We start from the raw sequence: 54,882 nt of genomic DNA on the forward strand, positions 1-54,882 counted from the left end.
GCCCGCAATGTCCTGCGCGTTGCGGATCGCCGCATCGACCGTCGCGCGATCGCGCAGTCCGGTCGCGAGTACGATGCCTTCGGCGCAGTGCTCGATGCGCGCGTCACGGCACGCCGCATACACGTGCGACGCAAGCGCCGTTACGTCCGGCGCCGCCTGCGGTGCCGGCGCCGGGGTGGGCTGCGGCTCAGGAACGGGCGGCGCTTCGGCATCGTCGGCAAGCAGCGCACGGATCGGATCCGGCACGGCCGCGAACCGCGCGACGTGTCGCGCAGCGCCCGCATACGCCGCGATACGGATCGGCTCGGCGATCGTGTCGCAGAACCCCTGCTCCTGCGCCTGCGCGGCGGTGAGCCACGTTTCCGCGTCCATGATGGCCCGCACTTCGTCCTCGGTCCGGCCGCTGCGCTTGACGTAAGCCGCGAGCATGTTGTCCGACGTGCTGTCGAGCAGGTCCGCGAGCTTGCGCAGGTCCGCGGCCTCGCCGGCTGCGACCGTGTGCGGGTTGTGAATCATCAGCATCGCGTTCGACGGCATCACGATCTCGTCGCACGCCATCAGAATCAGCGATGCCGCCGATGCAGCGACGCCGTCGACGCGGCCCGTCACCTTGCCGGCGTGCCGACGCAGCGCGTTGTAGATCGTGAATGCGTCGAACACGTCGCCGCCCATCGAATTCACGGCCACGACGATCGACGTCGCCGTTGCGGCGACCTCATCGAGCTTCGACGCGAACAGTTCTGCGTCCGTACCCCAGAAGCCGATATCGCCGTAGATCCGGATCTCGGCCACCTGCTCGCCGGCCGCGTTCGCCTGCGCCCGGATGTCCCACCAACGCTTCTTTCCCTTCATTCGCCATCCCCATTTGAAAAACCGCCTCCACCGTCGACCGGTTCGAGCGTGTCGTACCGAAGGCCGAGCCGCAGCTCGCGCGCAAGATCGGCCGCGTTCTCGTCGTCCACCTGCTCGGGGTCGTCGCCGCGCGCGAGCACCGCGCCCGAACGGCTCGCCAGTCCGGCCCGGATCTCCATTCGCTTCGCCGTGACGTCCTGCACGGGATGGATGTACGGCCAGCCCTGCGGCACCCATCGAACCCGCAGGTAGTCGCGCCGGTTTCGGTAGTAGTCCGGCATCGGCATCGCACCCGACAACGCGCAAGCATCGACCCACCAGCGCCAGACCTTCCGGCAGAACTGGTGAATGAACACGTTCCATTGCAGCTGCTCGATCGAGCGGCGGAACTCGTTCAGGATCACGCGCAGCACGCGGTCGCTCACGTCGCGCAGGTCGCCGGTCAGCACTTCGTACGGCATGCCGACCGACGCCGCTGCGGCCATCAGTTGCTGGCGCATGAACGGGCCGTAGTCGGCACCCGCACCCGGCGGCGCAGCGAACTTCACGTCCTCGCCGGGCGCAAGCTCCTGCATGCTGCCCGGCTCGAGCGAAACGACGGGCGAGAACCCGTCGACGTCGTACTGCATGGCGCCGCCGGTCACCGGATCGCCCGGCATGCCCGGCTCGGTCGGCGGCTTCGTGATGAAGCCGGCAAAGAGGTTGCTGACCTCCTGTCGAAACAGCACCGCGTCATCGAAGTTGTCGAGTGACTTCAGCCGAAGCAGCACGGTCGACAGCTCCGGAACGCCGCGCACCTGACCGGGCCGAAGCGCGAGAAAGACGTGCGCAATCTCATCGGCCGGCACGCGCACGGTCTGCATGTTCGCGATCGATGCGCGCCCGTACTCGCCGGGATGACGCCGCAGCAGGTGATACGCGACACGTCGGCCGTCTGCGTCGAACTCGACGCCGTTGATGATCTCGCCACCGGGAACCAGCTCGTTTTTCTCCATCGGCAGCAGATCGCCTTCGAGTAGCTGGATCTGTATCGGCACCGCGAGCCCGTCGCGCGGGCTGCGCATCCGGCGACGTACCAGCACCTCGCCGTCGCTGAAAAACGACCGTGCGGCCAGCGTCTGGATGCCCGCGATGTCGAACACGTCGTCGGCGTCGATCTCGTGCCCGCTGTCCTCCCAAAGTTGCTTTTGCATCTTGCGCACTGCATCGTTCGGATGCTGCGGATGCGCTTGAATGCCCGTGCCGATCGTGTTCGAAACGAGTCGCGCGATCGCCGTCTTGGCCCACGGGTCGTTTCGGATCGCGTCGCGCGCGCGAGAACGCATGAGCGACAGGTTTTGCACGGCAGCCGTGTTCGGCCCCGCCCCTGATACTCGCCACGACTTCGCCCGCGCCCCTACGGTGCTCGCCGATTCGTATGCCGCCGCCTTCAACCGCGTCGGCACCACGAAGCCACGCCGGGCGAGCGCGGGATACGTGCGACTCATCGCACCCCCTTGCCCGCGTGCCGCAGCCGGAAGATCGTTGAGCGCCCTGCAGCGCCGCTCAGATCGCGAATGATCTCGGTGCGCGCTTCGCGCAGCTCGGCGATCGAGCGATATTTCACTCGTCGATCCGCGTACTGGACTTCCAGCTCGCCTTTAGCGATCGCCGACTGGATACGCTCCAGATCCTGCTTTGTGTATGCCATGAACACCTCCTAGCGTCGCGACAGGTAGCTCGACCGCCCGACTCGACGCCCCTGAATGCGCGAAACCCCGCTCGGTGGCGGGGTTTCGGTGGGTTTTGCAGCTTGCGGCGCGAGCCGCGGGTTCTCGACGGCAACCGGTTCGGCCGGCGGATCGGGCAACGGCTCAACCGGTAGCACCGAAGGCAACGTTTCCAACACGGGAACCGCGTCGAACAACGAAACCTGAGAGACACGGTGCTGTTCCAGTTGCCAGTGCTCCTCCTTCATCAGATGAACCTTGACGCTGCGAGCCGCATGGAGCGCGTAGCCTTCGCAGTCCAGCGCCTCGTTTCTCGCACCGGCCTTCTTTTGCCACACGCGCTTGCCGCCGCGCGGCCCCGGCACCTTCACCTCGGCCGTGAGCTGCGACAGGTAGTCGCCGCGTACGTCGCGATACCAGTGCATGCGGCCCGGCCCGTCGCCTTCGAGCTTCAGCCGGTTTTCCAGAATCAGATCCTTCGCGCGGCTCACGCCGACCATGTACGGGCGCAGACCGTACTTCGCGGCCTTGCTGTTGTTCCGGGTCGAATCGATCGATGCCTTCGGCACGCTGAAGATCTCCGCGTCCGGGTTGCTGCTGCCCTTGACCGCCATCACGTGATGCCCGGCCTGTTGCGCCGCGCGCACGTACTTGTAGACGGCGTCCGACGTGGAGCCGTCCGACGAGTCGATCGACGTCGCGCGCACGCGCAGCAGCCAGCCGTTTTCATGCCGGTAGCCGTGCGTCAGAAGCGTCGTGAGCGCACCCCATACGCCGCCGACGAGCGGATCCTGCTGTTGCTCGAGCACGTTGCCGTGGATCTCGCCCCACGCGACGAGCCAGCTTTCCTCGCCGCGCCCCCATGCGCGAAGGATGATCGCCAGACGGTCGTGCTGCACGTCGACGCCGAGCGTCAGCAGCAGGCCGCCGGCCGGCACCGTCAGTTCGTCCTACGGCAGCGCCCGTTCGGCGAGCACATCGAGCTCGGGCAGGTCGCTCTTGTACTTGTACGGCCGGCCCTGCGAGTTGTTCACGAACGAGCGCATTTTCGTGTCGTCGCCCTCGCGCAGCGCCTTCTCGGCCGTCAGCCACTTCTTGACCAGTTCGGCCATGTTGGAGCCGGGAAACGGCGACACCAGCTCGTTGATACGAAAGCCGGCGACACCGTGAAACGGCGCAGTGGCGACCCACCGCCCGCGGCGTACCGCACGAATGCGTGCCGCGTCGTCCCACAACGAACCACAATGCGGACAGGTATAGCGGGCCGACTCCGGCCGAGCGCGGCCGTACACCTCGTGCACGACATCCGCGTCCTCGCTCCACGTGACGTTTTCCCATGCAAGTTCGTGCTCTTCGTCGCAGTCGGGACACGGCACCAGATACACGCGCTGATCGGACGCCGCGTATGCCTGCTGGATCCGCGACAGACCGTCGACAGTCGGCGTACCGCCCAAGATCATCTTGCGGCGCCGGGCCGAATAGCTCTTGTTCCGCTCCTCGAGCAGCGTGATCGAGTCGCCCTGCTCGCGCACGTTCGTGTTCGCGTCGTCCGGCTCTTCGACGGCCACGACCGGGGCCGGCGTCGACTTCACTTCGTCCGGCGCATTCGACGTGATGAACTTCAGGAAGCCACGGGCGAACGTCTTGTGATCCCACAGGTTGTTTTTATCCCGCGCCGAATGCACCGGCAGTTTGGCCGAAAGCCGAGGCGTCACCTCGACCATCGGTTCGAACTTTTCGAGGTTGAACTTCTTCGCCGTCTTCTCTTTCGGGAACATCACGATCATCGGACACGGATCGACGTCGATCCGCTTGCCGATGTAGTTCAGCAGGACGCCGTCCGTCCACGCGACCTGCGCCGATTTCATGCACACAACCTTCTGCACGTTCGGATCGTCCAGCGCGTCGTGCATGCCAAACACCCACGGCGTGATGGCCGGGTTATAGCGCCCCGGCGTAGCGGTCGCTTTCGCGCTCATCCTCCGATGCTTGCGCGCCCATTCGGTCGTCCCGATCCGCTCCGGTGGACGCAGCATCTTCGCGATCCGGCGAATCACTGCGTGCACCGTCTGGGTCGTATTCAGAAAGCTGCTCAAGGCATCCATAGATATGCTCGTTCAACCATTCGACGTCGACGTGGACGCCGTATAGCGCGTGCAGCTCCTGCACCAGCTTGTCGGCGAGCGACAGCAGTTCCGTTTGAAAAGCGCCGACCATCAGGCCGTATGCCTGTTCCAGCTGCGCCGCGTTGACGAGCTGCCCTTTCTTCTCGGCCAGCGTCAGCAATTTGATCTCGCGGTCGACGCGCTCCGTCATCGCGCGCTCGGCGACGAGATCGATGCCGGTCTCGCTCGCGCGGCCGGCAGCGACTTCGCGCAAGTGCCGGATATACGCGACGCGAATCTCGTCCATCGACGCGGTCTTGTAATCGAGCCGAGCCTTGTCGACAAACCGTGAAACGGCCGACTGATCAAGATCAAGATGCTCGGCGATCTGCTGTTGAGTCGGCATGAATATGACCCCCTAGGGAGACTCGCCAGTAGAGAAAAAACGCGGGTGCGAGCCCCCGCGTGTGGCGATGCCCAGAGGGTCCCCGCCTGCTCAAAAAGTAGGCAGACCCGCGCCGATCGCGACATCGGCGGTCACACCGTCGCCTGCTCGGTCCATCGCCCACACGACACGGTCCATCGCGTCGTCAAACACGAAGCACCGCGCAGTAACGCGCCCCACGCTTCGATCTTCATCCCACGTCGACCAGACCTCGCTCGGCCCGGTGCTCGTCGACTCGATTCGCATTTCAGCGCCCCAATGCAAAAAGCCCCGAGGGCTTTCGCACTCAGGGCTACGTGTTGTTCTCGCCTCGGTTTCTACGTCGGCAGAAAGTCTGGATCCGGTTTGAGCCGATAGCCGACGTTCACGACCTGCATCTCAAGCATGCCGGTCCGAAGAATAAGCATCACGGTAATCACACACGCGATGAACTTCTTTCGCAAGAGCGGCATATCCGGAAATGTGCCCTGCTCGACCCCTCGGATGTAAGCCGCGTCGTTCTGAGCCCATTTCGCAACCTCCTCGACTCTGTTGCGATGTCTCTCCAGATCGAGATTCGGTTCAGCAGCATTGTGCGCGAAATCGTTGCGAATCTTTCGAAGGATGTTCAATACCTTCACAAACTCATCATCGAATATACCCATGCGGTGAGCAAGCGTAATGCGTGAGCTGAAGCTGCCGAGTGGGCGGCTCGGATCAAACAGATCGTCCGATGACTTACTCGGACTTGGGTGCAAAACATGCTTGAGAAGTCGTTCAAGGTCTGAATCGATTTGCGCGACTCCAAGAACAACGATTGCACGCTCACTCTCACGTATCAAAGTCTGAAACAACTTGACACCTTGCACTGCAATATCCGTGTATTCCTTTCTCATATGACGTCCACCGGGCAGTCGTGTTGATGTCAGTCTATATCAATACCATCGCTCGATTGGACCACCAAACAAAAAGCCCTGAGCGCCTTCGCACTCAGGGCTTCGATATTCATTTCGTAAGGGCGAACGCCCTCCCAACAGATCCCGACAGACAGTTATCGTTGTTGGTCGCGGCGCTCCCGCGATTCAGTACGCCTGTCGGGCGAAGGTTGCGACACGAGTATGCGGTCGCTCATTTATCCAGTGACGCGGTAAAGGATGTGCAAAGTTTACGCGATCCGCTCTTGAAATGGAATACGTTTCATCCTCGCAATTGTCGACGCAATGTGTCGTACACCGATCCATCGACCGTATCCAGCAGCGCGAGCATGTCGTGAAAGCGCCACGACCAGTACTTCCGATACTCGTCGAGCGATACGCCAAGTGCGTGCGCCCGGCCAGCATCGTCGACCTGCCGTTTGCCGGAACCGGAACAGTCAGGGCAGATGTGCCGGCCCTTTGCATCCGACACAGGCGACGCGGCGATCCGCCCCATCCCGCCGCAGTCGTCGCACGGTTCGTATTCCCGAAAGACCAGCGGCCCGTTACGCCCTTCGAAGAACGGGATACGCTCCTCCGATACACACACCTTCCCGCTGCCCCCGCATACATCACACGCGTGCGTCGATGTCGTGACGGCACGCGCGCGACGCACGACGCCACGCCCTTCGCACTCGACACATTGATCGTTCACCCACTCATCCAGCAATCGCAGCGCGAAGCGCTCGATGATGTCGACCTTCGACCGCTCGACAGCGTGCCCGGCACGTTGATCGCGGCGCTCGTCGCGCGACAGGCCCGTGAACCGCGCACGCTTGAATCGGCCCGACGTCCGGATCATCTGCGCCAACAGCAACGTTGCACGTCGCACCATCGCAGGAGTCGGCAGCGGCCCGGCCTTGATTCGGGCCAGCAAGCTCCCGAGATCGTTCGCAAAGGCGAGCGCGCCCAAAGTAACTTTAGGATCGGCAATCGGGTCGGTGAACTGACCACGAACGCTCATCGCAACGCCCACCCGCTCTTTCAAATCGATCATGACTCTCTCCTACTCGTCCTAATGTCTCAATGTCCCAAGGGAAAAGGCTTGTGGGGGTGCGCGCCTGCGACATGCGCGACATGCGCCGCTCATGTCGCGCATGTCGCGCCCCCGCACACGCGCCCGAGACCGCGCCTTGGGACATTGGGACATGGGACGTCCGCAGCGCGCCAAGACGGGCCAAGTGGCGCGCTTGCCGTGCAGGCACAGCGCGCCACGCAATCACAACGGACTGTCGTCATCACCTGCTGCGACGAGTTCGCGCTCCGCTTCCGGCTCTTGCTCTTCCTTCACGTAGTACCAACCGCGCGATCCGGTCGACTCGCGCTTGCGCACCCATCCGAGCGACTTCAACGCCTTGCCGATGCGGCGTTGCTCGGCCAGCGTCCACTTCGACGTGTCGAGCTTCAGAATGTCCGCGAGGATCTCTTCCATCGTCGTGCGCGAGACGAATTCCAGGGCCTTAGCGATCTTGTCCTCGTACACGTCGCCCTCGTAGCGCTCCGCCTGCTCGATCTCGAACAGCGGGCGCTCATGCTCTTCGACGTGCCACACGACGCCCGAGCGATACAGGTGAACGGCTTCCGCCCAGAGCTGATCACGAACGGCCACAATGCCGTCGATGTCGACCAACCCGCCGACACGCAACGGCCAGTAACGCCGGTTGCCCGATTCATCTTTCAGGTACGTGTCGAAGTTGACCGAGCCTGCGAACACGCACTGGCGCGGGACGTCGGTCGCACGCTTGCCGTAGAAGTTGCGGAACCGGTCGACGGCCGTCGCAAAGAAGCTCTTCACCGCCGAGGAGTCGGCCTTGTTCAACGAGTCCAGTTCGGCCAGCTCGATCACCCACTTCCCGGCCAGCACCGCGTACGTGTCCTTGTTGCCGATCTGGATCGGCGTATCGGTGAACCACGGAGCGCCGGCCAGCACCTTCAGCGCCGTCGATTTGCGGTGCCCCTGCTTGCCTTCGAGGATCAGGACGTTGTCGACCTTGCAGCCCGGCTCCATCACGCGCGCGACGGCGGCGATCATCCACTTCATGAACGCGAGCCGCACATACTCGCTGTCGGCCACGCGCAGGTATGTCGACGGCATCGTGCGCACACGCGGCACGCCGTCCCATGTCAGCCCTTCGAGGTATTCACGCACGTCATGGAAGTGCGTTGCGTCCGCCACCAACAGAACCGCGTTCATCACGATATCGGTGCGCACCGAGAGGCCGTATCGCTGCGACAACCAAAGCGCGCAGCGCTGATCGTCCATGTCAGTCCACTCGCCTTTCACGCCTTGCGGGAACGGCGGCGCTTTGCGTTTCATCACGCGGCCACCGAAGTCATCCTGCTCGATGACGCCCTGCCATGCCTTGTGATTCGACAAGATCATGTGCACGTTGCCGAGCGTCGGCAGCAGCGTGCCCTTTTCCGAACGCGCGAGATCCTGCTCCCACGTGTGCGCGCCGTTCTCGGCCTCGCGGCCATCCCATTCCAGCTGTTTCGCGACAGCGGACGTCGCGGCGGATTTCGTCGGCGTGTCGTCCGCGGTCGGCACTGCAACCGTCGCCGGCCGGATTTCTTCGTTCGATGGCGCGATGACGCGCAGGATTGCCGCCTGCACCTGCGCCTGGACGGGGTCGATGCCCTCTTCGACGTGCAGGTCGTTGAAATCGGTCAGCTTGCGCTCGCCGCGATTGGCGAATGCGGGATAGACGACGCTGACGTCGGCGACCGTCGCTGCCGCCTCGTACGCACGCTTCAGGCCCGTGTTCTCGAAGCGCTTACGGCGCAACGGCATCACGTCGTTTCCGTAGGTCACCTCAACATACGGCACGCCATTGTCGTCACGACGTCGAGACACGGCGACCATGTACCACGTGTTCTTCGCCTCGATCCGCACCGGGTCGGCACCAAACACCAGTTCACCCCGGAAAGCGAATTCGTCGGCGAGCCAGTCGCGCATGCGCTGCTCAATCTTCCAGTCGTCGTCGGCGCAGACCAGCACGTGCACATCCGGATACGTCGCACGCAGATAGCGCACGGCCGGGAGGATGCCACCGGCGTCGAAGCAGACATTGACTGCGAACGCCTCGTCGATCGCCATGCGAATCGAGCGCGCGGTCGCGTAGCCTTCGGCGACCAGCACGATCTGGTCGTCTGCGCCGACCTCGCCGAGCAGATACGACGCGCCCTTCTTTTCCATGCCTTTGTTGAAGCGCTTCGCGCCGTCGGGGGTGATCTTCTGCAGGCCGACCAGCCGAGCATCGCCGCCGTACTGATACATCGGCACGAATATCGTGCCGTCCGCGTCGAAACGTACGCCTTCGGCCGTGATGTGCTTGCGTTCAAGATAGGCGGACTCGCCATGCTCTGCCGCGCGGTTCCACTGATCTCGCGCGCGATTCGCGGCGAGCTTCGCCTGACGCGCATCGCGCTCGGCCTGCTCACGGTCGGCGGCCTCCTGCCGGCGACGCGTCTCCGCGAGCACTTCCTCGCTCATCGGTGCGCCGCTCCATTCGAATCGCTCGGTGCCCGGATCGTCGCCCGAGAAGTGCCCGAACGTGCCGCCATAGCCGATTACCGCGCCCTTGCTGAAGATCTCGCGAAGCTGATACCAGTATTTCTTGCGCGGCCCGTACCGATGATGTTTGCCGTCCGCGATCGGATGCCCGGCGGGCAGGTCAGGATGACCCGCAGCACGCAGCTGTTGAATAATGTGGTCCAGTGTCGCCATACAAAAATTCCCTCGATCAAAGTTACTTTGGCCGCGCGTCGCGGCCAGATCACAATTCGTTGAGCTACGCGCTGTTAGCTCGCACGCCGAGGCGCTTCCAGCTCGACGAGACGGCGGTCGCGCTCGACCTTGTGAGAAAAGCTTCGCCATGCGGCCCGCCCCGCCGCATAGCACTGCCGTCCGCTCGGCGAGCGGCTGTACTGCGATGCGCCGCGTCGCAACGCGCTACTGATCCCGTTCACGTTCACATGTGTCTCCGGTTATTTGCCGCGCAGTCGACGCCATTCCGCCGACATGAGATCGTCGAACGCGGCAAGGTCCAGCGCGCAGAGACGATCGGTAAGCTGGTCGCGGAACGCGTGACGCTCCGCCTTGGTCGCGAGCGCGGCGCATGCGCGCGCAGCCCGCTCGATGAACAAGCGCACGCGCCCGGCTGCGTTCGCTTCCGCAAGAATCGGAGCGAGGCGATCGGGGAACGTGGCGAGCAGTTCGGACAGCAAGCGCCCCGCTTCGGCGGGGGCATACTCGAATCGGGATGCGAGCGTCGTGACAGCGCACGCCAATTGCTGCTCAGGGGTGCAACAGAGGCTAATCTGATCACGCTCGGGACGACAACACCCCATGCCGGGCTTAAACCGCTCCATGACGACGACGGCGACGTGCGGCAAGGTTGCGAGCAGCATGGATCAAGCGCTGGAACAGGCGCTGGCCCTTGCGGCCAGTCGCGATGATCTGCTCCGCCCGGCCGTCATCGATGCGCTGCTCCCCAAGAACGCGCGTCACGTCGTCTGCGACGCGGCCAACGTGAGCCTGAAGGTGCAAAGCGGTCGAGACCAGATGCACATCCACGCCCTGCCCGATGTCGTCATCAGCGCCATGCTCGTCGACGTATTCGGCGACCAGCCCGAAACGTGCATTCAGCGCATGGAGCGCATCGAGCGCGTGCGCCTTTGCCTCGGTCTTTTCTTGCATCCATTCGACCAGCAGCTCGAACATTTCCATCGACAAGCGACTGTCGCCTACGCCGCGCAGGCGCAGACGAAGCGATTCCGGCGTGATGTTTTTCCCGCGCCGGACCGTGAGGTGGTTCGCCGCGTCGGCGACACCGCCGGGCGTGTTGCGAACGGACGTATAGAGCACGTCCAGCCATTCAGTACTGTCGTATCGGCAGGTCATTGTCGAGATGTTTGAGATGAGACGCGTTTCATGCTGTCGCAGCACACAATCGGTCCGTACGATGCAGGCCAACGAGATGCGCGACTCAACGCGCTTGGTCTTGGGAATTTGCAGCCACGAGGTTCGCCATGAACAGATCCGGCCGCTCCACCTTCACTGCCGCCGGAATGCCACGAACAAGCCAGTTGCAGACACGTTGCGTGCCGCCGAGGTGTTTTTCGTAGCCAAGCAACTCGGCGACCTTCGCCGGTCCGCCCAGTCGTTCGATCGTCCGGCGATCCGTTTGGATGTGAGCTGATTTGTCCATAGGACAATATTAAACACCATGTTTATTTCTGAAGCAAACAGAGCGTTTAACAACAAGACGTTTACTTCGACGACCATTGGCCGCATGCGAGCCATACACGAAACAATGCGGCGCCTCTACGCCGCTGCGCGAGAACTTCGGGACGTTGACGGCCCCGCAAATGTCGCGCGTCTGCTCAATGAATCGCCCCAACTTCTCAACAATTGGGAGCGTCGAGGGATGTCTGCGGCCGGCATCATGAAAGCTGCTGGCGCGATAGGTTGCAGAGCGGAATGGCTCCGGTCTGGCATCGGTGATATGGCCGACACGGGTGCAGGCAGTGAAACATTACGAGACAGTAAGGTTTCTGGCGACGTAACGAGCCGCCAAAAACCGAAGCCGCTGCCGACAAGCAAGGCCGACATCATCGAACGTACAAAGTCGTTTGGCTCCAAGCTAACCAAAGCAGCGGAACAGGATCTCGTCACACCTCAGTTGATGCAAGCGCTGGAAGGCATGCTGGAGGCCGGACTTGCAAGCTCGAATGCAGCGGCGTTTGCGAAACGCTCACGCGCTGCCATTCGCGCGGCCGTGCAGCCTGAAGGCCAAACTGACAATGAAGGACAAAAACGGGGATCTGCGCGATAACGTCATCGACCTTGCTACGTACCGAGTAGCCCGCCGGCGACGCATCCCAGCCGACTCAGACGAATCAGAATTCGTAACAGAAATTCACTTTTCCATCACGCGCGGCGGTGACATCGTGACTTCCCCGCCGCGGCTTGCTGACAATCACCTCCTCGCGGTTCTTTCGTGGTGTCAGAGCCTGTCTGCCTTCGTCCTAGATTCCTACGTGGACGCGACAGCCTGACCCAGCCCTACACCTACAGCCACCACTAACGCTAACGAAGTGTGTCGCTCGCGCACGGGCAGAAAGTAAACACGACGTTTGCTTTTTTATTAAACATAGTGTTTATTCCGTTTACTGCATCAACCCAACGCGTAAACGGAGAACCAACGTGAAATCAGTCGATCAGCATTCCGCTATCCGTCAGGAATGGCTTCGCCAAGAGCAGCAGCACCGCATCAAGTCGACCAGACCAGCCAGCCAAAGCAACTTTGAAAAATCGAAGATCTTCCGCTGGACGGTCGTCGCCGCCCTGCTGTTTGTCGTCGTGAATGTGTTTCAGGACGATCCTGTCGTCGCTCCGACGACCGCCTACCACGTCACCGTCTAAATGCCCCGACATTGCCGGGGCGAGCGGCCCCGGCGTCATGGAGACCACCATGCCGCGAATCAAAGCCCGAACCCTTCCCCTCGTCGACGTCGAACGTCGCGACACCCTCTCGCTTCGCACCATCACGCGTTACGACCGGAATGCACGCCGTCCGGCGACCCCGATCCTCGTCGGCAAGTACATCGTCGGTCGCCGCCCCTTGGCCGATAGCGTGCATACCGAGTACCTGATCCTTGACGGCACCGAAATCGCGCACAAGCAGATCTCGATCCCTAGCGAAGGCGACTGCGCAACCGCGATCAAGCGCCTGCGCGACGCAAAGCGCGCGGCGGGCACCGCAGCATCGAAGGCGATCGATAAGGCGAAGAAGGCCGGCAAGGCGCGCACCGATGCCGCGCGGGAGATTGCGTAATGGACGACCGCACGCAACAGCTCGACCTGACTGCGCCGATCCCGACCGGGAACACGAAGGCTGCCGCCTCTCAGGCCGGTGCCACATCTGCCGATCTCTGGATGGTGCCGTACGACAAAATTCACTATGACCCGGCCGACAATATCCGAGCCGTCGACCTCGCGTGGGTGAATGAACTCTCGGTTCTGATGATCCAACACGGGTACGACAAAGGCTCGCCGTTGCACTGCTACGTGCGCAAAGTCGACGGAAAGGATCTGTTCTACGTCTACAAGGGGCAGCACCGCTATCTCGCGGCCGGCAAGGCGATCAAAGCGGGAAAGGATCTCGGAAAGATCCCATTGGTGGTGCGCGATAGCCGCGAAGTCAACCGCGCGAAGATGGTGGTGGACGGCTACCACAACAACCGCCAGAAGGCCGCATCGCCCCTAGATCTGGCTGCGGCGATTGCCGAGCTGCGCGACATCCATAACTACGACTCAAAGCAGATCTGCGCCGAACTGAACATTACCGAGCAGACTATCCGCGATGCCGCGCTTCTGGAAAAAGCCCCGGCCGAATTGCACGACCTCGTCCGCGGCGGCGCAATCGCAGGCACCCTCGCGATCGAAGAGATCCGCACGCACGGCGCCGACAAGGCGCTCGAGCGCATCGTGTCCAGTCTGTCGAAAGCGAAGGAAGCTGGCAAGAGCAAGGTCACGAAGAAGCATCTGACGTGTGACACAAAGCCTGCTGAACGCGCCGCGCCCAAAGCGACGAAGGTCAGCGATGCGTGTGCAAAGCAACTTTTGCAGGCGTTACAGGCGGTCCTGCACGATCCCGTGTTCGGCAAGCTTTCTCCGGGCACCATCGACGCCGTACATGACGCGCTGACGCCAATCGCAGATCTACTCGATACAGTGCCGGCTCGCAAGACTGCGTACGCCATCGCCACCGCAAACGAACACGGCGTCTACACGCCGACAGACGTCATATCCGCGCCGAAGCAACAACGCACCGGTCGCTGCCCGGCAGAAATTCGGGTCGCGCAGATTTCGGACGGTGAGTGGATTTATGGCTTGGACTACACCATCGGGATGGCCGGCGGCGCATCGCCATGCACATACCACGAAGGAATGCCGACCTATCTGACCCGCGTGCAGGCGATTCGGGGGGCCGTGCGCGACCTTACCCGCCGCATCGAAACGAGCCCCACCATGCCGAAAGCCAAGGAGACCGCCAGCGTTCGTAAGTGGCTCGACAAGCTGTATGCAATGCCCGATCCCGACTGGACGCCGGATATGGCGCAGGAGGCAGCGAAATGACCTCGCACCCGGCCCTTTCTACCCCACGTCCGCTGCCGCGAAAGCGGGAACACGCGAAGAAGCGCCCGGCGCTCGCACTGGCAAGCGTCGACGGTACGTCGATGCAGTCGAACAGCAGCGGGCTGACGCCCGCAACAACAATCCAGAACAACGATGCGCCGCTCACGCGGCGAAAAGCAATCCAGACGAACGAAGCCTTGGCGGACGCCCGCCAAGGCAGGCTCGCGCGATTCGACGCCCTTCGCATCGAGATTCGCGCGTTGATCACCGAGATCTCGCACGCGGCCGACGTCGAGCTGCTGGACCTGATGGCCGACGAGATCGGCTCGTTCGCTCGCCATAAAGCCGCGCAGGACGCGCGAACCTGGGCAGCAACCGCTGGCATCACGTTGGAAACCGGCTTGATGCAGCTCGCTCGGGCGATCCCTTTCAATTCGAAGCATGGAGACCAATGATGGGTTCACTAATCAATCTGCCGGGCGTCGCTGCCGGCCGCATCGACGACGTACCATTCTTCCAGTCCCCCGCTCACGCAATCCGTCTGCTGCGGCAGCATCGGGCCTGTACTGATGCCGGCGATCATGGTGCGATATCGATCTGGCGCGCAGATGACGGGAAGTGGAACTGCCTGTTCAGCCGACGTCACATTGACATCGATCATTCAGCCTTCGATTACAAGAAGGACGTGCGCGTATGGCTCGACGCGTGGCATCCGAAAATTTACGGCATGGCCGCCCGAGCAGGGGAAAGTGAATGAGCCTGCTGACCCGCGCATACATTCTGGAAAAGTACGGCCCCCGCATGACACTGGCGCAGCTCGCACAGCTTCTGCTCATGTCAGAAGGGACAATTCGCAACCAGATCAGCGCCGAGACATTCCCTATCGCGACATACAAAGAGGGAGGCGCTAGGTTTGCACCCTACGACGCAGTGGCGGACTATCTGGATGCGATGTCGACCCAAGCTCGCCTCAAGGCTGCGTAGCCCAAAGTCAGCGCGGGCGCACAGAAGCGCGCGCCTGCGCCAAACTTGCGGCCAATTATTCCGGCTGATAGAGAAGATTCTTAACTTCGTCGCATCGACCGAACCACTTACATCGCACTCCCTCGAATGCAGACCGCGCTCGTGCATCATCGACCGCTGCAATAGCGGTCCACTGAACAAACATCAAGTGACCATCCATCTTCTTCGCAAGTACTCCGCGATCAAGGTATCGCAGAATGACGAGCTTCGGCAGCACATCCTTATTCGATAGAAATATCGTCGCGGATGGCTTCTCTTTTAGGTTGGCGATCGCCCGAGCGTCGCCCGCAACATAGGACACTGCGACAACAACCGGCACCCAGACGAAGATCCAGCCATACTTGGTCACCCACGGAGCACCGTTATTCGGCAATAGCCTTGCGGAAAATGTGAGCCACGCAATACCCACGAACACCATCATCTGGCCATAGTATTGACTTCCAGACCATACGAATGAACCGATCCCTATTGCGGCCATTACGATCACGAATATGCTTGGAGTATGCGCGATGAAGGCGATGCATCGCCAGACGACGTTTGAGTTCTTCGCCCCCGCCAATGCTTGTCGCCTTATCTCAGCCGGATCCCGCCAACCGTCTATTCGACGAGTGAAAAGATGCTGTATTACCGACCCCAGCATGACAAATCCTAAGGCCGGTGCCCATATAACGGCGGACCTCGCGTGATCAGTCAACGAAGTTGGAACTTGCGACATTTCGAGTCCCAGCCGCGAAAAGTACGCCACGTCAAATATAACCGAGCACGGAAGGACGAGCATGGCCAACAGCGTCATGACGCTTGACATGCGCTCAAGAGACGATGGCCCCTCCGCCTTAACAGTCATCTGGGGGCTTTCGATCACTTCACTCATCCCCGACCTCCTTTCCTGTCTTTATCCGCGTGACCGAACTGCCGTCACGGCAACGCAATTGCACTTACGACACAAGCATGACCGACAATCGCGTGGCTAGCGATGCAAAACGCCCCAATCACATAGCCGCGATTGGGGCGCTCCGTATAACCGCCAACACTCAGGGATTGCTTGCCTGATGCACCACAGCAAAGAACTGGTCAGCCTGCGCCTCGATAGACGGGCAATTCGCAATCAGGTCAGTCGCATCGGCCTGCGAAAAATCCTCGTCCAAGAAGTAGTCTGCGCGTGTTCGCACTTTCTTCATGTCTTGCAAGCGGTATGCAAGTGAACGGCCTTTTAGCCCTTGTGCCTTGAGCCGCTCACCTAAGCGCTCATGCTCTCCTAAAACAAAGTTGCTTGGCGGCAAGCAGGCATCTGCAACTTGAAGCACTTTGTGAAACATCGCGTAATACCCGCGAGAAGCACCTGATCGCCACTCACATTCGCTTCCGCCATTCGCCATGGTGGCCGCGAGTGCTTCGATGTCCTTGATTCCGATACTCATCTCGTCACCGACACGAACTGGCCATCAAAGCGATAGGAACTTACAGGTCGACACGCAAACGTCACCATACCTGGCGCCGGATCGTCGAACCTCTCACACAGCGCCTCTGAAATTGCCCAATTTAGCTCGCCGCACCGCTGCGCCGAGTCAGTGACATACAGTTCCATTCTCAGACCAGCGTCACCGAAGTCTTCCATCATGGTTTGCCTGATAGTGCCACCATGCGCCCGAACCGCGCCGACAGCTGTCTCAATCAACTCTTCCCGCATTTCTCGCGTCGCGCCGTGAGCCTCGGCCAAAGCGAGCAACCGCTTCATGGAGTCAACTACAGGGTCCGAATCACTGACCTTGAATCTGCCAATCATGTCGAGTGCCCCCTCGAAATCGAGAATGGTTCGATAGAGGTTTACCATCCCGCTGATTGCCGTCGTGTCGTTTGCGCTGACCAACGGCTCCATTTGCTGACAAACCTCTCTGGCTAGACGGCACTCAGCGACCGCCGCGAGCAATCCCATTCCATTTGCCAACACCATCTTGTCACGAGGCGACAGCTTGAGCGCCGCACGAACACTGCGCACGCACTCCGTATGGTTGCCCTGAATGACCGCGATCGCAGCAAATGATAGCCATGCGAACGCAGGATCCCCGACGCCGCTTTCCAATGCAGCGCGCGCCTGCCGTTCATAGCGTTTTACGAGCAAGTCGTTACTTTGCGCGTAGGCCGCCATTCTCAACAGATCGTTGATGGCCTGATTTACTGCTTCTAACGGTTGCGTCACCGCTCCGACCCCGATTATTTGTGTGGAATTTGTAGCCGATAGTATCAGAGCGCGATCAATGTGATACCGATCCGCCGTCAGACCGGACTCCTCGCCGTGTCTGCGTCAATCGATCGGACCCACGATCCGCCGGCCCTTTTGGGACACCTGGTCCGGCCGCAGGTTCGTGTACCTCTTCAGATTACGCCAATCCTTGTGACCCGTCACCGCTGCCACCTCAGGAATATCCCACCCGCCCTCGAAGAGCGCACTCGTCGCTTCGTGCCGCAGATCGTGCAGCCGAAGGTCGACGATGCCTTTATCGACGCACGCCAGCTTGAAGTACTTGCTCGCCGTACTCTTGTCGAACCGGAAAATGTACTCGTTAGGATGTGGGTCGATCTTCGGGTCCGCCTTGCGCTTCGCCTCGTATGCCGGCGGCACCGGATATCGCGCCTGACGCAATAGCACTTCGAGCGAGTCGCCGATCAGCGGCACCCACTCGTCGTTGCCCTTCTTCTGCCGTGGATGTTTGCGATCGCGGACGAGCGCGAGCCGGCGCTCGACGTCGAGATCCGACCACGTCAACCGAAAAAGCTCGCCACGCCGGAATGCGCTTTTCATCGCCACGCGGATGACATCCGGCACCGCCTGTTCGCGCTCCGGATGTTCCGCAAACCACTCGAAGATCTTCACGATCTCTTCACGGGTCGGCCGCCGATCGCGATGCTTCCCCGGCCCGATGAGCTGCAGGTGATCGAGGGTCGGCCGCGCAATACTCGGAGCGTGCGGCAACCGCAGGTCGAGCAGCGAGGCCATGTGTTTGTACACCGTCCCGAGCTTGGATATGTCCATGTCGATCGTGTACTGCCCTGCACCCTCTTTCTTTCGTTCCTGGGCAAACTTGACCAGCCGCTTGGTCGATAGCTTCGCCGCCACCTCATCGTCAAAGTGACTTTCCAGCCGCTTGAGCATGTAGTCTTCGTTCGACTTCTCGGCGACCGGCCGGCCGGAATCGTTGCGTGCGTTTCGATACAAGCGCACCAGCTCGCCGACCGTGATCGTCTGCTCGTCGACGGCGGCTTGCCCCTTGTCGATACCGCCCTCGATCTCTCGCGCCCATGCTTCGGCCGCGCCCTTGGTTCGAAACGTCTTTGCTATACTCTGTCCCCGCCGGCGGACTTGAGCACGCCAGCGGTCGCCGATCTTGAGGATCGAAGCCATGAAACACCCCGTTTGTGGACTGTAGCAATGCGTCATCCACATACGCTGCTACAAGGTCGATTTGTAGCAGAATTGTAGCAGGCGGGGCGTTAAACTATGCTTCACAACCGGTCATTTCGCGTCATGCACGGAAAGACGAAAATCCCGGAAAGGCACACGGGACAAGGCTAAGAGCCTGATTCACAAGAGTTCAGTCTATCCCGCTCAAACTATCCGCTCCCCGTAGTTCAATGGATAGAACAAGCGCCTCCTAAGCGCTAGATACAGGTTCGATTCCTGTCGGGGGGACCAGCCGAGCTTCCAAACCCTCCCCGAGACCTTCCTGCTTTAATCCCGAACACACGTCTAGCGCCCATCGCGATGTGACGTTGCCCGGAGCAACCCGAAAGTGTTAGTGCTATCCGTCGGTTTCAGCCGATACCGATAACGGCCGGCGGCCGCAAATTGCATCGGCCCGGTTCGAGATCGCAGCTTCGTTGCCCCACGGAGGTGCTCAAACCCGCACGCCGCAATCCCGGCCTTCCAGGCACACCCAATGCTCGCCCGCATCCACCGCGGCGCCGCCTCACCACGACGAGGCAGAAATGACGCGCCACATGACCGCACCTGCCCTGGAAGGAGAACCCCAATGACCGCCCGCACCCCCACCCCCGCCGACCCATCCGACCCGGCCAACCAAACCCCACCGCCCCAAACCGACGAAGTCAGCACCGACCGCAAAGGCAACGTGCATCAAAAGGGCCACGGCAGCATGGACGAAACGATGATCCCGCAGAAGCCGGAGCCCGACAAAGGCCCCTACGAGCCGCCGCCGGGACACCTCGACAACCCGAAAGACGTCGAGCCGCCTAGCGGCGGCGACCTGTCCGCGTGACGCCAGCCGGTCGCACGCGGCGCTACGCGCCGCCCCACTGCATCGTGAGCCCGCCGTCGATCGTCCACGTCTGCCCCGTCACGTAGTCGCCGTCGTCGGACGCGAGAAACAGCGCCACACGCGCGATCTCTTCCGGTTGCCCGGGCCGATGCCACGGAATCACCGACATCGATGCATCGCGCTGCTGCGGGTCGTTGAGGCGATCGCGCGTCATCGGCGTGTCGATCAGGCCCGGCGCGATGTTGTTCACGTTGATCCGGTCCTCGGCTACTTCGCGCGACAAACTGCGCGCAAGCGAGCCGAGCCCCGCCTTCGCCATCCCGTACGGCGCGCTTTCCGGCGTCGGCAGATGCTGCGCGACCGACGAAATGTTCACGATCCGCCCGCCGCCGCCCAAGGCGCGACGCTGCCGGACGAACGCGCGGCAACAGTACAACGGCCCGAGCAGATCGGTCCGCAGCACGGTATCGATCTGCGCATCTTCGAGATCGGCGACGGCCGCGCCCGGCGCACCGACGCCCGCGTTGTTGACCAACACCTCCAGTCCGCCGAGCGTATTCATCGCTTCCGCGAAGAACGCGTCGACCGACCGCGGGTCGCCTACATCGCCCTGGATCGCGCACGCGCGCCGGCCCACTGCCTGAATGCGCCGCACCGTTTCCTGAGCGCCGTCATGGTCCGTGTGGTAGACGATCGCGACGTCCGCGCCTTCCTGCGCGAACAGCGTCGCGATCGCCTGGCCGATTCCGGAGTCCGCGCCCGTGACGAGCGCGCGAATGCCTTGCAGTTTCATGTACCTGTCCCTCCTGGCAAGTCGAGTTGCGGTCAACGCGCCGCGGCACCATCGAGCGCAGCGCGCACCATGCGCGACATCAGCCGGCGCATGCGCCGTTCCTTCCCGCGGCACGCACGATGCTGCGCGACTCGACACTCACGACAGCGATCGAACACCATGAACCCATTCGACGAAGCACGCGAGCAGATGGTGGAACGGCAAATCGCAGCGCGCGGCGTGCGCGATCCGCACGTACTCGACGCGATGCGCACCGTCGCTCGCCATCGGTTCGTTCCCGCGGAACTCGTGGAATTCGCATACAGCGACACGCCGCTTCCGCTTGCCGACGACCAGACGATCTCGCAACCGATCGTCGTCGCACGCATGCTGGAAGCCGCGACGCTCTCGCCGACCGATCGCGTGCTCGATGTCGGCACCGGTTCCGGATATGCGGCGGCGGTCGCATCGCGCATCGTCGCGCACGTCGACAGCATCGAGCGGCATGCGTCGCTCGCCGCGTCCGCACAGCGCACGCTCGCGGAGAACGGCTTCGCCAACGTCGATGTCCATCACGCGGACGGCACGCTCGGCTGGCCGGCGCATGCCCCGTTCGATGCGATCGTCGCGGCCGCAGGCGGGCCCGACGTGCCACGCGCATGGCGCGAGCAACTCGCGATCGGCGGGCGCATCGTGATGCCGATCGGCGACGAGCGCGACCCGCAGCGGCTCGTGCGGATCACGCGCACCGGCGCGACGCAGTTCGAGCACGAAGATCTCGGCGCGGTACGCTTCGTGCCGCTGATCGGGGAACAGGGCTGGCCCGAGCAAGATCCCGTCCGCGACGACGACACCGCGCAAGCCGCGCACGACGTACAGCACGACGCGCAGGCCCGATACGTCGCAGCGCCGCCGACACCGCTCGCGCGCACGATCGCACGCGCGGCGCGACCGCTTCCCGAGCCGGAGGATCCGACGTTCGCGGATGCGTTCGATCATCTCGCCGACAAGCGCGTCGTGCTGCTCGGCGAATGCAGTCACGGCACGTCGGAGTTCTATCGGGCGCGCGCGGCAATCACGCGGCGGCTCGTCGAGCGGCACGGCTTCAACATCGTCGCGGTCGAAGCGGACTGGCCGGACGCGGCAATCGTGCATCGTTACGTGATGCTCGACGAGCGGCGCGACGCCGATCCGCCGTTCCAGCGCTTTCCGACATGGATGTGGCGCAACGAGGAATTCGCCGCGTTCGTCGAATGGCTGCGCGCGCACAACGGCCGCACGCGGCGCGATGCGCGCTGCGGCTTTCATGGTCTGGACATGTACAGCCTATCCGCGTCGGTCGAGGCCGTGCTCGACTATCTCGATCGCTCGGACCCGAACGCGGCGCGCATCGCGCGCGAGCGCTACGGCTGCCTGACACCGTGGCAGAAGGATCCGCTCGTGTACGGGCGCGCCGCGATGTCGTCGGGATTCGAGAACTGCGAGGACGCCGTGATCGCGCAACTGCAGGACATGCTGCGCGGACGCATCGCGCGCGCAGGCGACGACGACCTGCATTTCGACGCGACGCAGAACGCGCGGCTCGTCGCCTCGGCCGAGCGCTATTACCGGACGATGTACCGCAGCGCCGCGCAAAGCTGGAACCTGCGCGACACGCACATGTTCGAGACGCTCGAAAACCTGCTCGCGGCGAAGGGCGACGGCGGCCGCGCGGTGGTGTGGGCGCACAACTCGCATATCGGCAACGCGGCCGCGACCGAAATGGGCGACATCCGCGACGAGCTCAACGTCGGGCAGTTGTGCCGTGACCGCTTCGGCGACGACGCCGCGCTGATCGGTTTCGGCACGCATGCGGGCACGGTCGCCGCAGCGACCGACTGGGGCGGCCCGCTCGAAGTCATGCGCGTTCTTCCGTCGCGCGACGACAGCTACGAGCATGCGTTTCACGAGTCGGGGCTGCCGCGCTGTTTCGCCGATCTGTCGGCCGACGGCGATCGCGCGCTCGTCGAATCGCTGCGCGAGCCGCGGCTCGAGCGCTTCATCGGCGTGATCTACCGCCCCGATTCGGAGCGGCACAGTCACTACGCCGAAGCGCGGCTGTCCGGGCAGTTCGACGGCTATGTATGGTTCGACAACACGCACGCGATCACGCCGCTGTCGACGCGCGCGACCGAGCGTTCGGTCGATCTGTATCCGTTCGGCGTGTGACGGCGTCGGTAAAACGCGATTGTAGAAAAGCACCGATTCGGCACGGAGAACGCCACTCGCACGCAATCCGTCGCCGCCGCCGTCGCACATGATCTGCCCGGCCCGCACGGAGCCGGGCAGCGGGCTCACGCGTTCGCGCCGCCGTCGATCGTCAGCCCGGTCCCGTTGATCGACCGCCCTTCCGGCCCGACGACGAACGCGACCAGCGCCGCGACGTCGTCCGCCTTGCCGTAGCGCGGAATCGCCATGCGCGCGAGCTGCGCATCGGCGTGCTCGCCGTCGGCCGGGTTCATGTCGGTATCGGTCGAGCCCGGATGCACGATGTTGACCGTGATCCCGCGCGGGCCGAGATCGCGCGCGAGACCCTGCGTCCAGCCGATCAGCGCGGCCTTGCTTGCCGCATAGAGGCTCATCCCCGCATCGGGCACGCGCGTCGCGAGGCAGCTGCCGGTCGACACGATGCTGCCGCCTTCGCGGAGATGGCGCGCCGCCGCCTGCGACGCGACGATCACCGCGCGCACGTTGACGTTCAGCGTCGCGTCGATGTCGTCGAGCGTGAGCGCGTCGAGCGAGCCCGCGCGGAAGATGCCCGCGTTGTTCACGAGGATGTCGAGACCGCCGAGCGTGTCGGCCGCGCGATCGACGGCCGCGCGGACGGCAGCCGGATCGGCGCTGTCGGCCTGGATCGCGACGGCGCGCCGCCCGAGCGTCTCGATCTCGGCGACGACGGCCTGCGCCCGCTCCGCCGATTTTTCGTACGTAATCGCGACGTCCGCGCCGTCCGCCGCGAGCCGTTTCGCGATGGCGGCGCCGATGCCGCGGCTGCCGCCGGTAACGAGTGCACGCTTGCCTTGAAGCCGGTTCATGAAAGCTCCTTTCACAATTTATGTAACGGTCGACACAGAATGTGGCAAGTTGCGCGGCGCTGTCAATTGAATTATTTTATCGATCGATACAGAAATTGACGATGGAGCATATGCCATGGCCGAACGGGGCCGACCGAGAAGCTTCGACAAGGACGCCGCGCTGGAACGCGCGATGCAGGTGTTCTGGCGCCTCGGCTACGAAGGCGCGTCGATGGCGGACCTGACGTCCGCGATGGGGATTGCGTCGCCGAGCCTGTATGCGGCGTTCGGCAGCAAGGAAGCGCTGTTCCGGCAGGCGCTCGAGCACTACCGCGAGACGGAGGGGCGCGAGATCTGGGACGGCGTCGAACGGGCCGACACGGCCTACGACGCGATACGGAACTATCTGATGCAGACCGCGCGCGTGTTCACACGGCGCTCGAAGCCGGCCGGCTGCCTGATCGTGCTGTCGGCCCTGCATCCGGCCGAGCGGTCGGACACGGTGCGACAGACGCTGATCGAGATGCGCGAGCAGACGGTCGAGGCGTTGCGCGCGCGTCTGCGCGAAGCGGCGGCGGCCGGCGAGATCGCCGCGCAAGCGAATGTGGATGCGATCGCGCGTTACTACGTGACGGTTCAGCAGGGCATGTCGATCCAGGCGCGCGACGGCGCGAGCCGCCGCGATCTGGAAGCGGTCGCGCACGCGGCGCTGGCCGCATGGCCGGCGCTGACGGGCACGGGCGCGGGCGCCGCGCCGCCCGCGCAGTCGTGATCGCGCGGCGCCGCGCCCGGCGAATGCGTTAGCGGCCGACTGCCTGCTGCACGTCCTTCGACGCGTGCCATACGCGATAGCGCACGTCGAAACCGTCCGGCACGTACACGACGAGCGGCAAGCGGCTGTTGTAGCGCAGCAGTTGCCCGTCGGTGCGCACCTGCACGAAGCGCTGCTGCGGCGTCTGCCCCGGGCAGGCCATCATCGTCGCTGCCGGCCCTTTCACGTCCGTCAGCCGATAGTACGGATAGCCCCAACCCTTCACGTCCTCGGCAGTGAGCTCGCCGCCGAACCAGTGCTGGTTGCAGTCGGTCTCGAGCGTCTTGCCGATCATCAGCTCGACGCGCGCATCGCCTTCGTTCTCGAGCGCGGGCAGCGCGATCACGAAGCGCTGCTGGCCGGCTGCCGGTTGCGGAAACATCTTGATCGACTCGGCCGATACGGCCGGCGCCGACGCAGGCGTAGCCGCGCACGCGGCAGTCGTCACGCAGAACGCGGCCAGCGCGGCCCGGATCGCGAATTTCATCGATGTGCTCCTTGCAAACAAAAGAGCCCGGGATGCTAACACTTTCCCCGCAACACCTTACGCCGCTGTAATTTCGCGACACAATTGCGAACAGCCGGCAACGCTCGCGCGCGGTATTTATAGCGGAACCAACGGAGAACATCATGCTGAAGCTCATTGCTGCCGCGGGCGCCGCCACACTGCTGGCCGGCTGCGTCGTCGGACCGGACGCCGGATACGGCTACGGGCAGTCGTACTACTCGGATCCGGGCTACGCGTACGGCCCCGCTTACGCGCCCTCGCCCGTCTACGGCACGGTCAACATCTGGGGCGGCGGAGGCGGCGGACGCGACTGGGATCGCGGCCATCGCGACTATCGCCGCTGGGACCGCGACCGCGGCGATCACGGCTGGGGCGGCTGGGGCCGCGGCGGCCGCCGCGGCGACTGGAACGACGGCGGCGGAGGCGGCGGGCACGGCCGCGGCGACGGTGGCGGGCATCGCCACTGACGGATTTGCAACCGTTTGTATCCGCGCACCGGCGCATCGAGCGCGACCGACGCACGGCACAGCCAGCAAAAAGGCCCTCGCACGACGCGAGGGCCTTTTGTCATTCGAACTCCACGTATCGGCAGGCGCCGCTTACCAGCCGGCCGGCTGCGCATAGCCGCCCGACACGGGCGCACCGCACACGTACGCACGCTGATAGCGGTCGTAGCAATAGCGCGGGCCGTCGTCCTGATACTGGGCCTGCTGATAGGCCGGATACGCAGGCGGCTGATACGCGGGCGCCTGATAGTAAGTCGGCGGCTGATAGGCTGGCGCCTGGTACACGGGCGCCTGATACGCGACGGGCGGATTCAGCGCGGACGTGACGATCGCGCCGAGCACGGCGCCGCCGATCAGCGCGCCGATCACCGCGCCGCCGTCGCGGCCATGCGCGGACGCCGGGCCGGCTACCGCAAGCGAACCGGCGAGAACACAGACTGCAGCGATTTTTTTCATGGTGAGGCTCCCACGCGAAGTGGTACGAGATGCGATGCATTGTGGGCGCATGCGGCGGTAATAGATGCAGCAAGTGGTAACGCGCGATTACGGCGGCGCGGCATGCCGAAACGCGGCACCGCCGTGCTACGATTTTCGGCACTCAGGAGACGCTCATGCAGCCCGAAACCGCCCGCCGTTTCGATACCGAGTTCGCGCCGCGCATCGCGCAGGCGATCGCCGCCTTCTTCGCCGATCACGTGTCGACCGACGTCGTGCCGTACGGCGGCCACGGGCACCCCACACGCGTTCGCATCCGCAGCGCACCGCACGAGCACGTGAGCGGCTTCGCGCATCCGCTGAACCTCGAGCTCACGTGGGATACCGACGAAATCGAGCGGCTGATGGAAGCGGACGGCGCGCAGCGCTTCGAGCACTACTTGGCCGCGCTGCCGAAGAAGCTGAATGCGTGGCAGGGCGCGCGCGACATCGATCTCGCGTCGCGCACGCAGGCCGATCCGCTGGTGCGGCTCGGCGGCCTCGACTTCGAAGGCTGAGGGCGCGCCGCCCGGCATCGCGTGTCCGATACGCGCGACGCGGGCCGGTGATACACTCGGCCGGTCCGCTTCCGGCGACATTGCGCCGGGCCGGACGCATCGCCGTCATCGCCCGTCTTCATCGTTGCGTACGCAACCGGGCGCCGCTGCCGGACAACCTGCTTTCACTCCCGCCATGAACGCCGATACCGGCCTGCCGCTTCCGCAACGCTACTGGGCGATCGTCTGCGTCGCCCTCGGCATCACGCTTGCCGTGCTCGACGGCGCGATCGCGAACGTCGCGCTGCCGACGATCGCGCGCGACCTGCACGCCTCCGATGCCGGATCGATCTGGATCGTCAACGCGTATCAGCTCGCGGTCACGATCACGCTGCTGCCGCTCGCGTCGCTCGGCGAACGGATCGGCTACCGCCGCGTCTACATCGCCGGCCTCGCGTTGTTCACCGCTGCCTCGCTCGGCTGCGCGCTGGCCGGCTCGCTGCCGACGCTGGCCGTGATGCGCGTGATCCAGGGCTTCGGTGCGGCCGGCATCATGAGCGTGAACGCGGCGCTCGTGCGGATGATCTACCCGTCGTCGATGCTCGGGCGCGGGCTGTCGATCAATGCGATGGTCGTCGCGCTGTCGTCGGCGATCGGGCCGACGGTGGCGTCCGCGATCCTGTCGTTCGCATCGTGGCCGTGGCTGTTCGCGGTGAACGTGCCGATCGGCATCGCGGCCGTGCTCGGCAGCGTGCGCGCGCTGCCGACGAACCCGCTGCACGACGCGCCGTACGACATCCCGAGCGCGCTGATGAACGCGTGCGTGTTCGGGCTGCTGATCATGGCCGTCGACGGTTTCGGCCACGGCGAAGGCCGCCTGTATGTCGCGGCCGAACTGATCGTCGCGCTCGTCGTCGGCTACTTCTTCGTGAAGCGCCAGTTGTCGCAGCCGGCGCCGCTGCTGCCGGTCGACCTGATGCGCATCCCGATGTTCGCACTGTCGATCTGCACGTCGGTCGCATCGTTTACGTCGCAGATGCTCGCGTTCGTCGCGCTGCCGTTCTGGCTGCAGAATTCGCTCGGTTTCTCGCAGGTCGAAACGGGGCTCTACATGACACCGTGGCCGCTCGTCATCGTGTTCGCCGCGCCGCTCGCGGGCGTGCTGTCGGACCGCTACTCGGCCGGCATCCTCGGCGGCATCGGGCTCGCGCTGTTCGCGGCCGGGCTGCTGTCGCTCGCGACGATCGGCGCGCATCCGGGCACCCTCGACATCGTCTGGCGGATGGCGCTGTGCGGCGCGGGCTTCGGGCTGTTCCAGTCGCCGAACAACCGCGCGATGCTGTCGTCCGCGCCGCGCGCGCGCAGCGGCGGCGCGGGCGGCATGCTGAGCACCGCTCGGCTCACCGGCCAGACACTGGGCGCCGCGCTCGTCGCGCTGATCTTCGGGCTCGCGCCCGACCGCGGGCCGACCATCGCGCTCTATGTCGCCACCGCGTTCGCGGCGACGGCGGCCGTCGTCAGCATGCTGCGCATCGCCTCGCCGCAGCCCGATGCGTCGGCCTGAACGCGGCGCGCGCCGACGGGCCGTTCAGGCCGTGTCGAGCGCATCCAGTACGAAGCGCACGCGCGCCTTCACGCTCGCGCGCGGCAGTTCGATCAGCCGGTAACCGTAACGCGTATAGCAGGCCACCATCGCGTCGTACGTGCGCACGGCCTCGTCGAAATCCTGTCGCCGCTCGGCATCCTGCGCATAGATGTCGCGCCACGGCGGCGCGATGAACACGCGACGGTGATAACGGAAATGCCGCGCGGCCGTCTCCGCATGCGGGGGTACCGCGATGCCGGTCAGTTGCAGATAACCGATCACGTCCGGCACGCCGCGATCGAAGAACACCGGCCCGCGCGCGTGCCGCGCGAGATCGTACGAGCGCATCTCCCAGCTCAGCATCAGCTCCGCGAACGCGGCGCGATCGTCCCACGGCAGCGCGCGGCCGCCGATCGCCATCTGATCGCGGATCACGCCGCGCCCGGCTTCGGCGGAACGCGCGAAGCCCGCCCGTTCGAGTGCGTCGAGCAGCGTGCTCTTGCCCGAACCGGGCCCGCCCGTGACGACGAAAAAACGATCGAGCGCATCGCCGTCCGGCGCGCACCGGGCGGCGCCGGACGCGCTCGCGTGCTCACGCATGCGCGATGCGCCGGCCCGCACGCTGCGTGACCGAGGCCGCCGCCGCGACGCTGCGCAGATCGGCGACGAAGGTATCGCGCCACACCGACAGATCGTTCGCGCGCAGCCGCGCGAGGTTCTCCTCGTGACGCGCCTGCCGTTCCGCGAGCGGCATCGACAGCGCGCGCTCGAGCGCGTCGGCCATCTGCGACAGGTCGTACGGATTGACGAGCAGCGCGCCCGTCAGCTCCGCCGCGGCGCCCGCGAACTCGGACAGTACGAGCACGCCCGGATCGGCCGGATCCTGCGACGCGACGTATTCCTTCGCAACGAGGTTCATCCCGTCGCGCAGCGGCGTCACGTAGCCGACCTGCGACATCCGGAAGAACGCCATCAGCAGATTGCGCTCGTACTTGCGGTTCAGATATTGAATCGGCGTCCAGTCGAGCTGCGAAAACCGTCCGTTGATGCGACCCGCCTCGCCTTCGAGCGTTTCGCGGATCCGCTGGTACGTCTGCACGTCGGAACGCGTCGGCGGCGCGATCTGCACGAGCGACACGCGCCCCTGCCAGCCCGGCGCATTCGCGAGCATGCGCTCGAACGCCTGGAAGCGTTCGACGAGCCCCTTCGAATAGTCGAGACGATCGACGCTCATCACGAGCTTGCGGCCGCCCAGTGCGTCGCGCAGCATCTTCACCGGCTTGCGCGCGCCGTACTGGACGGCCGCCTGCGCGATCGCGTCCGGATACACGCCGATCGGATACGCGGCCACCTTCACGACGCGGCCGTGTGCATGCAGCATGCCGTCCTCGCTTGCGGTGCCGATCCCGCGCCGCTCGATGTAGTCGGTGAACGCCTGCTTGTCGGCATCGGTCTGGAAGCCCGTCACGTCATACGCGCACATGAACTTCACGAGCTCGTCGTGCGGCGGCACGAGCCGCAGCACGTCCGGCGACGGAAACGGAATGTGCAGGAAAAAGCCGATCGGATTCTTCACGCCGAGCTCGCGCAGCGCGTGCGCGAACGGCAGCAGATGGTAGTCGTGCACCCAGATCAGATCGTCCGGGCGCAGCAGCGCGGCGAGCTGCTTCGCGAGCATCGCGTTGACGCGCAGATAGCCGGCGTACTCCTGTCGGTCGAAGCGCGCGAGATCGCCGCGATAGTGGAACACGGGCCACAGCGTGGCGTTCGAAAACCCGCGATAGTACTGATCGTAGTCGCGGCGCGTCAGTCCGACCGTCGCATAAGTCACGTTGCCGTCGCGCCGGATCGCCGGCGCCGCGTCCGGCGTCCCGACGATCTCGCCGTTCCAGCCGAACCAGACGCCGCCCGTTTCCTGCAGCGCGTCCATCACGCCGACCGCGAGGCCGCCTGCACTCGGGCGTGTGTCCTCGCCGATGGCGACACGGTTCGATACCACGATCAATCTGCTCATTCGGCTTCCCCTCCTCGATTTCGATTGAATGGCGTGCGGCGCACGCCATGACGGGCGCGGCGGCGCAAACGCTGCCGCGCGGCGGTTCAGACGTCAGAGATGCGATGAAAGGCGACCGCGGCGGGACTCAGGCGTCCTGCTCCTGCCCGAGGTCGCGCTGATACTCGAGCCCTTCCGGGCGCGCACCGCCCTGGTTGTGATCGCCGTCGGATGGCGTTTCGCCGGGCGCGCCGGCAGGCGGTGCGGATGGTGCGTCGGTCGGTGGACGCGAGCGGTCGTTGCCTGCGTCGGGCGGCCGGTGCGAGAACCGTTTCGAACGACGCATGACGGGATGTCTCATAGCATGCGATGCGGCACGAGGCCGTCGTTGAAACAAGTGATGACAAAACAGTTTAGGCAGCTTCGTTTTGCGCAACGGTAACAAAACCCTTCAATTTGTAACGCTTCGACCCCTGCCTCGTCAACTCGCCCACAATGGCGGCGCGCGTGCGCGCGGGCCGGAGCGGCTGGCGGGGTTCGTCGATGCAAGGCGTGCCGATGCAGGAAGCGCCTACCGGCCGCAGTGGCCAGCCGCCCCATTTGTCAAAGCTTTGCAGTTTTCCTGTGACGATTGCGAAACAATGACACGGCGCGTGCCGCGCACGCGTCGCCGCTTCCCCAGACAGGATTTGCACTCAGGGATGAACACTCGTTTCGAATCGCCGTACCGGGCCATGCCGGTGCGCATCGCGCTGGCCGTCACCGCTGCGGCCGCATTGCTGTCCGGCTGCAATTCGCTGTACAGCGAAGGTGCGACGGCCGGCGCCGGTATCGCCGGCGCCGCGATCGCCTCCAAGGTTACGAACAACGCCGCCGTCGCGACGGGCATCGGCCTTGGCGCGGTCGCCGGCGCACGCGCGGGCGTGCAGTACACGCAGCGCGTCGCGCACCGTTATACGCAGGAACAGATCGCGAAGGCCGCGGGCCCGCTGGACGTCGGTGGCGTCGCGCCGTGGTCGACGAATCATTCGTTTCCGATCGAGGACGACGAGCACGGCCGCGTGACGGTCAGCCGGATGATCAGCGTCGGCCCGCTCGACTGCAAGGAAATCGTGTTCGCGGTCGATACGCCGGCGAAGCCCGACAAGCCTGCGCAATCGGCGTTCTACGTCGCCACGATCTGCCGCGACGGCCCGGTCTGGAAATGGGCCTCCGCCGAACCCGCGACGGAACGCTGGGGCGCGCTGCAATGAGCGTCGCGATCCGTATCGCGGCGCTCGGCGCGCTGTGCGCGACGGCCGTCGCGCTGTCGGGTTGCGGATCGGTCGGCGCGGCGAGCGGTGCGCTCGCGGGCGCGGCGACCGGCCTCGTGACCGCGAATCCGGCGGTCGGCGTCGGGGTCGGCATCGCGGTGCAGGCCGCGACGGACGAAGCCGTGAACCGCACGATGAAGCAGCTCCATCAGAACCAGCAGGATGCGATCGCGCAGGCGGCGGGCAGCCTCGCCGTCGGCGAAGTGAAGCCGTGGAAGGTCAAGAACACGATTCCGCTCGACAACGGCGAAGGCGAAGTGCGCGTGACGCGCGCCTATTCGACTGCCCTCGCGCTCTGCAAGGAGTTCGCGTTCTCGGTGAAGGACGGCGACAAGGCCGACTGGTATTTTGCGAATGCGTGCCAGCAAGGCACGCGCTGGAAATGGGCGTCGGCCGAACCGGCGGTCGATCGCTGGGGCAATCTGCAGTAACGGCGGTGTCCATGCACCGCCGCCGATGCGCGGCGCAGCGGGCCGGGGCAGCGTTCCGGCCGGCGTGCTTCAGGACTCGACGTCCTCGAGACTGAAGATCTCCGTCTGATCGTTATACGAGAAGATCTCGCCGTACCGCCCCCAGTCGATCACCGCGTCGAGCGTTTCCTCCGCCGCGCCGTCCGACAGGAAATCCTCCAGCTCCTGCTCGAAGCGCACACGCGGCGCGCGATGGCCCGGCCGCTCGTTCAGCACCTTCTTGATCCGCGCGGCCAGCGGCACGTGCTTGAGCAGATGGTCCGCGAACATCAGCTTGCGCTCCTGCGTGCCGAATTCCGCGAACACGCGCCCCGGCGGCGTCAGGAACACGTCGCCTTCGCGCACGTCGGCAAAGCCCAGATGCTGCAGCACTTCCGCGATCGGGAACAGATCGTCCACCTCCAGATGCAGCGAGCGCGCGATCTCGGGCATATCGGCACGGCCGTGATACGGCGCCATCGCGAGCGTCTCGATCAGGCCCGCCATCAGGTTCGTCGAGACCTGCGGCAGCCAGCTGCCCAGTTCGAGCCCCTTCTTCGTCGCCTCGCCGATCTGGCGCGCGGTCATCTTCGCGTAGATGTCGTCGACGAGTTTGCGGAATGCCGGATCCAGCCGGTTGCGCGGATGCTTGAACGGCACCTTGATCTCGGCGATCACGCGCCCCGGATTCGACGACAGCACCAGAATCCGGTCGCACATGAACACCGCTTCCTCGATGTTGTGCGTGACGATCAGCACCGACTTGATCGGCATGCGGCCCTGCGTCCACAGATCGAGCAGATCGGTACGCAGCGTCTCGGCCGTCAGCACGTCGAGGGCGGAGAACGGCTCGTCCATCAGCAGGATCGTCGGATCGACGACGAGCGCGCGCGCAAAGCCCACGCGCTGGCGCATGCCGCCCGACAGCTCGCGCGGATACGCGTTCTCGAAGCCGTCGAGGCCGATCAGGTCGATCGCGGCGAGCGCGCGCTCGCGCCGCTCGCGTGCGCCGACGCCGAGCGCCTCGAGGCCGGCCTCGACGTTCTGCAGCACGGTGAGCCACGGGAACAGCGCGAACGTCTGGAATACCATCGCGACGCCTTCGGCCGGCCCGCGCAACGGCTTGCCGAGATACGTGACTTCGCCGCCGGTCGGCTCGATCAGCCCCGCGATGATGCGCAGCAGCGTCGACTTGCCGGAACCGGAACGGCCGAGCAGCCCGACAATTTCGCCTTCGCGCAGCGACAGGTTCGCGTCGTCGAGCACGAGCAGTTCGCCCTGCGTCTTGTTGAAGCCGCGGCAAACGTGCTCGACGCGCAGGATTTCTTCGCCGATGCGCGGCGGCTGGGGCGTCTGAACGGGGGCGTTTACAGCATTCGGATTGTGCATCGCGTTTCGCTCTCAATCAGTCTCAGTCGAGCCGCAGCTTCGCTTCGGCGAAGGCATACAGCGGGCGCCACAGCAGGCGGTTGAACAGCGTGACGAACAGCGACATCACGGCGATGCCGAGGATGATCTTCGGGAAATCGCCGGCCGCGGTCATTTGCGCGATATACGCGCCGAGGCCGTGCGCAACGACTTTCGTGTCGCCCCACTGCACGGCTTCCGACACGATGCTCGCGTTCCACGCGCCGCCCGACGCCGTGATCGCGCCCGTCACGTAGTAAGGGAAGATGCCCGGAAGAATCGCCTGCCGCCACCATTGCCAGCCGCGAATCCGGAAGTTCGTCGCCGCCTCGCGATAGTCGTTCGGATAGGACGTCGCGCCGGCGATCACGTTGAACAGGATATACCACTGCGTGCCGAGCACGATCAGCGGCGACAGCCAGATGTCCGCGTTCAGGTGAAAGCGCGCGATCACGATCACGAACACCGGGAACAGCAGGTTCGCCGGAAACGCGGCGAGAAACTGCGCGAGCGGCTGCATCTTCTCGGCGAGCGCCGGACGCAGCCCGATCCATACGCCGATCGGCACCCACACCACCGATGCGATCGCGATCAGCACGACCACGCGCAACAGCGTGATCAGCCCGAGCACGAACACGTGACCGACCTCGTCCATCGTCACGCCGGTCGCGACGAAGCTCGTCACGCGCCACAGCACGTAGGCAGTCGCGAGCAGCACGACGACGGCCCATGTGACGTCCGCGACGCGCGACGCCTTCTTCTCGACGCGCGGCAGCGTGAAGCGCATCGCGCGCGTCGGCGAAAGGCGCAGCGGAATGCGCGCGGCCTTCGCGAACAGCCAGCCGGCCGGCACGAGCAGCTGATGGATCAGCCGCGTGCGGCGCACGAGATCGAGCAGCCACGATTCCGGCGCGTTGCCCGAGCTCGTGTTCTCCATGCGGAACTTGTCGGCCCACGCGACGAGCGGCCGGAACAGCAGCTGGTCGTAGGCGAGGATCACGACCGTCATCGCGAGAATCACCCAGCCGACCGCGCCGAGGTTGCGCTCGACGATCGCCTCCGCGAGGTACGCGCCGATGCCCGGCAGCGTGATGGTGTGGTTGCCGACCGTGATCGCCTCCGACGCGACGACGAAGAACCACCCGCCCGACATCGACATCATCATGTTCCAGACCAGCCCCGGCATCGAGAACGGCACCTCGAGCTTCCAGAAGCGCTGCCAGCCGGTCAGGTGAAAGCCGCGCGACACCTCGTCGAGATCGCGCGGCACCGTGCGCAGCGACTGATAAAAGCTGAACGTCATGTTCCACGCCTGGCTCGTGAAGATCGCGAAGATCGCCGCGAGTTCGGCGCCGAGCACGCGGCTCGGGAACAGCGCGAGGAAGAACGTGACCGTAAACGAGATATAGCCGAGCACCGGCACCGACTGCAGGATGTCGAGGATCGGGATCAGCACCATGCCGGCGCGGCGGCTTTTCGCGGCGAGCGTGCCGTACACGAGCGTGAACGCGAGCGACGCGACCATCGCGGCAAGCATCCGCAGCGTCGTGCGCAGCGCATATTCGGGCAGGTTCGACGGATCGAGCGAGATCTTCTGCGACTGCAGCGTGCCGATCGGCGCCATCGTCTCGTGGAAGCCGACAACGGCCATCGCGATCAGGCAGATGATCAGCGGAAACGCGATAAAGTCCCACCGGTTCGGCAGGACGCGCCACGCGGACGCGTTGGCGGTCCGGTTCGGATCGAATCCGACGTCCATCAGGCGCCCTCTCCGGTTAGGCCGAACGAAGCCGGCAGACGATGTTGATTCATGGCTAAGCGCACGGGCGCGGTAATTCGGTTGACTCACGATCTCACGCAGGCGCGGCGCGCTGCGTGCAAGCTGCGCCGCCGCGCGTGCTCCGGCCGAGTCGGCCCGCGACGGCACGACACTACACCAACCCGTATGTCAGGTCCAACCGTCCTGCGGGCGGCAGGCGGCGCCGCAGCGGCGCACGGAGCGTACCCGGCGCGCGGCCGGACGGGCAGGCGCGCGGGGTCGGGCAGCCCGGCCGCAGTCCCGGCCGGCATGCAGGCCCCGAATTATGCCGTGATCCGGCCCGGCCGTGAACCCGCCCGATCCGGCCCGCGCGCAAACCGTGTGCGGCGTCAGCAAGCGGACACGGCGAAGCGGGTATGATCGGGGCTTGCCCCATCGGGGTCGATCGACGCGCAGGAGGAAGGGAATGGCAGGAAACTTGGTAATCGTCTGTCGCGATCAGGACGCCGATGCGTTCTACGAGCTGATGCAGGAATACGGGTCGTTTCAGACGCGGCTGTCGTCGACGGCGTGGTATCTGAACATGAACGTCGTGCCGGAATCGTTGCAGGACGAGATCCTCGAACGCCTCGGCCGCTATACGACCGTCTATATCTTCGAGGCCACCAGCGTGACCTACAACACGATCGACAGCAACGCCGCCGAGACGCTCGGCACGCTGTTCGGCGAGTGACGCCGCGCGGCGCCCGCCCGGGCGCCGTTTCGGCCGCTTACGCCGCCTGCGCGTGCGGCTCGCCCTTCGGCACCGCGTCGAACGGGAACGTCATCGCGACGCGCAGCCCGCCTTCCGGACGGTTGCCGATGTCGCACGTCCCGCCCAGCCTGAGCACCAGCCGCTCGACGATCGCGAGCCCGAGCCCGCTGTGGCCGTTGCCGCCGCGCGCCGGATCGAGGCGTACGAACGGCCGCGTCGCGGCCGCCAGATCGCGCGGCGCGATCCCGCTGCCATGGTCGCTGACGGCCAGCACGTAGCCGGCCGGCGTGCGCGCGGTTTCGACGAGCACGGGCGGCGCGCCGTACGCATGCGCGTTGTCGAGCAGGTTCGACAGGATGCGGTCGAGCGTCGCGGTCGGCAGACAGAAGCCGGGATCGGCGGCGAGCCGCGTCTGCACCGTCGGCGCGTTCGGCGCGACCGCGCGATAGGTGCGCGCGATCCGCTCGCAGGCCTGGTCGACCGGCACCGGCTCGCTGCGGTCGGCGCCGCCGTGCGCGAACACGAGGAACTGGTCGACGATATGCGTCATCGAGTCGACATCGCGCACGACGCCGTCGCGCAGACGCGCATCGTCCATCATTTCGGCGCGCAGCCGCATCCGCGCAAGCGGCGTACGCAGGTCGTGCGCGACACCCGCCAGCATCACCGCGCGGTCGTTTTCGGCCTGCGACACCTGCTCGACCATCTGATTGAAACCGTGCGTGAGCTGGCGCAGTTCGCGCGGGCCGCGCTCGCGCAGCGGCGGCACAGGCTGCCCGCGGCCGAAGCGCGCGACCGCGCGTGCGAGCGAGCGCAGCGGCTGCTGCAGCTGCCATGCCGCGAACAACGCGGCGATCACGCCGGCCGAGAAAATCGTGCCGAGCCACAGCAGCATCCGGTCGAGCGAGCGCGGCGGCCGCAGCGGCTGCACCGGCACGACGATCCAGCTACGGTCGCTCGGCTCCTTCACCCATAGCACGGGCGGCCGGCCCGGCGCGCCGATCCGCACCTGCGTGCCGGGCGGCATCCGCTCGCCGACGTCGTCGCGAAAGCGCTTGAGCGGCGCCGGCAGCGGCGGGTCGTCGTCCTTCGGCACGTCGGGGCTGTCGGGTGCGACGAGCCGCACGCGCGACGGCAGCGGCTGATCGGGCGAACGCGCGACGTGCTGGCGCACGGCGTCGACGAGGAACGCGGCCTCCTCGACCGCGTAACGCGTCTGCATCTGATTGCGTTCGAGCCGCATCGCGAAATACCACGCGAAGTGCGACAGCAGCAGCACGCCGACGACAAGCAGCGCGAGCCGGCCGAACAGCGAATCAATGGGTTTGCGCATGGGCCTCGCCGTCGGGCACGAACACGTAGCCGCGCCCGCGGACCGTCTGGATGAAGCGCGGCGTCGACGGATCGGTCTCGAGGATGCGGCGCAGGCGCCACACCTGGACGTCGATGCCGCGGTCGGTACCGTCGTACTCGGGCCCGTGCAGCAGCTCGAGCAGCCGCTCGCGCGTGAGCGTGCGCAGCGCGTGGTTCACGAAAATCTTCAGCAGCGCGAATTCGCTGCTCGACAGCGTCGCCGGCTTGCCGTCGATCGACAGCGTGCGCGCCTGGAAGTCGAGCACGAAGCGGCCGAATGCGAACGGCTCGCGCTGCTCGGGCGCGGCGGCCGACGGCGTCGCGCGGCGGCGGCGCAGCACGGCCTGCACGCGTGCGAGCAGCTCGCGCGGATTGAACGGCTTGCCGAGGTAATCGTCCGCGCCGAGCTCGAGCCCGACGATGCGGTCCACGTCGTCCGCGCGCGCGGTCAACATGATCACGGGGATGTCGTCGCCCGACGCGCGCAGCTGACGCAGCGCGGTGAGGCCGTCCACGCCCGGCATCATGAGGTCGAGCACGATGAGGTCGGGGCGCTCGCGCTCGAGGCGCTTTTCGAGCGTTGCCGCGTCGTGCAGCACGGACACTTCCATCCCCTGGCGCACGAGATAGTCGCGCAGCAGGTCGCGGAGTTCTTGGTCGTCGTCGACGATGAGGATCTGGGTAGTCATGGCTCGAAGTTTACCGCGCACGGGCGGCGTCGAAGAACGAAACAAAGGGACGAAAGGGTTACTGCGGGTTACCGTGCAAGCGAACTGTAATGGGCGGTAACCCGGCCGCCACCCCGCGTAACATCGGCCGGCGCCTGCGCCGCTAACCTGCGTCTTACCGGATGCGGCAGGCGGGTCGCCCCGCGGCCGCATCGCCGGACCCTCTGAATACAAGGAGTTTCTGAAATGTATAAGAAGACTTCCCGCGTGGCCATGGCGGCCGCCACCGTGCTCGCCCTCGCATTCGGCACCGCGCATGCCGCCCAGTCCGCCGACGCGCCGCCGCAACGCGGCCCCGGCATGCACCACATGCACGATCACGACGGCGGCCCGTTCGGCGTGATGCTGAAGCTGCACGATCAGCTGAAGTTGAACGCGTCGCAGGAACAGCAGTGGCAGACCGCGCTCAACACGATGAAGCAGAACCGCGAAGCGATGCGCAAGAGCCACGAACAGATGCGCGAGCAATTCAAGGCGCAGCAGAACCAGCCGATCCTCGACCTGAACGCGATGCACACGGCGCGCCAGCAGGCCGAGCAGCAGAACGCACAGCTGCGCGAGCAGACGTCGGCCGCATGGCTCGCGTTCTACAACGGGCTGAACGACCAGCAGAAGGCCACGGTCAGCACCGCGCTCAAGCAGCAGTTCGCACGCATGGAACAGCGCCACGAGCAGATGAAGGCGCGCTGGCAGCAGCATCGCGAAGCCGCGAAGGCGGCGAAGGCCGCTTCGGCGCCGGCGCAGTAAGCGCCCGGCTCGCCGCCGCGCGCGGCGGCGCGGGGGGACGCGGCCTTACGGCCGGCGTCCCCTGTTTCGTTTCAGGCGTCGTGGCCGGCCACGTCGAACAGCAGAACCTCGGCCTCGCGCCCCTGTGTCAGCGCAACGGTATCGACGCCGGCGATCCGCACGCCGTCGCCCGCGCCCAGCGGATGACCGCCGATCTCGACGTCGCCGCGCACGACGTGCGCGTAGACCCGGCGCCCGGCCGGCACGGCGTGGACGACACGCTCGTCGCCGTCGATCAGTGCCGCGAAGATGCGTGCATCGGCGTCGACGCGCAGCGCCCCGTCGCGCGCGTCCGGCGACGCGATCGGCTGCAGCCGGCCGCGCTTGTCCTCCTCGGCGAAATAGCGATGCGCGTAGTCGGGCGCGCCGCCGCGCGCGTCCGGCGCGAGCCGGATCCGCAACAGCCGCACCGGCCGCTCATGCGACGCGTTGGCTTCGCTGACCATGATGCCGGCGCCCGCGCGCGTGCGCTGCACGCCGCCGGCGCGGACGATCGCGCCGTTACCGAGCGTGTCGCGATAGCCGAGCGCGCCGTCGAGCACGATCGTCAGAATCTCGACGTCGCGGTACGGCTGCATCCCGAACCCGCGCGTCGGCGCGATGCACGCTTCGGTGAGCTCGAGCAGCGCGCCGTAACGCGGCGGCACGCGGCCCGCGCCGTCGCACGGAAAACTGTGACGGGATTCGTGCCAGCCGTAGCTGCGCTGATCGCGATCGACGGCGCGGCGGATCTGGAACATGAGGCGACACTCCGTGAAACCTGTTTTTCTGGATAGGCTGCACTGTAGGGGCGCGCCGATTCGGCAACAATCCGCGCGCACGCACCGCATCGTTGCATTCGCGCACGCAATCGACGCAATGACCGTTGCCAATAGAACGATTACCGCAACAGCCGAAGCAAAGAATCGCGCGGCCGGCCCGATTGCCGTTTTCCGGGTATCGCGTTCGGGTAAAATACCGCCCTTTTGGCGTCCGCCGATCCGGCGGCCGCCGCCGCCAAAGCGCCGAACGGCGAATTTTGGCCGTCTAGAATACGCCGCGACGCCCGGCCCGACCGGCCGCGTGCGCGCCCGGAACGTCAGCAACAGAAGGATGGAAATGAAGAAGGCCGCCCTGTGCGCCGCCCTCGCCCTCGTGGCGGGCAGCGCCTTCGCGAAGGAGTGGAAGACCGTGCGGATCGGCGTCGACGCGAGCTACCCGCCGTTCGAATCGACCGCGCCGAGCGGCGAGATCGTCGGTTTCGATGTCGATCTCACGAAGGAAATCTGCAAGCGCATCGGCGTCAAGTGCGTATGGGTCGCGCAGGATCTCGACGGCATCATCCCGGCGCTGAAGGCGAAGAAGTACGACATCATCGTGTCGTCGCTGACGGTCACCGACAAGCGCCGCGAGCAGATCGACTTTTCCGACAAGGTCTACGACGCGCCGGCGCGGATGATCGCGAAGGCCGGCTCGCCGCTGCAGCCGACGGTCGCGTCGCTGAAAGGCAAGCGCGTCGGCGTCGAGCAGGGCTCGACGCAGGAAACCTACGCGAAGACGTACTGGGAACCGCAGGGCGTCACGATCGTTCCTTACCAGAACCAGGACCAGGTCTATGCCGATCTCGGCTCGGGCCGCCTCGACGCGACGCTGCAGGACGAACTGCAGGCCGACTACGGCTTCCTGCGCACGCCCCGCGGCAAGGGCTTCGCGTTCGCGGGCCCCGAGGTGAAGGATCCGAAGACGATCGGGGACGGCACCGCGATCGGGCTGCGCAAGGAAGATACGGACCTGAAGATCCGCATCAACAAGGCGCTGGCCGACATGCACAAGGACGGCACGTACGACCGTCTGTCGCACAAGTATTTCTCGTTCAGCGTCTACTCGGCGCGCTGAGCGCCGCGACGGGCGCAGCGGATGCGGGGGCGGCCCCGCCCCCGCGCAGTACAGGCAGTCAACCACGCGCCGCCCGCCCCTCGCCCGCCGCTTGCATCGCGGGCGCGCCCGGCTCCGATGCCGGGGCGGACGGCATGATACGTACGGGGCGTTCCGCGCAGCTTGGCGGGCGCGTCTTTCGCGGCGCAGCCGATGCGCCGTCAGGGACCACATATGTTTCTACAAGGTTACGGCCCGCTGATCCTCGCAGGCACCTGGCAAACCGTCAAACTGGCGGTGCTTTCGCTCGCGCTGTCGTTCCTGCTGGGTCTCGTCGGCGCGGCCGCCAAACTGTCCCGCAACCGCATCGCGAACGGCGTCGGCACCGTCTATACGACGCTGATCCGCGGCGTGCCCGATCTCGTGCTGATGCTGCTGCTGTTCTACAGCATCCAGATCTGGCTGAACATGGCGACCGACGCGCTCGGCTGGGATCAGATCGACATCGACCCGTTCCTCGCCGGCGTGCTCGTGCTCGGCTTCATCTACGGCGCGTACTTCACCGAAACGTTCCGCGGCGCGTTCCTGTCGGTGCCGCGCGGCCAGCTCGAAGCGGGCAGCGCGTACGGCATGACGAACTGGCAGGTGTTCACGCGGATCATGTTCCCGCAGATGATGCGCTTCGCGCTGCCGGGCATCGGCAACAACTGGCAGGTGCTCGTGAAGTCCACCGCGCTCGTGTCGATCATCGGTCTCGCCGACGTCGTGAAGGCGTCGCAGGATGCCGGCAAGGGCACGCTGCGGTTCTTCTTCTTCACGCTGATCGCCGGCGCGATCTACCTCGCCATCACGACGATCTCGAACTTCGTGCTGATGTGGCTTGAAAAGCGCTACTCGACCGGCGTCCGCAAGGCAGACCTATGATCGAACTCATCCAAGAATACTGGCGCAACTATCTGTACACCGACGGCTACCGGATCACGGGCGTCGCGATCACGCTGTGGCTGCTCGTCGTGTCGATCGGGCTCGGGTTCTGCCTGTCGGTGCCGCTCGCGGTCGCGCGCGTGTCGAAGCGCAAATGGCTGTCGCGCGCGGTATGGCTCTATACCTACGTGTTCCGCGGCACGCCGCTCTACGTGCAGCTGCTGCTCTGCTATACGGGCCTGTACAGCCTGCAGGTCGTGCGCGGCACGCCGATGCTCGATGCGTTCTTCCGCGAAGGCATGAACTGCACGCTGCTCGCGTTCACGCTGAACACCTGCGCGTATACCACCGAGATCTTCGCGGGCGCGATCAAGGCGACGTCGTACGGCGAGATCGAAGCCGCGCGCGCGTACGGGATGTCGACGTTCACGATGTACCGCCGCGTGATCCTGCCGTCCGCGCTGCGCCGCTCGCTGCCGCTCTACAGCAACGAAGTGATCCTGATGCTGCACGCCACGACCGTCGCGTTCACCGCGACCGTGCCCGACATCCTGAAGATCGCGCGCGACGTCAACTCGGCGACCTACATGTCGTTCCACGCATTCGGGATCGCCGCCCTGCTCTATCTCGTGATCTCCTTCACGCTCGTCTGGCTGTTCCGCCGCGCCGAGCGCCGCTGGCTCGCGTATCTGCGCCCGCAAGGCAAGTAAGTTTCCGCAGGACTATTCATGAATTCCCAGACCCAGAAGCTTTTCGTCGACGATCTTCACAAGCGGTACGGCAGCAACGAGGTGCTCAAGGGCGTGTCGCTGAAGGCGAACGCCGGCGACGTGATCAGCGTGATCGGCTCGTCCGGCTCCGGCAAAAGCACGATGCTGCGCTGTATCAACTTCCTCGAGCAGCCGAATGCGGGCCGCATCTTCGTCGACCGCGAGGAAGTGCGCACCGCGGCCGACAAGACGGGCGCACTGCGCGCCGCCGATCCGAAGCAGCTGCAGCGCGTACGCACGAAGCTCGCGATGGTGTTCCAGCACTTCAATCTGTGGTCGCACATGAACGTGATCGAGAACGTGATGGAAGCGCCCGTGCACGTGCTCGGCATTTCGAAGAAGGAAGCCGAGGAGCGCGCGCGCGAGTATCTCGAGAAGGTCGGGCTCGCGCCGCGCGTCGAGAAGCAGTATCCGTCGCACCTGTCGGGCGGCCAGCAGCAGCGCGTCGCGATCGCGCGCGCGCTGGCGATGCATCCGGACGTGATGCTGTTCGACGAGCCGACTTCCGCGCTCGATCCGGAACTCGTCGGCGAAGTGCTGAAGGTGATGCAGAAGCTCGCCGAGGAAGGTCGCACGATGATCGTCGTCACGCATGAGATGGGTTTCGCGCGCAACGTCTCGAACCACGTGATGTTCCTGCACCAGGGGCGCGTCGAGGAAGAAGGCGTGCCGGCCGACGTGTTCGCGAACCCGAAGAGCGAGCGCCTGAAGCAGTTTCTGTCGGGCAGCCTCAAGTAACGCGCCGCGCGTCCCGCCGCGCAAAACGAGCGCCCCGCGGTTCGCCGCGCGGCGCTCGTTTTGCGTTTACGTGGCGTCGACCGGCGCGTCGGCGGCGAATGCGCGCAAGGCGTCGCCCGCCAACCGGTAGCGCACCCACTCGCTCTGCGGCGCCGCGCCGACGCTTTCGTAGAAGCGGATCGCCGGTTCGTTCCAGTCGAGCACGCTCCATTCGAAACGGCCGCAGCCCGACTCGACGGCGATCCGCGCGAGCGTCTTCAGGAGCCGCAGGCCGGCGCCCGCGCCGCGAAAGCGCGGCGAGACGTACAGATCCTCCAGATACAGCCCCTGCCGACCGAGCCAGGTCGAATACGAGAAGAAATACACGGCGAAGCCGGCCGGCTCGCCGTCGACTTCGCAGATCAGCGCGCGCGCGGGCGACGCGTCGCCGAACAGGCTGCGCTCGAGCGATGCAGGCGTCGCGACGACCTCGTGCTCGGCTTTCTCGTAGACGGCCAGCTCGGTAATGAAACGCAGGATCAGCGGCACGTCGGCGACGGTCGCGCGGCGGATGTCGATTTGCACGGCAGGAGCCCTCCTTCGGCCCGGACGAAAACGGAGAGAGCGCCGCGATTCGCGCTGGCGCTCGTCGAACCGACATGCTACGTTCGCGTCGCGCCTGCAGGAAGTGCAGTTTTTTCATTCGGATCTGAACGCCATGCATCACGATTTGCGCCGTCTCGACCTGAACCTGCTGCTCGTCTTCGACGCGCTGTACCGCCACCGCGCTCGGTGGCCGCGGCCGCATACGAGCTCGCGATGAGTCCGTCCGCGCTGAGCCACGCGCTCGCACGGCTGCGCGACGCGATCGGCGACGCGCTGTTCGTGCGCCTCGGCAACGAGATGCAGCCGACCGTGCGCGCGGACGACATCGCGACCTGGGCCGGCGACGCGCTCGACGCGATGTCGAAAGGGCTCGCGCGGGCGCGGCGCTTCGATCCGGCGCACAGCGACCGCACCTTCGTATTCGCGGCGACCGACTACACGGCGTTCGCTGTGCTGCCGGCGTTCGTCGCGCAGATCCAGGAGGCGGCGCCGCGACTGCGGATCCGCGTCGTCCATTCCGACCGGAAGATCGCCGTCGACGAACTGGCCGCCGGCCGCATCGATTTCGCGCTCGGCTATCACGAGGAAGCGGTCGCCGATGCGCCGGGTATCGAAGACTTCGACTGGTTCGCGGACGACTATGTCGTGATCGCGAGTGCCGCCCACCCGACGATCCGCCGACGCCTGACGCTCGACCAGTATCTGGCGGCGCGCCACGTGGTCGTCACGCCGTGGAACGAATCGCGCGGCGTGATCGATTACGTGCTGGACCGGCTCGGCCTCGCGCGCGACGTCGCGGTGCAACTGCCGACCGTGCTGGCCGCGCCATTCATGATCGCGCAATCCGCGCTGCTGATGACCGTGCCGAACCGCGCCGCGCAGACGCTGCGGCACGCCGCGCCGATCCGCCTCTTTCCCGCGCCGTTCGAGATTCCGCGCTACACGCTGAAGGTCTACTCGCACGCGAAGCATGCGCGCACCGACGCGCACCGCTGGATTCGCGCGCGCCTGCTGGAGGCGCGGCCGCACGCCTAGCGCGCCGCACGGAGCGCGGCGAGACATCGCTGCCGAACGCGCGAGCGCATCCCTTACCCGCCGAAATCATTACGAATTACTTACCAATTCCGCGCTCTGCCCGCATACGCCGGCGTTTTATCGACGTCAATACTGGCAATCCTTGATCCCGATTCGCCGAAATCGTGTCTCCCTTGTCGGACAAGGGTTTTCCGGCGATCGGCGGCGCGCGCACGGCCGTCGCGGGCCGTGTTGCATGGCAATTTGGCGACACGTGTTAGTCAAACAACGATTTCCGTCGCCACAAAATTGTATTTTTGCTAAATTAGTAACCAAAGTAGCAAAACGAAGTGCGTGAAATGTAGTTTAGCTTCACGACACAACAAGGAGACCCCGCAGACCCACCCGGCCGCGCGGGACCGCTCAACGGCACTCCCGTCCGCTTGCCCCGCGTGCTGCGCCGACCCGGCCCTGCACGAGGTCTCCCTGGTTATCCCGCTTTTGCCCGCCGCTCGCCGCGTCGGGCATCTCGTGCAGTCTGGGTTGACTTTTTGACAGGGTATGGAGGAGATGATGAAGAAAGCTTTGGTCGCGGCCGCGCTGATGGCTGCTGGGGTGGTGACGGCGCATGCACAGAGCAGCGTGACGCTGTACGGTCGCCTGGATGCCGGCCTCGAATACATGAACGGCTTCCAAAACGGTCACCAATTCCGCGCGGAAAGCGGCGACTGGGGCACGAGCCTGTGGGGCTTGAAGGGCACCGAAGACATCGGCGGCGGCAACAAGATCCTGTTCCACCTGGAAGGCGCGTTCAACACGATGACGGGCGGCTTCAGCGGCTCGATCTGGGATCGTTTCGCGACCGTCGGTATCTCCAACGACCGCTACGGTACGCTGCTGCTCGGTCGCGAACTCGCGATCGCAAACGGCGTGTGGGACTTCGACCCGTTCGGCCAGTCGAACTGGTCGACCGCGTCGCTCGTGCGCGGCCGCAACTGGAACAAGACCAGCAACAACGTGTCGTATCAGTCGCCGCAGTTCTACGGCCTCGACTTCTACGGCCAGTTCTCGTTCTCGAACTCGACCAGCTTCAACGGCAACACGACGGCCGGCCAGCCGGGTCGTGCAGCCGGCGCGCAGATCACGTACACGAACTCGCTGTTCCAGTTGCGCGGCATCTATGACGAAACGCGCGACAGCAACGGCCGCTTCTCGGACGTGTTCAACTACTCGCGCGAATATTTCGCGGGCCTGAACGTGTTCCTCGGCCAGTTCAAGCTGCAGGCTGCTTACCAGGCCTCGCGCGCCGACGGCAGCGGCGGCCCCGCAGCGAACGCAGGCGTGACCGGCACCCAGCAAGTCTGGGGCGGCGTGACGTGGCAGGCGACGCCGGCCGCGGCACTGATCGCAGCCGTGTATCACGTGAACGCGAACCACGGCGGCGGCAACGCGAACATCTACACGGTCGGCGGCTCGTACAACATCTCGAAGCGCACGCTGTTCGACTTGCAGGTCGCGACGGTGCGCAACAGCTCGACGGCGAACTTCGGCCTGAACGCGAACCCGGCCGGCACGGCCGTGTCGACCGGCAACCCGCATCCGGGCGGCAGCCAGACCGGCGTCTACGCCGGCATCCAGCACCTGTTCTGATCAGGCGCCGTCCAAAGAACGATTCGACAACGCTTTCCACGCTGCTGCGAGAGGCGCGTATCGGTGCGGTACCCAATCGGGTATCCGCACCGTTTTTTATTGGCGGGCCGGATTGCGCGGCCCATGCCGTGAAGCGATGCGGCGCTCAGACGGCCGCTTCGTTCTCCTCGCCGGTGCGGATGCGGATCACGCGCTCGACGTCCGACACGAAGATCTTGCCGTCGCCGATCTTGCCGGTGCGCGCCGCACCGATCACCGCGTCGATGACCTGATCGACCTGCGCTTCGGCGACGACCACCTCGATCTTCATCTTCGGCAGGAAATCGACGACATATTCGGCGCCGCGATACAGCTCGGTATGCCCCTTCTGGCGGCCGAAGCCCTTCACTTCGGTCACGGTCAGCCCGGTAAGCCCCACTTCGGCGAGCGCTTCGCGGACTTCGTCCAGCTTGAACGGCTTGATGATGGCAGTGATGCGTTTCATGATGGTTGTCCCTCAATGCTCGTGTGGAATGAAAAATCGCGATCCCGATTGTAAGCCGCCGACGTCGCGCGCGGCTCAGTCAAGGCCTTCGCCGAGGCGTTCGCCAAGGCGTTCGCCAAGGCGTTCGGCAAAGCGCGACGTGATGGGATAACGCCAGTCGCGCCCGAACGCACGGTGCGTGACGCGAATCCCGATCGGCGCCTGGCGCCGCTTGTACTCGTTGAGCTTGATGAGCCGCGTCACGCGCGCGACGTCGGCCGGCGCGTAGCCGGCCGCGACGATTTCGGCGAGCGGGCGGTCCTCTTCCATGTACATCCGCATGATCGCGTCGAGCACGTCGTAAGGCGGCAGGCTGTCCTGGTCGGTCTGGTTCTCGCGCAGTTCGGCCGACGGCGCGCGCGTGAGGATCCGTTCGGGGATGATGTCGCGCCGCCCGTAGTCGGACGTCGCGTTCCGGTAGCGGCACAGCCGGTAGACCAGCGTTTTGGCGATGTCCTTCAGCACCGCGAAGCCGCCCGCCATGTCGCCGTACAGCGTGCAGTAGCCGACCGCCATCTCGCTCTTGTTGCCGGTGGTCAGCACGATCGAGCCGAACTTGTTCGACAGCGCCATCAGCAGCGTGCCGCGGATGCGCGCCTGGATGTTCTCCTCGGTCGCGTCTTCCGCGCGGCCCACGAATTCGGCGGCGAGCGCCGCCCGGAACGCGTCGAACATCGGCGCGATCGCGATCTCGTCGTAGCGCACGCCGACGCGCCGCGCCATGTCGGCCGCGTCCGTCGTCGAGATGTCGGCCGTGTAGCGCGACGGCATCATCACGGCGCGCACGCGCTCGGGCCCGAGCGCATCGCACGCGACGGCCAGCACGAGCGCCGAATCGACGCCGCCCGACAGCCCGATCAGCGCGCCCGGAAAGCCGTTCTTGCCGATGTAGTCGCGCACGCCGAGCACGAGCGCGCGATAGACCTGTGCCTCGACCGGCAGCGGCGGCGCGATCGCGCCGGGCAGCGGCCGCGCGCCGTCGAATTCGACGATCGCGTGCCCCTCGTCGAACTGCGGCATCTGTGCGACGAGCGTGCCCTGCCCGTCGAGCACGAACGAGCCGCCGTCGAACACCAGTTCGTCCTGCCCGCCGACGAGGTTCACGTACACCATCGGCAGCCCCGTCTCGCGGATCCGCGCGCGCAGGATGTCGACGCGCATCGCTTCCTTGTTCATGTGGTACGGCGAGCCGTTCGGGATCAGCAGCACCTGCGCGCCGGCCGCCTTCGCGATCTGCGCGGCCGACGCGTGCCACGCATCCTCGCAGATGATCACGCCGAATTTCACGCCGTTGAGCTCGAAGACGAGCGGCTCGGCGTCGGTCGCGAAATAGCGCTTCTCGTCGAACACCTCGGCGTTCGGCAGATCCTGCTTGCGGTAGGTGCCGACGATCCGGCCGCCGACGATCAGCGACGCCGCGTTGTACGTGTCGACCGGCGGCACGCCGCGCTCGATCGGGCGGTTTGCATTACCATCGACGCCTGGCGCACCGCGCAGCGGATGACCGACCAGCACCGCGAGCCCGTCGAGCGGCTTGAGCGCATCGGCGAGCGCGTCGAGCGCGGCGGCCGCTTCCGCGTAGAACGCGGGACGCAGCAGCAGGTCTTCCGGCGGATAGCCGGACAGCGCGAGTTCCGGCGCGATCATCAGGTGCGCACCATCTTCGTGCGCGGCACGGGCCGCCGCGACGATGCGCGCGACGTTGCCGGCAAAGTCGCCGACGGTGACGTTGATCTGGGCGAGAGCGAGTCGGGTCTTCATGACGGGAGCGGCGCAGCCGGGCGGCGCGCGGTGAACGGCTGACGAAAACGTCGCGGGGCGCGCACGCAACCGGCGACATCCAAACGGTACGGATTCACGCTTGAAACACGAACGCATCGATTATCGCACGGGCATCCTGTCGTCCCCGGCCGAGGTCGCGGCCGACGAATGGAACACGCTGCTCGCGCGCGACGCGCAGCCGACGCCGTTCCTGCGCCACGAGTTCCTCGACGCGCTGCATGTCGCGCGCTGCGCGGTCGACGAAACCGGCTGGTCGCCGCACTTCGTCACGCTGACCGACGCGCGCACGGGCCGGCTCGCGGCGGCCGCGCCCGTCTATGCGAAGCAGCATTCGTACGGCGAATACGTGTTCGACTGGGCCTGGGCCGACGCCTATCAGCGCAACGGGCTGTCGTACTACCCGAAGCTGCTGTGCGCGGTACCGTTCACGCCGGTGCAGGGCACGCGGCTGCTCGCCGTCGACGACGACGCGCGCCGCCGTCTCGCCGCGACGCTGCTCGCGTTCGCCGAGCAGAGCGACGCATCGTCGCTGCACGTGCTGTTCCCGACCGGCGACGAGGCGCGGCTGCTCGAATCGATGGGGATGATGCTGCGCGAAGGCGTGCAGTTCCACTGGGTCAACGACGGCTACCGGCACTTCGACGACTTCCTCGGCACGCTCGAACAGAAAAAGCGCAAGAACATCCGCGCGGAGCGCCGCAAGGTGCGCGACGCGGGCGTCACGTTCCGGCGGCTCACCGGCGAGCGCATTACCGATGCGGACTGGCGCTTCTTCACGCGCTGCTACCGGCAGACCTATCGCGAACACTATTCGAGCCCGTACCTGAATCTCGACTTCTTCCGCGCGATCGGCGCGACGATGCCCGAGAACCTGCTGCTCGTGATCGCCGAAGCCGACGGGCAGCCGATCGCGAGCGCGCTGGCCGTCTATCGCCGCGGCGAGCATGGCGGCGGCACGCTGTACGGCCGCTACTGGGGGGCGCTCGAGCACGTGCCCTGCCTGCATTTCGAGACGGCGTACTATCAGCTGCTCGAGTTCTGCATCGAAGCGGAACTCGACACGTTCGAAGGCGGCGCGCAAGGCGAGCACAAGCTCGCGCGCGGCTTTCTGCCGACCGTCACGCACTCCGCGCACTGGCTCGCGCATCCGGCCTTCGCCGACGCGGTCGCGCACTTTCTCGAACGCGAGACCGAGCATATCCACGCGTACGTCGACGAATTGCGCGAGCACGATCCGTTTCGGCGCAGCCGAAGCTAGCGTCGCCGCATCCCGCCCGACGTCTCGGCGCGACGTTCGTGCGGCAACGCGAACGTCGTCGATGCGCGGTCGATCGGTGCGCCGGCGCGATACGGAGGCTCGCGGTTCGCGATGTGGCACGAGACGACGCATCGGCAATCACGTCGCGACCCGGCCGGATTCCGCGCGTTCGTCGCCCCGCCCCGCGCGCGCCGCGTTCGCGCCCTTCGCCGCAATCGCCCGCGATCGCGCATGCCATTTCTGAGACACTTGCGGTTCCGCACTCCGCCGATTGGTCATGTCCTGGTTTCTGTATCTGATCGAATGCGTCGACGACAGCGTCTACACGGGCATCACGACCGACGTCGCCGCGCGCTTCGACGAACACGCGGCCGGCAAGGGCGCGCGCTACACGCGCTCGCGCAAGCCGCGCGCCGTGCTCGCGTCGTTTCCGTTGCCCGACCGGTCGATCGCGTCGAAGGCCGAATACTGGGTGAAACGGCTGACCGCCACGCAAAAGCGCGAACTGGCCGCCGGTATCCGGACGCTTGCGTCGGTCTTGCCGGCCGCGCTGTTCGCGGTCGAAGACGAAGTGGAGCGCGTTGCGGCCGGCCAGCCTCCGCGTACGGGTGCCGGCCGGCGACGTGGCGCGAAAGCATCGGTTGCCGTGGAGAAATCGGCCGACGCGATCGGGCCATCGAAGGCCGCACGCGGAGCGACGCGCGCGCAGCAGGCCACGGGGGCCGAAACGCCTGTCCCGGCCATCCGCAGCGCGAAAGCGCCGCAGGTCGAGAAGGCGACGAAGACGAAAAGGACGGCCAAGCCGACGAAGGTACCGGCGCCGGCACGCGCCGAAAAAAGCACAAAGCCTGCAAAAGCCGCACAACCGGCAACAGCCCCCAATGCCCCGACATCCGGACCGAAGCGCCCGCCATCCGCGCGCTCCATCGCCGCCGCGCCACGCAAAACCGGCCGCACAAAACAAAACCGCGCGGCCTCGTGACGAGACTCGCGCGGTTTGCCTGCACCGCGAACCGGCCGCCGGGCCGGCGCGCCGCTTACTTCTTGTAGTTCGCGACGCCGTCGGTGATTTCCTTGTGCGCGGCATCGATGCCGGCCCAGCCTTCGACCTTCACCCACTTGCCCTTCTCGAGCGCCTTGTATTGCTCGAAGAAGTGCTTGATCTGGTCCTTCAGGTACTCCGGCACGTCGTCGATCGACTTCAGGTTCGCCGTCATCGGGCAGACCTTGTCGTGCGGCACCGCGATCAGCTTCGCGTCGACGCCCGACTCGTCCGTCATCTGCAGCATGCCGAGCGCGCGCGAACGCACGATCGAGCCGGCCAGCAGCGGGAACGGCGTGATCACCAGCACGTCGACCGGATCGCCGTCGCCCGACAGCGTCTGCGGGATGTAGCCGTAGTTCACCGGATAGCGCATGCCGGTGCCGATGAAGCGGTCGACGACGAGGAGGCCCAACTCCTTGTCCGCCTCGTACTTCACCGGATCGCTCTGCGCGGGAATCTCGATGATCACGTTGAAATCTTGCGGCAGGTCCTTGCCGGCCGGAACATGATTGAAGCTCATGAACGCTCTCTGTTGGTCGATGGGAAGTCGGGACAGGGCCGCCGCGGCCGGTGCGCGACGCGGGCGTCCCCGCAGGGAATGCGCCATTATAGCCAATCGACCGGTGGCGTCCGGACGACGATCGGCCGATAATCGTTCCCGATGTCCGGCGCGCGGACACGATCCGGCGCGGCACCGCCGCGGCCGCCGCGACACGACAGCACGACTCCGACCCACCGACCGGCCTCGCAGCCGGGCACCGGCGCCACGTGGCCCGGCACGACAGGAGCAGGCATGGAAGAGGCAAAGCATTTCATCGCGGGCGAATGGACGTTGCCCGCGCAACTGGAAACGATCGCCGTCATCGATCCGTCCGACGGCCAGCCGTTCGCGACGATCGCGCGCGGCACCGCGCCGGACATCGAGCGCGCCGTCGCCGCCGCGCGCGACGCGTTCGCCGGTGCGTGGGGCGCCGCGAGCGCGGCCGAGCGTGGCCGCGTGCTGATGCGGCTTTCGATGCGCGTCGCCGATCATCTCGACGAACTGGCCGCGATCGAGGCGCGCGACACCGGCAAGCCGCTCAAGCAGGCACGCGCCGACGCAGCCGCGCTCGCGCGCTACTTCGAGTTCTACGCGGGCGCCGCCGACAAGCTGCACGGCGAAACGCTGCCCTATCAGGCCGGCTACACGGTGCTGACCGTACGCGAGCCGCACGGCGTGACGGGCCACATCGTGCCGTGGAACTATCCGATGCAGATCTTCGGGCGCAGCGTCGGCGCGGCGCTCGCGGCCGGCAACGCGTGCGTCGTGAAGCCGGCCGAGGACGCCTGCCTGTCGCTGCTGCGCATCGCGCAGCTCGCGGCCGAAGCCGGGCTGCCGGCCGGCGCGCTGAACATCGTCACCGGTTACGGCCACGAGGCGGGTGCCGCGCTCGCGCGTCATCCGGGCATCGACCACATTTCGTTTACCGGCTCGCCGGCAACCGGCAAGCTCGTCGCGCAGATGGCCGCCGAGAACCACGTGCCCGTCACGCTCGAGCTCGGCGGCAAGTCGCCGCAGATCGTGTTCGCCGATGCCGACCTCGACGCGGCGCTGCCCGTGCTCGTGTCGGCGATCGTGCAGAACGGCGGCCAGACCTGTTCGGCGGGCAGCCGCGTGCTGATCGAGCGCGCTGTCTACGAGCCGCTCGTCGAACGGCTCGCGACCGCATTCAACGGGCTGCGCGTCGGCCCGAGCCGCGCCGATCTCGACTGCGGCCCGCTGATCAACGCGAAGCAGCAGCAGCGCGTGTGGGACTTCCTGTCCGATGCGCAGCATGACGGCATTCCGATGGCCGCGCACGGGCAGGTCGTCGCGGACGCGCCGGAAACCGGCTTCTACCAGGCGCCCGCGCTGCTGCGCGACGTGCCGCCGTCGCATCGCCTCGCGCAGGAGGAAGTGTTCGGGCCCGTGCTCGCCGCGATGCGCTTCGCCGACGAAGACGAAGCGCTCGCGCTCGCCAACGGCACGCCGTACGGGCTCGTGGCCGGCATCTGGACGCGCGACGGCGCGCGTCAGATGCGGCTCGCGCGGCGCGTGCGCGCGGGCCAGGTGTTCATCAACAACTACGGCGCCGGCGGCGGCGTCGAACTGCCGTTCGGCGGCACCGGGCATTCGGGTCACGGTCGCGAAAAGGGCTTCGAGGCGCTGTACGGCTTCACCGCGCTGAAGACGATCGCGATCCGGCACGGCTGAGCGGCCACGCGGGCGGCGGCGCGCGCATCCGTGCATGCCGGCCGCGGTGCAGCGCATCGGCTGCGCAGCAATACGACGACAACGAATCGAATACAGGAGACAGACCATGCGGTTGAGCGGCAAGACGGCGATCGTCACGGGCGGCGGCTCGGGCTTCGGCGAAGGCATCGCGAAGACGTATGCGCGCGAAGGCGCGAACGTCGTCGTCAACGATCTGAACGGCGCGGCGGCCGAGCGTGTCGCGAGCGAGATCGCGCTCGCGGGCGGCAAGGCGATCGCGGTCGCGGGCGACGTGTCGCAAAGCGACGACTGGCGCGCGCTACTGCAGGCGGCGCTCGACGATTTCCACGCGGTGCAGATCGTCGTGAACAACGCGGGCACCACGCATCGCAACAAGCCCGTGCTCGACGTGACCGAAGCCGAGTTCGACCGCGTGTACGCGGTGAACATGAAGAGCCTGTTCTGGAGCGTGCAGACCTTCGTGCCGTATTTCCGCACGCAGGGCGGCGGCGTGTTCGTCAACGTCGCCTCGACGGCCGGCGTGCGGCCGCGCCCGGGCCTCGTCTGGTACAACAGCACGAAAGGCGCGATGATCACCGCGAGCAAGTCGCTCGCGGCCGAGCTCGGCGCCGATCGCATCCGCGTGAACTGCATCAACCCGGTACTCGGCGAGACCGCGCTCATGACCGAGTTCATGGGCTGCGAAGACACGCCCGAGAATCGCCGCCGCTTCCTCGCGACGATTCCGCTCGGCCGCTTCTCGACGCCGCAGGACATCGCGAACGCGGCGCTCTATCTCGCGTCCGACGAAGCCGAATTCATCACGGGCGTCTGCCTCGAAGTCGACGGCGGCCGCTGCATCTAGCGTCCGCTGCTGCCGGACCCGGCGCGCGAGCGCCGGCATCGCTGCACCGCAATGCCTAGCACGACAACCGGCGCCGCACCCGTGCGCTGCCGGCTCACGACAAGGACAGGAGACAACATGGCAACATCGACGCAGTCGCTGCCGGGCTCGTCCGGCGCATTCGAGGAAGCAACCTACCGGAAGGTATCGTGGCGGCTCACGCCGCTGCTGCTGCTCTGCTACGTGGTCGCGTATCTCGACCGCGTCAACGTCGGCTTCGCGAAGCTGCAGATGGCGAGCGACCTGAATCTCAGCGATACCGTATACGGGCTCGGCGCGGGTATCTTCTTCTTCGGCTACTTCCTGTTCGAGGTGCCGAGCAACATCATCCTGCACAAGGTGGGCGCGCGCGTCTGGATCGCGCGGATCATGGCGACGTGGGGCGTGATCTCGATCCTCACGATGTTCGTGACGACGCCCGCGATGTTCTACGTGATGCGCTTTCTGCTCGGCGTCGCGGAAGCGGGCTTCTTTCCCGGCGTGATCCTGTACCTGACCTACTGGTATCCCGCGCACCGGCGCGGCCGCATGACGACGTTCTTCATGACGGCCGTCGCGCTGTCGGGCGTGATCGGCGGCCCGATCTCGGGCTTCATCCTGAAGGCGTTCGACGGCATCAGCGGCTGGCACGGCTGGCAGTGGCTGTTCCTGCTCGAAGGTATTCCGTCGGTGCTCGCCGGCGTGCTCGTGTTCTTCGCGCTCGACGACCGGATCGCGAAAGCGACGTGGCTCACCGACGAGGAAAAGGCGCTGCTCGCGCGCAACGTCGACGCGGAGGAAGCGACGAAGGAAGACCTGCCGCTCGGCGCGGTGATGGCGAGCCCGCGCGTATGGCTGATGGCGCTGATCTACTTCTCGTTCGTGATGGGGCTGTACGGCGTCGGCTTCTGGCTGCCGACCATCATCAAGGCGACCGGCGTGACCGACACGCTCGCGATCGGCCTGCTGTCGGCCGTGCCGTATGCGGTCGCGGTCGTCGCGATGATCCTGATCGCGCGCAGCGCGGACAAGCATCGCGAACGGCGCTGGCACCTCGCGATTCCGGCCGCGCTCGGCGCTGTCGGCCTCGTGCTGTCGGTCGTGTGGGCACACGAGACGGCGCTCGCGATGCTCGGCCTCACGCTCGCGACGATCGGCATCCTGACGACGCTGCCGCTGTTCTGGAGCCTGCCGACCGCGTTCCTCGGCGGCGCGGCCGCCGCTGCGGGCATCGCGATGATCAACTCGATCGGCAACCTCGCGGGCTTCCTGAGCCCCTATCTGATGGGCTGGCTCAAGCAGGCGACCGGCGCGAACGACGCGGGCATGTACATGCTGGCCGGCTTCCTCGTGCTCGGCGGCCTGCTCGCG

Annotated in this window: 57 protein-coding genes, 1 tRNA gene and 2 pseudogenes (2 of these 60 only partly in view); 29 read left to right on the forward strand and 31 right to left on the reverse strand. The window is 65.7% G+C overall.

What is annotated here, in order from left to right; genetic code table 11:
• The 11 genes and pseudogenes from NP80_RS24880 to NP80_RS30345 form a co-directional block, all read right to left on the reverse strand.
• Positions 1-852 carry the 5' portion of a head maturation protease, ClpP-related gene (locus NP80_RS24880; RefSeq protein ID WP_045594212.1) on the reverse strand. 222 nt of this gene lie to the left of the window's left edge, so the window shows 852 of its 1,074 coding nt (coding positions 1-852); it begins with the start codon at positions 850-852; its stop codon lies beyond the left edge, outside the window.
• Positions 849-2,339 (reverse strand): phage portal protein, encoded by a 1,491-nt coding sequence (locus NP80_RS24885; RefSeq protein ID WP_045594214.1) that lies wholly within the window; start codon positions 2,337-2,339, stop codon positions 849-851. The genes NP80_RS24880 and NP80_RS24885 overlap by 4 nt, the downstream gene beginning before the upstream one ends.
• Entirely contained in the window at positions 2,336-2,542 is a 207-nt protein-coding gene (locus tag NP80_RS24890; RefSeq protein ID WP_006412163.1) for a phage head-tail joining protein, read from the reverse strand. The genes NP80_RS24885 and NP80_RS24890 overlap by 4 nt, the downstream gene beginning before the upstream one ends.
• A 9-nt stretch (positions 2,543-2,551) precedes the next feature.
• Positions 2,552-4,597 (reverse strand): annotated as a pseudogene (locus NP80_RS24895) (phage terminase large subunit family protein).
• Entirely contained in the window at positions 4,503-5,072 is a 570-nt protein-coding gene (locus NP80_RS31560; RefSeq protein ID WP_006409013.1) for a hypothetical protein, read from the reverse strand. The pseudogene NP80_RS24895 and the gene NP80_RS31560 overlap by 95 nt, the downstream one beginning before the upstream one ends.
• Before the next feature lie 356 nt (positions 5,073-5,428).
• Complete coding sequence (locus NP80_RS31145; protein WP_140401751.1) at positions 5,429-5,986, reverse strand: hypothetical protein; 558 nt, start codon at positions 5,984-5,986, stop codon at positions 5,429-5,431.
• Between the two features lie 301 nt (positions 5,987-6,287).
• Positions 6,288-7,061 carry a zinc finger-like domain-containing protein gene (locus NP80_RS24915; protein ID WP_006409003.1) on the reverse strand — a complete coding sequence of 258 codons (774 nt, stop codon included), beginning with the start codon at positions 7,059-7,061 and terminating at the stop codon, positions 6,288-6,290.
• Positions 7,062-7,283: 222 nt separating this feature from the next.
• On the reverse strand, positions 7,284-9,791 hold the full coding sequence (locus NP80_RS24920; protein WP_006409000.1) for a virulence-associated E family protein: 2,508 nt from the start codon (positions 9,789-9,791) through the stop codon (positions 7,284-7,286).
• A gap of 260 nt (positions 9,792-10,051) precedes the next feature.
• The gene (locus tag NP80_RS24925; protein ID WP_035945867.1) at positions 10,052-10,435 is read right to left on the reverse strand and encodes a hypothetical protein; all 384 of its coding nucleotides are present in this window, start codon (positions 10,433-10,435) and stop codon (positions 10,052-10,054) included.
• Positions 10,422-10,967, reverse strand: a complete 546-nt coding sequence (locus NP80_RS24930; protein WP_035945866.1) for a hypothetical protein — start codon at positions 10,965-10,967, stop codon at positions 10,422-10,424. The genes NP80_RS24925 and NP80_RS24930 overlap by 14 nt, the downstream gene beginning before the upstream one ends.
• 85 nt (positions 10,968-11,052) lie before the next feature.
• Positions 11,053-11,274: a hypothetical protein gene (locus NP80_RS30345; protein WP_006409010.1), complete on the reverse strand. Its 222-nt coding sequence runs from the start codon at positions 11,272-11,274 to the stop codon at positions 11,053-11,055.
• 18 nt (positions 11,275-11,292) lie between these two features.
• Between NP80_RS30345 and NP80_RS31150 the strand changes: the two genes are divergently transcribed.
• The 7 genes from NP80_RS31150 to NP80_RS24965 all read left to right on the forward strand — a co-directional run bounded on the left by NP80_RS31150 (position 11,293) and on the right by NP80_RS24965 (position 15,191).
• Positions 11,293-11,901 carry a hypothetical protein gene (locus tag NP80_RS31150; RefSeq protein WP_140401750.1) on the forward strand — a complete coding sequence of 203 codons (609 nt, stop codon included), beginning with the start codon at positions 11,293-11,295 and terminating at the stop codon, positions 11,899-11,901.
• 371 nt (positions 11,902-12,272) lie between these two features.
• On the forward strand, positions 12,273-12,491 hold the full coding sequence (locus NP80_RS30350; RefSeq protein ID WP_006409008.1) for a hypothetical protein: 219 nt from the start codon (positions 12,273-12,275) through the stop codon (positions 12,489-12,491).
• A 49-nt stretch (positions 12,492-12,540) separates the two neighbouring features.
• Positions 12,541-12,903: a hypothetical protein gene (locus tag NP80_RS24950; RefSeq protein ID WP_006408999.1), complete on the forward strand. Its 363-nt coding sequence runs from the start codon at positions 12,541-12,543 to the stop codon at positions 12,901-12,903.
• Positions 12,903-14,207, forward strand: coding sequence for a hypothetical protein (locus NP80_RS24955; protein ID WP_006409004.1), 1,305 nt, complete (start codon positions 12,903-12,905; stop codon positions 14,205-14,207). The genes NP80_RS24950 and NP80_RS24955 overlap by 1 nt, the downstream gene beginning before the upstream one ends.
• Positions 14,204-14,662, forward strand: a complete 459-nt coding sequence (locus NP80_RS24960; RefSeq protein WP_006409007.1) for a hypothetical protein — start codon at positions 14,204-14,206, stop codon at positions 14,660-14,662. Before NP80_RS24955 ends, NP80_RS24960 begins: the two co-directional genes overlap by 4 nt.
• Positions 14,662-14,964 carry a hypothetical protein gene (locus NP80_RS30355; protein WP_106918431.1) on the forward strand — a complete coding sequence of 101 codons (303 nt, stop codon included), beginning with the start codon at positions 14,662-14,664 and terminating at the stop codon, positions 14,962-14,964. The genes NP80_RS24960 and NP80_RS30355 overlap by 1 nt, the downstream gene beginning before the upstream one ends.
• Complete coding sequence (locus NP80_RS24965) at positions 14,961-15,191, forward strand: hypothetical protein (protein ID WP_035945857.1); 231 nt, start codon at positions 14,961-14,963, stop codon at positions 15,189-15,191. The genes NP80_RS30355 and NP80_RS24965 overlap by 4 nt, the downstream gene beginning before the upstream one ends.
• A gap of 55 nt (positions 15,192-15,246) precedes the next feature.
• On the opposite strand, the gene NP80_RS31155 is transcribed toward NP80_RS24965, so the two are convergent.
• From NP80_RS31155 to NP80_RS24980, 4 genes are all read right to left on the reverse strand, one after another.
• Positions 15,247-16,101 carry a hypothetical protein gene (locus tag NP80_RS31155; protein WP_088930110.1) on the reverse strand — a complete coding sequence of 285 codons (855 nt, stop codon included), beginning with the start codon at positions 16,099-16,101 and terminating at the stop codon, positions 15,247-15,249.
• A gap of 160 nt (positions 16,102-16,261) precedes the next feature.
• Positions 16,262-16,648 (reverse strand): hypothetical protein, encoded by a 387-nt coding sequence (locus NP80_RS31160; RefSeq protein ID WP_140401749.1) that lies wholly within the window; start codon positions 16,646-16,648, stop codon positions 16,262-16,264.
• A complete protein-coding gene (locus NP80_RS24975; protein WP_140401748.1) occupies positions 16,645-17,427 on the reverse strand; it encodes a hypothetical protein in 783 nt (260 codons plus the stop codon). The genes NP80_RS31160 and NP80_RS24975 overlap by 4 nt, the downstream gene beginning before the upstream one ends.
• A 105-nt stretch (positions 17,428-17,532) precedes the next feature.
• Complete coding sequence (locus tag NP80_RS24980; RefSeq protein ID WP_006409011.1) at positions 17,533-18,672, reverse strand: site-specific integrase; 1,140 nt, start codon at positions 18,670-18,672, stop codon at positions 17,533-17,535.
• Between the two features lie 174 nt (positions 18,673-18,846).
• Here NP80_RS24980 and NP80_RS24985 point away from each other — a divergent pair.
• Positions 18,847-18,921: transfer RNA gene (locus NP80_RS24985), tRNA-Arg, on the forward strand.
• Positions 18,922-19,258: 337 nt separating this feature from the next.
• Positions 19,259-19,504 carry a hypothetical protein gene (locus tag NP80_RS24990; RefSeq protein WP_035488675.1) on the forward strand — a complete coding sequence of 82 codons (246 nt, stop codon included), beginning with the start codon at positions 19,259-19,261 and terminating at the stop codon, positions 19,502-19,504.
• A gap of 22 nt (positions 19,505-19,526) precedes the next feature.
• Here NP80_RS24990 and NP80_RS24995 read toward each other — a convergent pair whose 3' ends face one another.
• Positions 19,527-20,297: an SDR family NAD(P)-dependent oxidoreductase gene (locus tag NP80_RS24995; RefSeq protein ID WP_006405708.1), complete on the reverse strand. Its 771-nt coding sequence runs from the start codon at positions 20,295-20,297 to the stop codon at positions 19,527-19,529.
• Positions 20,298-20,456: 159 nt separating this feature from the next.
• Between NP80_RS24995 and NP80_RS25000 the strand changes: the two genes are divergently transcribed.
• Entirely contained in the window at positions 20,457-22,484 is a 2,028-nt protein-coding gene (locus NP80_RS25000; RefSeq protein ID WP_006405709.1) for a protein-L-isoaspartate(D-aspartate) O-methyltransferase, read from the forward strand.
• Between the two features lie 125 nt (positions 22,485-22,609).
• Here NP80_RS25000 and NP80_RS25005 read toward each other — a convergent pair whose 3' ends face one another.
• Positions 22,610-23,350 carry an SDR family NAD(P)-dependent oxidoreductase gene (locus tag NP80_RS25005; protein WP_006405710.1) on the reverse strand — a complete coding sequence of 247 codons (741 nt, stop codon included), beginning with the start codon at positions 23,348-23,350 and terminating at the stop codon, positions 22,610-22,612.
• Between the two features lie 115 nt (positions 23,351-23,465).
• Between NP80_RS25005 and NP80_RS25010 the strand changes: the two genes are divergently transcribed.
• A complete protein-coding gene (locus NP80_RS25010) occupies positions 23,466-24,101 on the forward strand; it encodes a TetR/AcrR family transcriptional regulator (protein ID WP_006405711.1) in 636 nt (211 codons plus the stop codon).
• A gap of 28 nt (positions 24,102-24,129) precedes the next feature.
• Here NP80_RS25010 and eco read toward each other — a convergent pair whose 3' ends face one another.
• Positions 24,130-24,627 (reverse strand): serine protease inhibitor ecotin, encoded by a 498-nt coding sequence (gene eco / locus NP80_RS25015; protein ID WP_006405712.1) that lies wholly within the window; start codon positions 24,625-24,627, stop codon positions 24,130-24,132.
• A gap of 143 nt (positions 24,628-24,770) precedes the next feature.
• Here eco and NP80_RS25020 point away from each other — a divergent pair, with 143 nt between their 5' ends.
• The gene (locus tag NP80_RS25020; protein WP_006398661.1) at positions 24,771-25,115 is read left to right on the forward strand and encodes a hypothetical protein; all 345 of its coding nucleotides are present in this window, start codon (positions 24,771-24,773) and stop codon (positions 25,113-25,115) included.
• 132 nt (positions 25,116-25,247) lie between these two features.
• On the opposite strand, the gene NP80_RS25025 is transcribed toward NP80_RS25020, so the two are convergent.
• Positions 25,248-25,610: a hypothetical protein gene (locus NP80_RS25025; protein ID WP_006405713.1), complete on the reverse strand. Its 363-nt coding sequence runs from the start codon at positions 25,608-25,610 to the stop codon at positions 25,248-25,250.
• A 155-nt stretch (positions 25,611-25,765) separates the two neighbouring features.
• Between NP80_RS25025 and NP80_RS25030 the strand changes: the two genes are divergently transcribed.
• Positions 25,766-26,146 (forward strand): DUF5594 family protein, encoded by a 381-nt coding sequence (locus tag NP80_RS25030; RefSeq protein WP_006398659.1) that lies wholly within the window; start codon positions 25,766-25,768, stop codon positions 26,144-26,146.
• A 175-nt stretch (positions 26,147-26,321) separates the two neighbouring features.
• A complete protein-coding gene (locus NP80_RS25035) occupies positions 26,322-27,689 on the forward strand; it encodes an MFS transporter (RefSeq protein WP_006398658.1) in 1,368 nt (455 codons plus the stop codon).
• A gap of 24 nt (positions 27,690-27,713) precedes the next feature.
• Here the strand turns inward: NP80_RS25035 and NP80_RS25040 are convergent, their stop codons facing one another.
• The 3 genes from NP80_RS25040 to NP80_RS25050 form a co-directional block, all read right to left on the reverse strand.
• Positions 27,714-28,310, reverse strand: a complete 597-nt coding sequence (locus NP80_RS25040; RefSeq protein WP_006409168.1) for an AAA family ATPase — start codon at positions 28,308-28,310, stop codon at positions 27,714-27,716.
• Positions 28,303-29,724: an alpha,alpha-trehalose-phosphate synthase (UDP-forming) gene (gene otsA / locus NP80_RS25045; protein ID WP_006398656.1), complete on the reverse strand. Its 1,422-nt coding sequence runs from the start codon at positions 29,722-29,724 to the stop codon at positions 28,303-28,305. The genes NP80_RS25040 and otsA overlap by 8 nt, the downstream gene beginning before the upstream one ends.
• Before the next feature lie 127 nt (positions 29,725-29,851).
• Positions 29,852-30,049, reverse strand: coding sequence for a hypothetical protein (locus NP80_RS25050; protein ID WP_006398655.1), 198 nt, complete (start codon positions 30,047-30,049; stop codon positions 29,852-29,854).
• Positions 30,050-30,404: 355 nt separating this feature from the next.
• Between NP80_RS25050 and NP80_RS25055 the strand changes: the two genes are divergently transcribed.
• Positions 30,405-30,956 (forward strand): hypothetical protein, encoded by a 552-nt coding sequence (locus NP80_RS25055; protein WP_006405717.1) that lies wholly within the window; start codon positions 30,405-30,407, stop codon positions 30,954-30,956.
• A complete protein-coding gene (locus tag NP80_RS25060) occupies positions 30,953-31,447 on the forward strand; it encodes a hypothetical protein (protein ID WP_006405718.1) in 495 nt (164 codons plus the stop codon). Before NP80_RS25055 ends, NP80_RS25060 begins: the two co-directional genes overlap by 4 nt.
• 69 nt (positions 31,448-31,516) lie before the next feature.
• Here the strand turns inward: NP80_RS25060 and NP80_RS25065 are convergent, their stop codons facing one another.
• On the reverse strand, positions 31,517-32,854 hold the full coding sequence (locus NP80_RS25065; protein WP_006398651.1) for an ABC transporter ATP-binding protein: 1,338 nt from the start codon (positions 32,852-32,854) through the stop codon (positions 31,517-31,519).
• A gap of 22 nt (positions 32,855-32,876) precedes the next feature.
• On the reverse strand, positions 32,877-34,631 hold the full coding sequence (locus tag NP80_RS25070; RefSeq protein WP_006409812.1) for an ABC transporter permease: 1,755 nt from the start codon (positions 34,629-34,631) through the stop codon (positions 32,877-32,879).
• Positions 34,632-35,097: 466 nt separating this feature from the next.
• Here NP80_RS25070 and NP80_RS25075 point away from each other — a divergent pair, with 466 nt between their 5' ends.
• The gene (locus NP80_RS25075) at positions 35,098-35,364 is read left to right on the forward strand and encodes a double-stranded DNA-specific endonuclease (protein WP_006398649.1); all 267 of its coding nucleotides are present in this window, start codon (positions 35,098-35,100) and stop codon (positions 35,362-35,364) included.
• A 37-nt stretch (positions 35,365-35,401) separates the two neighbouring features.
• On the opposite strand, the gene NP80_RS25080 is transcribed toward NP80_RS25075, so the two are convergent.
• Positions 35,402-36,718 carry an ATP-binding protein gene (locus NP80_RS25080; protein ID WP_006405798.1) on the reverse strand — a complete coding sequence of 439 codons (1,317 nt, stop codon included), beginning with the start codon at positions 36,716-36,718 and terminating at the stop codon, positions 35,402-35,404.
• Positions 36,702-37,427, reverse strand: coding sequence for a response regulator (locus NP80_RS25085; protein ID WP_006398647.1), 726 nt, complete (start codon positions 37,425-37,427; stop codon positions 36,702-36,704). Before NP80_RS25085 ends, NP80_RS25080 begins: the two co-directional genes overlap by 17 nt.
• Positions 37,428-37,652: 225 nt before the next feature.
• On the opposite strand from NP80_RS25085, the gene NP80_RS25090 reads away from it, so the two are divergent.
• A complete protein-coding gene (locus NP80_RS25090) occupies positions 37,653-38,213 on the forward strand; it encodes a Spy/CpxP family protein refolding chaperone (protein ID WP_006405799.1) in 561 nt (186 codons plus the stop codon).
• A 71-nt stretch (positions 38,214-38,284) separates the two neighbouring features.
• Here NP80_RS25090 and NP80_RS25095 read toward each other — a convergent pair whose 3' ends face one another.
• A complete protein-coding gene (locus tag NP80_RS25095; RefSeq protein WP_006405800.1) occupies positions 38,285-38,992 on the reverse strand; it encodes a pirin family protein in 708 nt (235 codons plus the stop codon).
• 358 nt (positions 38,993-39,350) lie between these two features.
• On the opposite strand from NP80_RS25095, the gene NP80_RS25100 reads away from it, so the two are divergent.
• The 4 genes from NP80_RS25100 to NP80_RS25115 all read left to right on the forward strand — a co-directional run bounded on the left by NP80_RS25100 (position 39,351) and on the right by NP80_RS25115 (position 42,538).
• Entirely contained in the window at positions 39,351-40,127 is a 777-nt protein-coding gene (locus NP80_RS25100; protein WP_035947805.1) for an ABC transporter substrate-binding protein, read from the forward strand.
• Positions 40,128-40,340: 213 nt separating this feature from the next.
• Positions 40,341-41,030, forward strand: coding sequence for an ABC transporter permease (locus tag NP80_RS25105; protein WP_006398643.1), 690 nt, complete (start codon positions 40,341-40,343; stop codon positions 41,028-41,030).
• On the forward strand, positions 41,027-41,740 hold the full coding sequence (locus NP80_RS25110; protein ID WP_006398642.1) for an ABC transporter permease: 714 nt from the start codon (positions 41,027-41,029) through the stop codon (positions 41,738-41,740). Before NP80_RS25105 ends, NP80_RS25110 begins: the two co-directional genes overlap by 4 nt.
• A gap of 18 nt (positions 41,741-41,758) precedes the next feature.
• Positions 41,759-42,538 (forward strand): ABC transporter ATP-binding protein, encoded by a 780-nt coding sequence (locus tag NP80_RS25115; protein ID WP_006398641.1) that lies wholly within the window; start codon positions 41,759-41,761, stop codon positions 42,536-42,538.
• 66 nt (positions 42,539-42,604) lie between these two features.
• Here the strand turns inward: NP80_RS25115 and NP80_RS25120 are convergent, their stop codons facing one another.
• Complete coding sequence (locus tag NP80_RS25120) at positions 42,605-43,102, reverse strand: GNAT family N-acetyltransferase (RefSeq protein WP_006411302.1); 498 nt, start codon at positions 43,100-43,102, stop codon at positions 42,605-42,607.
• A gap of 133 nt (positions 43,103-43,235) precedes the next feature.
• Here NP80_RS25120 and NP80_RS25125 point away from each other — a divergent pair.
• Positions 43,236-44,158: pseudogene (locus NP80_RS25125) on the forward strand (LysR family transcriptional regulator).
• 549 nt (positions 44,159-44,707) lie between these two features.
• Entirely contained in the window at positions 44,708-45,787 is a 1,080-nt protein-coding gene (locus NP80_RS25130) for a porin (RefSeq protein ID WP_006405804.1), read from the forward strand.
• 145 nt (positions 45,788-45,932) lie between these two features.
• Here the strand turns inward: NP80_RS25130 and NP80_RS25135 are convergent, their stop codons facing one another.
• Positions 45,933-46,271, reverse strand: coding sequence for a P-II family nitrogen regulator (locus NP80_RS25135; RefSeq protein WP_006398637.1), 339 nt, complete (start codon positions 46,269-46,271; stop codon positions 45,933-45,935).
• Positions 46,272-46,346: 75 nt separating this feature from the next.
• Entirely contained in the window at positions 46,347-48,071 is a 1,725-nt protein-coding gene (locus NP80_RS25140) for an NAD+ synthase (protein ID WP_006411306.1), read from the reverse strand.
• A gap of 100 nt (positions 48,072-48,171) precedes the next feature.
• Here NP80_RS25140 and NP80_RS25145 point away from each other — a divergent pair, with 100 nt between their 5' ends.
• A complete protein-coding gene (locus NP80_RS25145) occupies positions 48,172-49,350 on the forward strand; it encodes a GNAT family N-acetyltransferase (RefSeq protein ID WP_006405806.1) in 1,179 nt (392 codons plus the stop codon).
• Between the two features lie 277 nt (positions 49,351-49,627).
• A complete protein-coding gene (locus NP80_RS25150) occupies positions 49,628-50,332 on the forward strand; it encodes a GIY-YIG nuclease family protein (protein WP_006411303.1) in 705 nt (234 codons plus the stop codon).
• A gap of 55 nt (positions 50,333-50,387) precedes the next feature.
• Here the strand turns inward: NP80_RS25150 and ppa are convergent, their stop codons facing one another.
• Positions 50,388-50,915: an inorganic diphosphatase gene (gene ppa / locus NP80_RS25155; RefSeq protein ID WP_006398629.1), complete on the reverse strand. Its 528-nt coding sequence runs from the start codon at positions 50,913-50,915 to the stop codon at positions 50,388-50,390.
• Between the two features lie 273 nt (positions 50,916-51,188).
• On the opposite strand from ppa, the gene NP80_RS25165 reads away from it, so the two are divergent.
• The 3 genes from NP80_RS25165 to NP80_RS25175 all read left to right on the forward strand — a co-directional run.
• The gene (locus NP80_RS25165) at positions 51,189-52,628 is read left to right on the forward strand and encodes an aldehyde dehydrogenase family protein (protein ID WP_006405810.1); all 1,440 of its coding nucleotides are present in this window, start codon (positions 51,189-51,191) and stop codon (positions 52,626-52,628) included.
• 106 nt (positions 52,629-52,734) lie between these two features.
• Entirely contained in the window at positions 52,735-53,493 is a 759-nt protein-coding gene (locus NP80_RS25170) for an SDR family oxidoreductase (RefSeq protein ID WP_035488651.1), read from the forward strand.
• A gap of 117 nt (positions 53,494-53,610) precedes the next feature.
• Positions 53,611-54,882: the 5' portion of an MFS transporter gene (locus NP80_RS25175; protein WP_006408799.1), read on the forward strand. 33 nt of this gene lie beyond the right edge of the window; the window shows 1,272 of its 1,305 coding nt (coding positions 1-1,272); it begins with the start codon at positions 53,611-53,613; its stop codon lies beyond the right edge, outside the window.

The sequence above is a fragment of the Burkholderia multivorans ATCC BAA-247 genome (assembly GCF_000959525.1).
GTDB lineage: Bacteria > Pseudomonadota > Gammaproteobacteria > Burkholderiales > Burkholderiaceae > Burkholderia > Burkholderia multivorans.

What these genes read in the sequence shown, in the direction of transcription:
- NP80_RS24885 (WP_045594214.1), bottom strand. Translation starts at nt 2,339, where the DNA reads ATGAGTCGCACGTATCCCGCGCTCGCCCGGCGTGGCTTCGTGGTGCCG.
- NP80_RS24890 (WP_006412163.1), bottom strand. Translation starts at nt 2,542, where the DNA reads ATGGCATACACAAAGCAGGATCTGGAGCGTATCCAGTCGGCGATCGCT.
- NP80_RS31560 (WP_006409013.1), bottom strand. Translation starts at nt 5,072, where the DNA reads ATGCCGACTCAACAGCAGATCGCCGAGCATCTTGATCTTGATCAGTCG.
- NP80_RS31145 (WP_140401751.1), bottom strand. Translation starts at nt 5,986, where the DNA reads ATGAGAAAGGAATACACGGATATTGCAGTGCAAGGTGTCAAGTTGTTT.
- NP80_RS24915 (WP_006409003.1), bottom strand. Translation starts at nt 7,061, where the DNA reads ATGATCGATTTGAAAGAGCGGGTGGGCGTTGCGATGAGCGTTCGTGGT.
- NP80_RS24920 (WP_006409000.1), bottom strand. Translation starts at nt 9,791, where the DNA reads ATGGCGACACTGGACCACATTATTCAACAGCTGCGTGCTGCGGGTCAT.
- NP80_RS24925 (WP_035945867.1), bottom strand. Translation starts at nt 10,435, where the DNA reads ATGGAGCGGTTTAAGCCCGGCATGGGGTGTTGTCGTCCCGAGCGTGAT.
- NP80_RS24930 (WP_035945866.1), bottom strand. Translation starts at nt 10,967, where the DNA reads ATGACCTGCCGATACGACAGTACTGAATGGCTGGACGTGCTCTATACG.
- NP80_RS30345 (WP_006409010.1), bottom strand. Translation starts at nt 11,274, where the DNA reads ATGGACAAATCAGCTCACATCCAAACGGATCGCCGGACGATCGAACGA.
- NP80_RS31150 (WP_140401750.1), top strand. Translation starts at nt 11,293, where the DNA reads ATGTTTATTTCTGAAGCAAACAGAGCGTTTAACAACAAGACGTTTACT.
- NP80_RS24950 (WP_006408999.1), top strand. Translation starts at nt 12,541, where the DNA reads ATGCCGCGAATCAAAGCCCGAACCCTTCCCCTCGTCGACGTCGAACGT.
- NP80_RS24955 (WP_006409004.1), top strand. Translation starts at nt 12,903, where the DNA reads ATGGACGACCGCACGCAACAGCTCGACCTGACTGCGCCGATCCCGACC.
- NP80_RS24960 (WP_006409007.1), top strand. Translation starts at nt 14,204, where the DNA reads ATGACCTCGCACCCGGCCCTTTCTACCCCACGTCCGCTGCCGCGAAAG.
- NP80_RS30355 (WP_106918431.1), top strand. Translation starts at nt 14,662, where the DNA reads ATGGGTTCACTAATCAATCTGCCGGGCGTCGCTGCCGGCCGCATCGAC.
- NP80_RS24965 (WP_035945857.1), top strand. Translation starts at nt 14,961, where the DNA reads ATGAGCCTGCTGACCCGCGCATACATTCTGGAAAAGTACGGCCCCCGC.
- NP80_RS31155 (WP_088930110.1), bottom strand. Translation starts at nt 16,101, where the DNA reads ATGAGTGAAGTGATCGAAAGCCCCCAGATGACTGTTAAGGCGGAGGGG.
- NP80_RS31160 (WP_140401749.1), bottom strand. Translation starts at nt 16,648, where the DNA reads ATGAGTATCGGAATCAAGGACATCGAAGCACTCGCGGCCACCATGGCG.
- NP80_RS24980 (WP_006409011.1), bottom strand. Translation starts at nt 18,672, where the DNA reads ATGTGGATGACGCATTGCTACAGTCCACAAACGGGGTGTTTCATGGCT.
- NP80_RS24990 (WP_035488675.1), top strand. Translation starts at nt 19,259, where the DNA reads ATGACCGCCCGCACCCCCACCCCCGCCGACCCATCCGACCCGGCCAAC.
- NP80_RS24995 (WP_006405708.1), bottom strand. Translation starts at nt 20,297, where the DNA reads ATGAAACTGCAAGGCATTCGCGCGCTCGTCACGGGCGCGGACTCCGGA.
- NP80_RS25000 (WP_006405709.1), top strand. Translation starts at nt 20,457, where the DNA reads ATGAACCCATTCGACGAAGCACGCGAGCAGATGGTGGAACGGCAAATC.
- NP80_RS25005 (WP_006405710.1), bottom strand. Translation starts at nt 23,350, where the DNA reads ATGAACCGGCTTCAAGGCAAGCGTGCACTCGTTACCGGCGGCAGCCGC.
- NP80_RS25010 (WP_006405711.1), top strand. Translation starts at nt 23,466, where the DNA reads ATGGCCGAACGGGGCCGACCGAGAAGCTTCGACAAGGACGCCGCGCTG.
- eco (WP_006405712.1), bottom strand. Translation starts at nt 24,627, where the DNA reads ATGAAATTCGCGATCCGGGCCGCGCTGGCCGCGTTCTGCGTGACGACT.
- NP80_RS25020 (WP_006398661.1), top strand. Translation starts at nt 24,771, where the DNA reads ATGCTGAAGCTCATTGCTGCCGCGGGCGCCGCCACACTGCTGGCCGGC.
- NP80_RS25025 (WP_006405713.1), bottom strand. Translation starts at nt 25,610, where the DNA reads ATGAAAAAAATCGCTGCAGTCTGTGTTCTCGCCGGTTCGCTTGCGGTA.
- NP80_RS25030 (WP_006398659.1), top strand. Translation starts at nt 25,766, where the DNA reads ATGCAGCCCGAAACCGCCCGCCGTTTCGATACCGAGTTCGCGCCGCGC.
- NP80_RS25035 (WP_006398658.1), top strand. Translation starts at nt 26,322, where the DNA reads ATGAACGCCGATACCGGCCTGCCGCTTCCGCAACGCTACTGGGCGATC.
- NP80_RS25040 (WP_006409168.1), bottom strand. Translation starts at nt 28,310, where the DNA reads ATGCGTGAGCACGCGAGCGCGTCCGGCGCCGCCCGGTGCGCGCCGGAC.
- otsA (WP_006398656.1), bottom strand. Translation starts at nt 29,724, where the DNA reads ATGAGCAGATTGATCGTGGTATCGAACCGTGTCGCCATCGGCGAGGAC.
- NP80_RS25050 (WP_006398655.1), bottom strand. Translation starts at nt 30,049, where the DNA reads ATGCGTCGTTCGAAACGGTTCTCGCACCGGCCGCCCGACGCAGGCAAC.
- NP80_RS25055 (WP_006405717.1), top strand. Translation starts at nt 30,405, where the DNA reads ATGAACACTCGTTTCGAATCGCCGTACCGGGCCATGCCGGTGCGCATC.
- NP80_RS25060 (WP_006405718.1), top strand. Translation starts at nt 30,953, where the DNA reads ATGAGCGTCGCGATCCGTATCGCGGCGCTCGGCGCGCTGTGCGCGACG.
- NP80_RS25065 (WP_006398651.1), bottom strand. Translation starts at nt 32,854, where the DNA reads ATGCACAATCCGAATGCTGTAAACGCCCCCGTTCAGACGCCCCAGCCG.
- NP80_RS25070 (WP_006409812.1), bottom strand. Translation starts at nt 34,631, where the DNA reads ATGGACGTCGGATTCGATCCGAACCGGACCGCCAACGCGTCCGCGTGG.
- NP80_RS25075 (WP_006398649.1), top strand. Translation starts at nt 35,098, where the DNA reads ATGGCAGGAAACTTGGTAATCGTCTGTCGCGATCAGGACGCCGATGCG.
- NP80_RS25080 (WP_006405798.1), bottom strand. Translation starts at nt 36,718, where the DNA reads ATGCGCAAACCCATTGATTCGCTGTTCGGCCGGCTCGCGCTGCTTGTC.
- NP80_RS25085 (WP_006398647.1), bottom strand. Translation starts at nt 37,427, where the DNA reads ATGACTACCCAGATCCTCATCGTCGACGACGACCAAGAACTCCGCGAC.
- NP80_RS25090 (WP_006405799.1), top strand. Translation starts at nt 37,653, where the DNA reads ATGTATAAGAAGACTTCCCGCGTGGCCATGGCGGCCGCCACCGTGCTC.
- NP80_RS25095 (WP_006405800.1), bottom strand. Translation starts at nt 38,992, where the DNA reads ATGTTCCAGATCCGCCGCGCCGTCGATCGCGATCAGCGCAGCTACGGC.
- NP80_RS25100 (WP_035947805.1), top strand. Translation starts at nt 39,351, where the DNA reads ATGAAGAAGGCCGCCCTGTGCGCCGCCCTCGCCCTCGTGGCGGGCAGC.
- NP80_RS25105 (WP_006398643.1), top strand. Translation starts at nt 40,341, where the DNA reads ATGTTTCTACAAGGTTACGGCCCGCTGATCCTCGCAGGCACCTGGCAA.
- NP80_RS25110 (WP_006398642.1), top strand. Translation starts at nt 41,027, where the DNA reads ATGATCGAACTCATCCAAGAATACTGGCGCAACTATCTGTACACCGAC.
- NP80_RS25115 (WP_006398641.1), top strand. Translation starts at nt 41,759, where the DNA reads ATGAATTCCCAGACCCAGAAGCTTTTCGTCGACGATCTTCACAAGCGG.
- NP80_RS25130 (WP_006405804.1), top strand. Translation starts at nt 44,708, where the DNA reads ATGATGAAGAAAGCTTTGGTCGCGGCCGCGCTGATGGCTGCTGGGGTG.
- NP80_RS25135 (WP_006398637.1), bottom strand. Translation starts at nt 46,271, where the DNA reads ATGAAACGCATCACTGCCATCATCAAGCCGTTCAAGCTGGACGAAGTC.
- NP80_RS25140 (WP_006411306.1), bottom strand. Translation starts at nt 48,071, where the DNA reads ATGAAGACCCGACTCGCTCTCGCCCAGATCAACGTCACCGTCGGCGAC.
- NP80_RS25150 (WP_006411303.1), top strand. Translation starts at nt 49,628, where the DNA reads ATGTCCTGGTTTCTGTATCTGATCGAATGCGTCGACGACAGCGTCTAC.
- ppa (WP_006398629.1), bottom strand. Translation starts at nt 50,915, where the DNA reads ATGAGCTTCAATCATGTTCCGGCCGGCAAGGACCTGCCGCAAGATTTC.
- NP80_RS25165 (WP_006405810.1), top strand. Translation starts at nt 51,189, where the DNA reads ATGGAAGAGGCAAAGCATTTCATCGCGGGCGAATGGACGTTGCCCGCG.
- NP80_RS25170 (WP_035488651.1), top strand. Translation starts at nt 52,735, where the DNA reads ATGCGGTTGAGCGGCAAGACGGCGATCGTCACGGGCGGCGGCTCGGGC.